This window comes from Pseudomonas sp. Marseille-Q7302, from assembly GCF_965111925.1.
On sequence record NZ_CBCOPK010000001.1, the window covers coordinates 1 to 55,342 of the forward strand.

Consider the following 55,342-nt stretch of genomic DNA (forward strand, 5'->3'; position numbering starts at 1 on the left):
CCCCCCGCCGGCAGAGCCAGCCAGGCTCCCTTCCCGGCCCCCTCTCCTCATCCATAGCTACCTCTCTATCCCGGCCATCACCTAGCCTGACGCTGTTCGTCTGGTACGGCCAAAGGACGCGCGAACGTCTCCGGGCAGCACCTGATGGGTGCGCTGCCGAGCTGATAGGAAAGATGATCGAGGTAGCGCAGGACAGGCAGGCTGCGAACGCCTTGGCGATCTCGCAGCCTGCCAGGAGGGATAGCGAGATGGGTTAGAGCACCACCGTCCGCCCGGCATTGAGGAAGACGCGGCGCTCCAGGTGATAGCCCACCCCGCGCGCCAGGGTCAGGCACTCGATGTCACGGCCGCGGGCCACTAGGTCCTCGGCATAGTGGGCATGGTCCACGGACTCGACGCCCTGGGCGATGATGGGGCCCTCATCGAGGTCGTTGTTGATGTAGTGCGCAGTGGCGCCCACCAGCTTGACGCCCTTGGCGTAAGCCTGGTGATAGGGCCGCGCGCCCTTGAAGCCCGGCAGCAGGGAGTGGTGGATGTTGATCGCCCAGCCATCGAGGCGGCGGCAGAGTTCGGGCGACAACACCTGCATGTAGCGGGCAAGAATCACCAGCTCCGCACCCGTTTCCTGTAGCACCTGCCAGACCTTGGCCTCCTGGGCCGGCTTGTCCTGGGGATCCAGGGGAAAATGGTGATAGGGAATGCCGTGCCAGGCTGCCAGGGGCTCCAGGTCCGGGTGGTTGGAGATCACCGCCACCACGTCCATGGGCAGCTGGCCGATGCGCTGGCGATAGAGCAGGTCGTTCAGGCAGTGGTCCGCCTTGGAGACCATGATGGCGACCTTGGCCCGATAGGCCGGCGGGGTCAGCTCGAAGGTCATGTCGAAGGGGGTGAAGCGCAGGTCGAGGCCGACGCGGAACAGCCCCTCGTTGAAATCGCCGGGCACCTGGAATTCCACCCGGATGAAGAAGCGCTGGGCTTCGCGATCATCGAAGCTGTGGTGCTGGGTGACATAGCAGCCCTGCTCGAAGAGATAGCGCGTGACCACGTCCACGGTGCCGAGGCGACTCGGGCTCTGGGCGGTGAGAATCCAGGTATCGGGCGTGCGGCTCATGTTGAATTCCTTTGCATAGAGATGAAGCCAAAACCACAAAACCCGACCTGCGCGTCACGCAGGTCGGGTTCGCTAGAACGGGACTGAACGTAGGCCGTGATCAGGCCTCGATGCGCAGTCCGTACTCGGCACTCGCGTCCTGCAGCCACAGCCAGACGTAGTCGGCGAAGCTCCGGCGCACCACCAGCTCCCAGGTGTCCTCCGCGGTGTGGCGGATGATCAGCTGGGACTTGGCGAATACCGTCCCCACTGCCTTGCCTACCGGGAAGTTGTCCGGATGGACATCGTAGGACGTGGACTTCATCAGCACTTCACGCACCTTGGGTCCCTTGAGCTCGACCAGCGTCTGGCCGCCACCGACGTTGACGATGGCGACGTGGCGCTCGCCCAGGGCCTGGCGCAACGCCTGCTCGGTGGCGAATTCGCTGCCACCGGGCACGACCAGTAGCCATTCGTCCGGGCCGAGCCACTGCAGCGAGCTCTCGCCCTTCTGGGTGATCGCCAGCGGACCGGGCACTTCCAGGCCGACCACGCTCTGCACGGCGCCGGTGAAGCCTTCGTCATGGGCATCGCCACGGAGCACCAGGTGACCCAGCAGGGCCCGCTCGCGCAGGGTCACCCCAGCGGTGGCCGGGCCCCGTCCGGCGAGCTTGCTCAGCTCGGCATGGAACAGCGGGGATTCGGCGCGCGCCTTGGCGGAGTATTGGTCGTACACATTGATGTTGTTCATGGGGCGCTATCCTCGTTAGGCGACGTTCTGCCGCTCACCCTTGGGGTCGTAGAACACCGGCGAGACGATCTCGGCAGCGATGTAGCGGCCGTCGGCCAGCGGGGCGTAGACGGTCTGCCCCATGCGGCCCAGACCACCCTTGACCATGGCCATGGCGAAGCCGTAGCCCAGGGTCGCGCTGTAGTAGCTGGAGGTCACGTGGCCCACCATGTCCATGGGGATCGGCTGGTTGCGTTCGAACACCAGCTGCGTACCCTCCGGCAGGACATCGCGTGCATCCAGCGGCTTGAGGCCGACCAGTTGCTTGCGATTCTCGCGGACGCAGTCCTGGCGATGCATGCCGCGCTTGCCAACGAAGGAGAAGTTCTTGTTCAGGCTGACCGCCCAGCCCATGCCCAGGTCCTGCGGCGTGACCGAACCGTCGGTATCCTGGCCGATGATGATGAAGCCCTTCTCCGCCCGCAGCACGTGCATGGTCTCGGTGCCGTAGGGGGTGAGATCGAACTCCTTGCCCGCGGCGACCACCTGCTCCAGTACGCCCATGGCGTAGTTGGCCGGCACGTTGATCTCGTAGGACAGTTCACCGGTGAAGGAGATACGGAACACCCGTGCCGGCACCCCACCCACCTGACCTTCCTTCCAGGCCATGAAGGGGAAGGCGGCGTTGTCCAGATCGATGTCGGTCAGCTTGGCCAACAGCTTGCGGCTGTTGGGACCGGACAGCGTCAGGGTCGCCCAGTGGTCGGTGACCGAGGTGAAGTACACCTCCAGCTCCGGCCATTCGGTCTGGTGGTAGAGCTCCAGCCATTCGAAGACGCGTGCGGCGCCGCCGGTGGTGGTGGTCATCAGGAAGTGGTTGTCGCCGAGACAGGCGGTGACGCCGTCGTCGAAGACCATGCCGTCTTCCTTGCACATCAGGCCGTAACGGGCCTTGCCGATGTCCAGCTTGGTCCAGGCGTTGGTGTAGACGCGATTGAGGAACTCGCGCGCATCCTTGCCCTGGATGTCGATCTTGCCCAGGGTGGAGGCGTCGAGCAGACCAACGCTACGGCGCACGGCCAGGCACTCGCGGTTGACCGCGGCATGCAGGTCCTCGCCCGCCTTGGGGAAGTACCAGGGACGCTTCCACTGGCCGACGTCCTCGAACAGGGCGCCCTGCTTGAGGTGCCAGGCGTGCAGCGCGGTGTAGCGCTTGGGCTCGAACAGGTGACCGCAATGCCGTCCGGCGATGGCGCCGAAGGTGATGGGCGTGTAGTTCGGGCGGAACATGGTGGTGCCGACTTCCGGGATGGCCTTGCTCTGCACGCGGGCGGCAATGGCCAGGCCGTTGATGTTGCCCAGCTTGCCCTGGTCGGTACCGAAGCCCATGGCGGTGTAGCGCTTGACGTGCTCGATGGACTCGAAACCCTCGCGGCAGGCCAGCTCGATACCAGCGGCGGTCACGTCGTTCTGCAGGTCGACGAACTGCTTGGGAGCCCGCGACGACGGCTTGTCGTGGGGCACCTGGAACAGCGCCAGACTCGGCTCTTCCTGACGGAACTCGGCCTGGGGCAGTTCACCACTGACGACCTTGGCACCGGCTTCAGCCGCTGCGGTGGCGCCAGCTTCGAAACCATCGGCAAGGACGTCACCCAGGGCGAAGACCCCGTTCACTCCACCGGCGCAGACACGCTTCTGCGGAGCCGGACCGGGTACGAAGGCCTGGATGTCATCGCGCCACAGCGGACGACCGCCCAGGTGCGAGGCCAGGTGGACCACCGGGCTGTAGCCGCCGGAGGTGGCGATCAGGTCGCAGTCGAGCCACTCGCCGCCACCCAGGGTACGGAAGGCGGTCAGGTCGATGGTGGCGATCTTGACGCCGGTCACGCGGGTGTTGCCGCGGGCTTCGCTCACGGCCGTTCCGCCCATGACGCGCACACCACGCTTGCGCACTTCCTCGACCCAGGCACCGCGCGGATTGGGACGTGCATCGGCCACAGCCACCACCTGGCGACCGGCTTCTAGCCAGTCCAGCGCCACGCGGTAGGCATAATCGTTGTTGGTGGAAAGCACCAGCCGCTGGCCCGGGGCCACGGCATAGCGGCGGATGTAGGTGGAAACGGCGCCGGCCACCATGTTGCCCGGCAGGTCGTTGTTGCCGTACACCAGCGGCCGCTCGTGGGCGCCGGTCGCCAGTACCACGCGAGTGGCGCGGACACGGTGCAGGCGCTGACGCACCTGGCCATGGGGCGCGCGATCACCCAGGTGATCGGTCAGCCGCTCGTGAATGGTGAGGAAGTTGTGGTCGTGATAGCCGTTGACCGTGGCGCGCGGCAGCAGCACCACGTTGTCCAGGCCCTGCAGTTCGGCGACCGCCTTGGCCGCCCAGTCGGCAGCCGGGGCGCCGTCGAGACGCTCGCGGCTGTCCAGCAGGCTGCCACCGAATTCTTCCTGTTCGTCGGCCAGGATCACCCGTGCGCCGCTACGACCGGCGGCCAGGGCCGCAGCCAGACCGGCGGCGCCACCGCCCACCACCAGCACATCGCAGTGCTGGTTGAAGTTGTCATAGGTGTCGGGATCGACCTGAGTCGGCGCACGCCCGAGACCAGCGGCCTTGCGGATGTACTTCTCGTAGGTCATCCACAGGTTCTGCGGATACATGAAGGTCTTGTAGTAGAACCCGGGCGGCATCATCTTGCCGCCGACCTTGCCGAGAATGCCCATGAGGTCGTTGTTGACGCTCGGCCAGCCATTGGTGCTGGCGGAAACCAGACCCTGGTACAGCGCCTGCTGGGTCGCCCGCACGTTGGGCACCTGGGTGGCCTCGGTGGCGCCGATCTGCATGATGGCGTTGGGCTCTTCGGCACCGGCGGCGACGATGCCGCGGGGGCGGGAGTACTTGAAGCTGCGACCGATCACGTCCACGCCGTTGGCCAGCAGCGCCGAGGCCAGGGTGTCACCCTTGAAGCCCTGGTAGGTCTGACCGTTGAAGGTGAAGGTGATGGCCTGGCTGCGGTCCAGGCGACCGCCCTGGGTGAGTCGATGGACCTGGCTCATTTGCGCTCTCCTCGCTCGGCGGTGAAGCGGGGCTGCTCGCCGATCGGATAGGTTTCGAGAATTTCGTAGGTCTCGGTGTTACGGGTCGCGTTGAAGTACTGGCGGCAACCCGACGCGTGGACCCACAGCTCGTGACGCAGACCGCGCGGATTGTCGCGGAAGAACATGTAATCGCCCCACTCCGCGTCGCTGCAGGCCTCGGGATCCAGCGGACGCGGAATGTGCGCCTCGCCAGCGGCGTGGAATTCTTCTTCGGAGCGCAATTCCCCGCAGTGGGGGCAATGGATGTACAACATGCTCGGGCTCCTTAGTGCGCGACGGCCGCTGCGCCGTGTTCGTCGATCAGCGCGCCAGTGTGGAAACGGTCGATGGAGAAAGGCTTGGCCAGCGGATGCATCTCGCCGGAGGCCAGGGACGCCGCGAAGACGTTGCCCGAGCCGGGAGTGGCCTTGAAGCCGCCGGTACCCCAACCGCAGTTGAAGAACAGGTTTTCCACCGGGGTCTTGGAAATGATCGGGCAGGCATCCGGCGAGGTGTCGACGATGCCGCCCCACTGGCGGTTCATGCGTACCCGCGAGAGGATCGGGAACATCTCGACGATGGCCTGCAGGGTGTGCTCGATCACCGGGTAGGAGCCGCGTTGGCCGTAGCCGACCCAGCTGTCGATACCGGCGCCGATCACCAGGTCGCCCTTGTCGGACTGGCTGATGTAGCCGTGTACCGCGTTGGACATGATGACGCTGTCGATGATGGGCTTGATCGGTTCGGAGACCAGCGCCTGCAGCGGGTGGGATTCCAGCGGCAGGCGGAAGCCCGCGAGCTTGGCCATGTGCCCGGAGTTGCCTGCGGTGACCACGCCGACGCGCCGGGCGCCGATGAAGCCGCGATTGGTTTCCACGCCGATCACCTTGCCGTCCTGCTTGCGGAAGCCAGTGACTTCGGTCTGCTGGATCAGGTCCACGCCCAGGGCGTCAGCGGCGCGGGCGAAGCCCCAGGCCACGGCGTCGTGACGGGCCACACCACCACGACGCTGCACGGTGGCACCGAAGATCGGGTAGCGGGTGTTCTTGCTGCAGTCCAGGTAGGGAATCTCCTCGGCCACCTGGCGGGTGTCGAGCAGCTCGCCGTCCACACCATTGAGGCGGTTGGCACTGACCCGGCGCTCGGAATCGCGCATGTCCTGCAGAGTGTGGCAGAGGTTGTAGACGCCGCGCTGGGAGAACATGACGTTGTAGTTCAGGTCCTGGGACAGGCCTTCCCACAGCTTCATGGCGTGCTCATAGAGGTGCGCCGACTCGTCCCACAGATAGTTGGAGCGAACGATGGTGGTGTTGCGTGCGGTGTTGCCGCCGCCCAGCCAGCCTTTCTCGATCACCGCGACGTTCTTCACGCCGAATTGTTTGGCGAGGTAATAGGCGGTAGCCAGACCGTGACCGCCACCGCCGACGATGACCACGTCGTATGCCGGCTTGGGCGTCGGAGTGCGCCACATCCGCTGCCAGTTCTCGTGATGGCTCAGGGAGTGCTTGAAGAGGCCGAAGCCGGAATAGCGTTGCATCTGGAGACTCCTGCAGACGACGCCCCTTTCCGCTAAGAGGGAAAGGGGTTGGATAGGGGTTGCGTCAGGATTGCAGCGACTAGCGGTAAACCGGATAGTCGCGGCACAGCGCGGCCACCTGGCGCGCCACCTGGGCTTCCACATCGGCATCGCCGAGGTGGTCGAGGATGTCGCAGATCCAGCCGGCGACGCGCTCGCTTTCGCTGACGCCTAGACCACGGGTGGTCAGGGCCGGGGTGCCGATGCGCAGACCTGAGGTCACGAAGGGCGACTGGGGATCGTTGGGCACGGCGTTCTTGTTCACGGTGATGCAGGCGCGACCCAGGGCGGCGTCCGCATCCTTGCCGGTGATGCCCTGCTTGATCAGGCTGACCAGGAACAGGTGGTTGTCGGTACCGCCGGACACCACGTCGAAGCCGCGGGCCTTGAACACGCCGGCCATGGCCTGGGCGTTCTTGATCACCTGCTGCTGGTAGGTCTTGAAGCCCGGCTCTAGGGCTTCCTTGAAGCACACGGCCTTGCCGGCGATGACGTGCATCAGTGGGCCACCCTGGGCACCCGGGAACACCGCGGCGCTGAGCTTCTTCTCGATGTCGGCGTTGGCCTTGCACAGGATCAGGCCGCCACGGGGGCCGCGCAGGGTCTTGTGGGTGGTGGTGGTCACCACGTCGGCGAAGGGCACCGGGTTCGGATAGACACCGGCAGCGACCAGACCGGCCACGTGGGCCATGTCGACGAACAGCAGGGCGCCCACGCTATCGGCGATGTCACGGAAGCGCTGGAAGTCCAGGGTCTTGGAATAGGCGGAGAAGCCCGCCACGATCATCTTGGGCTTGTGCTCTTCGGCCAGACGCTGGATCTCGTCATAGTCGATCAGCCCGGTGTCGGTGTTGATGCCGTACTGCACGGCGTTGTACAGCTTGCCGGAGGAGCTGACCTTGGCGCCGTGGGTCAGGTGACCGCCATGGGCCAGGCTCATGCCCAGGATGGTGTCGCCGGGTTGCAGCAGCGCCAGGTAGACGGCCGAGTTGGCCTGGGAGCCGGAGTGCGGCTGGACGTTGGCGTAATCGGCGCCGAACAGCTGCTTGGCGCGCTCGATGGCCAGCTGCTCGACCTTGTCGACGTGCTCGCAGCCACCGTAGTAACGCTTGCCCGGATAGCCTTCGGCGTACTTGTTGGTCAGCACGCTGCCCTGGGCTTCCATGACGCGCTGGCTGGTGTAGTTTTCGGATGCGATCAGTTCTAGGTGATGCTCCTGGCGCCGCGCTTCCTCGCCCATGGCGGCGAACAACGCATCATCGTAGCCCTGGATTTGGTCCTGCTTGCTGAACATCGCGGCGCTCCTAAAGTCTGTGGCGGTGAAAACCACCCCCTTGGCCGCGATGGTAGGCCCGGCCCCAGACCCCAAGATGCCTGTTTACGCCCCAGGCCGGCGCGTTTGCGACAGCCGTCCAGACGCCGTGTTCCACCGCTCGCCGGGTCCCGTCAAGTCGGCTCGCTTGAAGCCGATAGGCTGGCTACGTCTTTATCCCAGCCAGCGAGTTCTGCCATGTTCAATGCGCATCTAAAGAAGACCATCGCTCGGCTGGAAGCCGAGGCGAACGCCAACCAGGGCCTGACCCAGGCACTGGAGCGTTCCATGGCGGTGATCGAGTTCGATCTCGACGGCGTGATCCTGCGCGCCAACGACAACTTCCTCCGGCTGACCGGCTACCGGGCCGACGTCCTGATCGGCCAGCATCATCGTCGCCTCTGCCCTCCCGCCGTGGTCCAGAGCCGCGACTACGGCGATTTCTGGGCCCGCCTGAAGCGCGGCGAATACGTCTCCGGCGCCTTCCAGCGTCTTGACGCCCAGGGCCGTACCCTCTGGCTCGAAGCCAGCTACAACCCGGTCCCCGACGGCAGCGGCAAGATCGCCAGGGTGGTGAAGTACGCCCTCGACGTCACCGAGCAGGTCGAGCGCGACAGCGAAGCCCAGAGCAAGCTCAAGGCCCTGGACCGCGCCATGGCCCGGATCGAATTCGACCTGGACGGGCGCATCCTGACCGCCAACGACAACTTCCTGGCCACCCTGGGCTACAGCCTGAAGGAGCTCCAGGGCCAGCATCACCGTCTGTTCTGTGAGCCCGGCCTGGTCAACAGCAACGAATACGGCGATTTCTGGCGGCGGCTCAACGCCGGCGAATTCTTCCGCGGCCAGTTCAAGCGCCTGGGCAAGCACGGCCGGGTGATCTGGCTCGAAGCGAGTTACAACCCCGTGTACGACGCCACCGGCCGGCTATATAAGGTGGTCAAGTACGCCAGTGACATCAGCGAGCGGGTGGAAAAGCACGAAAGCGACGGCCGCAGTGCCTCGCGGGCCTATCACATCTCCGCAGAGACCGAAAAAGTCGCCGAGCAGGGCACCCGGATCATCCAGGCCGCGGCAGGCGAGATGCGCGAGATCGCGCAGAACGTCAGCCAGTCCGCCGAGGTGATCGGCCAGCTGGGCCAGCGCTCCGAGCAGATCACCGCCATCGTCAACACCATCCGCGGCATCGCCGACCAGACCAACCTGCTGGCGCTAAACGCGGCCATCGAGGCCGCCCGCGCGGGCGATCAGGGCCGTGGCTTCGCCGTGGTCGCCGACGAGGTCCGCCAGCTGGCGGGGCGTACCAGCAGCGCCACGGCGGAAATCGCCGAGATGATCGGTCGAATCCTCAGCGAAACCCAGCAGGCCGTCGCCAGCATGGAAAGCACCCAGGGCCGGGCGGTCAAGGGCGTCGAGCTCGCGGATCAGGCCGGTGCGGTGATCGTGCAGATCCGCGATGGTGCCAGCGAGGCCGTGGACGCCGTGAGCATGTTCGCCAGCAAGCTGGACGAATCCGAGGTAATGTCCAAGACCGCCCGCAACCGGGTGGGTCGCTGATGTCGCCGGCGCTGGCAGCGGCTTGATCCGGATCAAGCGCCCCTAGCGTCGGCGGTCTAGCATGAAGGCATACCCCTTTCGTGGAGATGCCCCATGCACAATGTCCTGGTCGCCTACGACGGTTCACCCAGCGCCGACAACGCCCTGCGCTACGTCCTTGAGCTGGTGAAGGCCGGTCTGTCGCTGGACCTGCACCTGCTCAATGTCCAGAACGAGCCGGAAATCTACGGCGCGCCCTTCGATGACCGCATCCTGCGCGAATGGCGGGGCAGCCTGCAGGACAAGGCCGAAGACATCCTGATCAGGGCGCGCCCGGCCCTGCTGGAAGCCGGTATCGAGGCCCAGACCCACGTGGGCTTCGGCAGCATCGCCGAGACCATTGGCGAAACGGCACGGCGACTGGAGGTGGACACCGTGGTGATGGGCACCCGCGGCCTGGGATCGCTCAGCGGCCTGCTGCTCGGCTCGGTGGCCCACCGCGTGGTGCACCAGGTACCGCTGCCGGTGATCCTGGTGAAATAGGCACCCAACAAAAAACCAGCCCGTGGGCTGGTTTTTTCGTTTCAGACACTGGGCGGATCAGATGCTCAGCGTCCAGTCATAGTCGACGATCAGCGGCGCGTGCTCGGAGAAGCGCGGTTGCCGCGGCAGCCGAGCCGAGCGCACGAAGCGGCGCAGCCCCGGAGTGAGGATGTTGTAGTCAAAGCGCCAGCCCAGATTCAGGTGCTCGGCCTGGTCGCTATCGGGCCACCAGCTGAACTGGTCACCTTCGCGGCTCACTTCGCGCAGGGCATCCACATAGCCCATGTTGCCGATCACCTCGTCCATCCAGGCCCGCTCGGGGGCGAGGAAGCCAGGGATCTGCTGGCAGTCGCGCCAGTTCTTCACGTCCTGCTTCTGATGCGCCACATACAGCGAGCCGCAATAGATGTACTCGCGGCGCTTGCGGCGCTGCTTGTTCAGGTAATGGGTGAAGTCGTCCATGAACTTGAATTTCATGTTCAGATCCTCATCACCACGCTTGCCCGAGGGCAACAGCAGGCTGGCGATGCTGACCTTGTCGAAGTCCGCCTGCAGATAGCGGCCGAAGCGATCGCAGGACTCGAAGCCCAGGCCGCTGATCACCGCTTTCGGCTGAACCCGGGTATAGAGCGCGACCCCGCCCTGGGACGGCACTTCGGCGTCGCAGGCATAGAGGATGTAACCCTCCAGCGCATAGGCCGGATCGTCCATGTCATAAGAAGAGGCGCGGGTATCCTGCAAGCAGATCACGTCGGCATTCTGCGCCTTAAGCCAGGGCAACAGGCCCCGCTCCACAGCGTCCTGAATACCATTGACGTTCAAGCTGATGATCCGCATAAATGGCCCCCAAAAAATCGTGGATGTATGATACCCGAGCTAAACCGGTTTAGCTAAATACAAGCCGCGCAAGGACTTATATGCAGGCGTATCAGCGTAATTTCATTCGTTTCGCCATCGAGCGTGGAGTTCTGCGCTTTGGCGAATTCACTCTGAAATCGGGACGCGTCAGCCCCTATTTCTTCAACGCAGGCCTGTTCCACAGCGGTTCGGCGCTGGCCCACCTCGGGCGCTGCTATGCCGATGCGCTGGTCGCCGCCAACCTGCCCTTCGATGTGCTCTTTGGCCCGGCCTACAAAGGCATCCCCCTGGCAGCCGCCACGGCGGTGGCCCTGGTCGAGCACCACGGCCGCGACACGCCCTGGTGCTTCAACCGCAAGGAAGCCAAGGATCACGGCGAAGGCGGCCTGCTGGTGGGCGCACCTTTGACCGGCCGGGCGCTGATCATCGACGACGTCATCACCGCCGGCACCGCCATCCGCGAGGTCATGCAGATCATCGAGGCGCAGGGCGCCAGCGCGGCCGGTGTACTTATCGCCCTGGACCGCCAGGAACGCGGCCGCGGCGAGTTGTCGGCCATCCAGGAAGTCGAGCGTGACTACGGCATTCCGGTGCTCAGCATCGTCGCCCTGGATCAGGTGCTCGAATACCTGGCCGAGGATGCCGAGCTCAAGCGTCACCTGCCTGCCGTCCAGGACTATCGCGCCCAATACGGCATCTAGCCGTCAGCCCCAGGAGAGACGGCCATGGTCGTACGTCGCGCCGCTGCCAGCCTGTTGCTCATCGCCCTGCCGCTGGCCGGCCAGGCGGCGGAGCTGTACCGCTACCTGGACCGTAACGGCACCCTGGTCATCGACCGCCAGGGTGTGCCACCGGAGTACGCTGGCAAGGGCTACGACGTCCTCAACGAACAGGGCCGGGTGATCCGCAAGGTCGCCCCGGCCCTGCCCGCCGCGGAACTCGACCGCCAGGCGCAAGCGCGCCAGCAGGCGCTGGTCGACGGCCAACTGCGCAAGCTCTACAGCAATGTCGAGGATGTCGACCGCGCCAAGGCGCGCAAGCTGGCGGAGCTGGATGGCCTGATGCAGATCAAGAAGGCCACCCTGGACTCCGTGCGCCAGCAGCAGAGCCAACTGATGGAACAGGCGGCGGTGTACCAGCGCAATGGCCAGGCACTCCCTGCGGACCTGCAGGCCCGCCTCGACGCCATGGCAGCCGATCAGATCCGCCTGCGGGCCGATCTGCAGCGCTACGCCGAGCTGCGCATCAGCACCAGCGCCGCCTTCGATGCCGATCGCGCGCGCATGCAGCGGCTGGAAGCGACCCAGGACACGGACCAGTAAGTCGGCAGACGCAACTCACCGACGATCCCTCGGCCTTCCCGTGGCGGCGCCCGTTCGCTCACGCGGTAATGGCTGTGCGCTATCCACTCAGCGGCCCCTTCCTCCTCCATCGCCTGCTCAGCGATACCGCTCGCCCCTCATGTCTTGGCACACAGTGTGCAAACTCGACCTCAGCCTATTGTTGAACAATCGGATGCACGCCTGGTGATGGTCGGAAACGGCTCAGCGTTGGACTGAGACCGATACCGTCACGGGTTGGTAAGGAGCCCGCCATGAACGGCAAAGACGCGAGCGGACTACCGTTAGGGATTCAACTGCTCCAGGAGATGCGCGAAGACATCATCGGCGGCCGCCTGCTGCCCGGTACGGCGCTGGTCGAGAGTGAGCTGGTGCGAGCCTACAACGCCTCGCGCAACACCATCCGCGAAGCCCTCCACCAGCTGGATCGCGAGGGCCTGGCCACCTATGTGCGCCACAAGGGCGTGATGGTGCGCCGCCTCGGCCTGGCCGAGGTACGCGACATCTTTCAGGTGCGCCGTACCCTGGAGGTGCAGGCCATCCTCTCCAGCCGACCGCTGCGCGAGTACCAGTCCGATCGCATGCTGGACGCGCTGGAGGCCGCCGATCTGGCGCAGTCGCGCGAAGACTGGCGCGCCTTCGGTACCCACGGCCTGCATTTCCATCAGCACATCGTCGGCCTGCTGCGCAGTCCGCTGTTCGACGAATTCTTCGCCAACGTCGCCGCGCAGATGCGCCTGCTGTTTTCCATCGCTCCCGACGAAGAACACTTCCAGCGCCCCTGGCTGGCACGCGACCGCCAGATCCATGACCTGCTCGGCGCCGGTCGCCTGCAGGCGGCGGCGGAGGCCATGGCCAGCTATCTCGATGATTCCGAAAACCGGCTGCTGGACCTGCTCAGCGCCGCCAAGCCGCACTGACCGAGGAGACCGCCCATGTACAAGGACTACCCCGCCGCCTACCAGGCCACCCAGGGCTCCGCCCTGCGAGTCGACCAGGCCTTCTATGATCGCCTGCGCGAAAGAAAGGAGGCCCGCACCCTGATCGACCAATTCGAGATTCCAATCCGCACCGGCCGCGCCTGGAAGGTGCCGGCGGGCCATCTGTTCCGCGTCACCACTCCGCACGGTCCCCAGGTCGGCGACTTCAACGTCTGGAACGCCGAGGACCCACGCGAGCGGATGTGGGCCGCGCGCACCCGACAACTGCAGGGTGCCCACGTCAGCACCTATGATCGTCTCTGGTCGAACCTGCCCTTCCTGCGCCCCCTGCTGACCATCACCGACGACAGCCTGGCCGGTTATGGCATCGACGAACATGGCGGCCGCCTGCATGACCTGCTGGGCACCCGCTGCGATCCCTACGTCAACAAGATGCTCACCGGCGAGGACTTCCACCACCACTGCCACTCGAATCTGACCCGCGCGGTGCTGCCCCATGGCCTCACCGAATTCGACGTGCACGACGTGCTGAACATCTTCCAGTGCACCGGCCTGAATCACGACGACCTGTACTTCATGAAGGCCTGTCCGGCCAAGCCCGGCGACTACCTGGAGTTCTTCGCCGAGATCGACGTGCTCTGCGCCCTGTCCACCTGCCCGGGTGGCGATCTGTCCCTGGCGATGTGGGGACCCGAGGCCGAGGACCCGCTCAAGGTCTGTCGTCCACTAGGGGTGGAGATCTACCGGGTCGAGGAGGCGCTGCTGGAAGGTTGGGAATCACCCAAGCGAGCCGCCTATAACGGCCAGCACGGCCTGACCCTGCCCACGCCCAGCTGGGAGCAGTGAGTCCGGGCCAGCAATGAAAACGGCGCCCTGGGGCGCCGTTTTCATCCGACCGCAGCGCGATCAGCGCTTGCGGTTGGAGATCAGGGTACCGACGCCGACGTCAGTGAAGATTTCCAGCAGCACCGCGTTGGGCACCCGGCCATCGATGATGTGGGCGCTTTCTACGCCCCCCTGCACCGCTTCCAGCGCACAGCGAATCTTTGGCAGCATGCCGCCGTAGATGGTGCCGTCGGCGATCAGTGAATCGACCTGCTCGGTGGACAGCCCGGTGAGCACCTGGCCCTGCTTGTCCATCAGGCCGGCGATGTTGGTCAGCAGCATCAGCTTCTCGGCCTTGAGCGCCTCGGCCACCTTGCCTGCCACCAGGTCGGCGTTGATGTTGTAGGACTCGCCGTCCGGACCCACGCCGATGGGCGCGATGACCGGGATGAAATCGCCCCGCACCAGCATGTTGATCAGGTCGACGTTGACCCCGGTGACCTCGCCCACGTGGCCGATGTCGATGATCTCCGGCTTGGTCATCTCCGGCGTCTGCCGGCTGACCTTGAGCTTGGTGGCGCGGATCAGACCCGCGTCCTTGCCGGTCAGGCCGATGGCCTTGCCGCCATGGCGGTTGATCAGGTTGACGATGTCCTTGTTGACCTGGCCACCGAGCACCATTTCCACCACATCCATGGTCTGGGCATCGGTGACGCGCATGCCATCGATGAAGTGGCTTTCGATGGACAGGCGCTTGAGCAGGTCGCCGATCTGCGGACCGCCGCCGTGCACCACCACCGGGTTGATGCCCACCGCCTTCATCAGCACGATGTCACGGGCGAAACCGGCCTTGAGCTCATCGCTCTCCATGGCGTTGCCGCCGTACTTGATCACCAGCGTCTTGCCGACGAACCGGCGGATATAGGGCAGCGCCTCGGACAGCACCTCGGCGACGTGCGAGGCATCCTCGCGGCTCAGGGTCATGGCTCACCTCTCAAGGTCGACAAAGAAAAGACAAAGGGCGCCTAGGCGCCCTCTGTGCTACCGCTGACCCGAGGTCAGAACGGCAGGTTCAGATCCGGCTGCACCGCCAGCAACTGCTTGCGGAACACCGTCTTGATGCGCTCCAGCTCCTCGAGGGTTTCCGCCTCGAAACGCAGCACCAGCACCGGCGTGGTGTTGGATGCACGCACCAGGCCCCAACCGTGCTGGTAATCGACGCGGACGCCGTCCAGGGTGGTGATCTGGGCATCGCCCCACTGGGCGTCGCGCTGCAGGGTTTCGATGATGCCGAACTTGTTCTCTTCGGTCACCTGGATATTGATCTCCGGGGTGGAGATGTCTACCGGGAAGGTATCGAACACCTGTTGGGCGCTGTTCTTCTCCTGGCTGAGGATCTCCAGCAGACGCACGGCGCTGTAGATGCCGTCGTCGAAACCGAACCAGCGCTCCTTGAAGAACACGTGGCCGCTCATCTCGCCGGCCAGCAGGGCGCCGGTTTCCTTCATCTTCTTCTTGATCAGCGAGTGGCCGGTCTTCCACATGATGGGACGACCACCGTAGCCGGCGATGAGGTTGTTCAGGCGACGGGTGCATTTGACGTCGAAGATGATGTCGGCGCCCGGGTTGCGGGAGACCACGTCCTTGGCGAACAGCATCAGCAGCTGGTCGGGGTAGATGATCTTGCCTTCGTTGGTCACCACGCCCACGCGGTCGCCGTCGCCGTCAAAGGCCAGGCCCAGGTCGGCGCCGGTTTCCTTGACCTTGGCGATCAGGTCTTCCAGGTTCTCGGGCTTGCCCGGATCCGGATGGTGGTTGGGGAAGTTGCCATCCACCTCGCAGAACAGCGGGATGACCTCACAGCCCAGGGATTCGATCAGCTGGGGGGCATTGACCGCGGCGACACCGTTGCCGGCGTCCACCACGACCTTGAGCTTCTTGGCCAGCACCACGTCGTTGCGGATGTAGTCGGCGTAGCTCTTGAGCACGTCGACCTGCTTGATCTGGCCCTGGCCGCTGGCTACTTCGCCGGTCTCGATGCGCTCGCGCAGACGCTGGATGGATTCGTTGGCCAGGGTCTCGCCAGCGATGACGATCTTGAAGCCGTTGTAGTCCGGCGGGTTGTGGCTGCCGGTCAGCATGACGCCGGACTTGCCTTCGAGCACGTTGGCTGCGTAGTAGAGCACCGGGGTCGGCACCATGCCGACATCGCTGACATTGGCGCCGCTATCGGCCACGCCCTTGATCAGTTGGGCGACCAGTTCGGGGCCGGACAGACGGCCATCACGGCCGACGGCCACGTTGGGCTCGCCACGCGCCAGGCTTTCCGAGCCGATGGCGCGCCCGATCCAGTAGGCGGCTTCGGCAGTCAGGGAGTCACCCACCACGCCACGGATGTCGTAGGCGCGGAAGATGCTGGCGTTGAGTTGGGGGGCTTGCGGGGTAGTGCTCATTGGGGGTTTCTCCAATCCCAGGAGATCCTGGTCTTCGTCGAGGATACTGATATCGAGGATGTCGGTGGTCTGGAACAGCGGCTCGCTCTGCTGAGCGCGGCCTCTGTCGGCAAACTCCGCCAGGGTCTTGGCCACGGCATCACTAGGTGCTGCGGCGTAGAGGTCCGGCGACGACCCGGCCGATCGGTTGGCCAATCGGGCCGTCGACTTGGCCACGGGTTCCATTACCGCCAGGCGCAAGGTCGGGCTTTTGGCTATCTGATTGGATTCAAGTTCCTCGGCATAGGCCGTCAGACTGCGGACGTCGTCACGTAGCCGTCGTGACAGCTCCCGGGAAAACAGCCAAAAGCCCGCCAGCAGGCCGAACAGCGCCAGCAGCAGCGCCACCAGGGGAATGCCCACCGGGGTGTCGGCGCCCGCCTCGGCGGCGGGTGCCAGTTCCAGCGTCCAGAGCGGGCTACCGGTGGCGAGCCGGCGCATCAGTGCCGGATCACCGGGGGTACCGCCACTGGCCAGTACCTGCACCCCGCCACCGGGAAACTGCTGCAGCAGGCGCCACTGACCAACCGTCGCCGGCGGCGTGGCCCAGCCCTGCAGGACGGCCGAGAGTTCTTCCACCAGCACGGCGCTGCCCAGCAGCTGATCGCCACGGCGAATGGGCTGGGCACTGTAGACCAGCCAGCGGTCGCCCACGCGATAGGCTTCCGGCGGCGTGCGCTGGCCGCTTTCCAAACGCTTGAGCAGGTCGAGCGCGGCATAGTTGAGGGGACCGGGACGGTCGTCTTCGATCTGGCGCATGCCGGCCGGCACCACCAGGACATCGACCACTCCCAGGCGCTCGCGCAGCTGGCTTTCCGCCGCCGCGCGCGCTGCAGGGTCATCGCCCTGGAGCGCCTGCAGCACCAGGGCATCCCCGGCGACACCCTGCAGCCGTCGCGTCAGACCGACCAGCAGCTGATTGAGGGAGGTGGCCTGGGCCTGCAGGGCCTGATCCGCCTGCTGCTCCTGATTGCGTGCGCCCTGCGGCTGCAACACCAGGAACCACAGCAGCACCGCGGCCAGCAGCAGGCCGGCGAGTGCCAGCAGCAGACCCGCGCCCATGCCGGGCAATGCAGCGACCCGAGGGGCCGTCTTGCGCACATCCTTGCCGTTCTTGCCCCTTGCCATGCCGTTCTTCTCCTTTATGTCACGGCGCGCCTTGCGTATCTGGCGTCAGCGGGTACCAGAGTGCCCGAAGCCGCCGGTACCACGTTCGGTCTCGGTAAAGCTCTCGACGATGTCGAAGTGCGCCTGCACCACAGGTACGAGCATCAGCTGGGCGATACGTTCGCCGATGCTCACGGTGAAGGTGGTCTGGCCGCGATTCCAGCAGGAGACCATGAGCTCGCCCTGGTAGTCCGAATCGATCAAGCCGACCAGGTTGCCCAGCACGATGCCGTGCTTATGGCCCAGCCCCGAGCGCGGCAGGATCAGCGCCGCCAGCGACGGATCGGCGACATGGATGGCGAGCCCCGTGGGGATCAGCGCGGTCTGGCCCGGCTCCAGCACCAGTTCCTCCTGCAGCATGGCGCGCAGGTCGAGGCCGGCCGAACCAGGCGTGGCGTAGGACGGCAGCGGGAAATCGCGCCCTAGGCGCGGGTCGAGGATCTTGGCTTGAAGGCTATGCATGAGTCTGAGCGGTGTCTTTGAGGTGGGTGGAAATCAGGGCGATGAGCTGGCGGGCGATCTTGCTCTTGCTGGTCTGCTCGAAGCGGATCTCGTGCAGGCCACGGTCGATCACGGTGACCGCATTGTCTTGGCTGTTGAAGCCGATGGCCGGATTGGCCACATCGTTGGCGACGATGAGGTCGAGATTCTTGTCGCGCAGCTTGCGCTGGGCGTACTCCAGCAGGTTCTGGGTTTCCGCGGCGAAGCCGACGCTGAAGGGCCGATCCGGGCGCCCCGCCAGGGTGGCGAGGATGTCCGGGTTGCGCACCAGCTCCAGCAGCAGGCCGTCGCCACGGGTAGGGTCCTTCTTCAACTTGTGCGGCGCGATGACCTCGGGGCGATAGTCCGCCACCGCCGCCGAGGCGATGAGCACGTCGCAAGGCATCAACGCCTCGCAGGCCGCCAGCATGTCGCGGGCACTGATCACGTCGATGCGCTCGACGCGATCGGGCGTCGGCAGGTGCACGGGGCCACTCACCAGGCTGACGCGGGCACCCGCCTCCGCCGCCGCTTCCGCCAGGGCGAAGCCCATGCGGCCGGAGCTGTGGTTGGTGATGTAGCGCACCGGGTCGATGTTTTCCTGGGTCGGGCCGGCGGTGATGACCACATGGCGACCAGTCAGGTCCAGGCGCTGGAAGCAGTCGGCGGCGAGCTGGGCCAGGTCGGTAGCTTCCAGCATCCGGCCGGGGCCGACGTCGCCACAGGCCTGGCTGCCACTGGCCGGGCCGAACAGCGCGATACCGCGGCGGCGCAGGAGCTCGGCATTGGCCTGGGTGGCCGGATCGCGCCACATGGCCTGGTTCATGGCTGGTGCCAGGGCGACCCGGGCATCGGTGGCCAGCACCAGGGTGGTGAGCAGATCGTCCGCCATGCCCTGGGCCAGGCGCGCCATCACATCGGCAGTGGCCGGCGCGACCAGCACCAGATCGGCCCAGCGGGCCAGCTCGATGTGACCCATGGCCGCTTCGGCGGCCGGATCCAGCAGATCCAGGTGCACGGGTAGCCCGGACAGTGCCTGGAGGGTCAGCGGCGTGATGAATTCGCGCCCGCCGCGGGTCAGTACCACCCGCACCTCGGCGCCCTGATCCTTGAGGCGGCGCACCAGCTCGGCGCTCTTGTAAGCGGCGATGCCACCTCCGACGCCCAGCACGATGCGTTTACGATGGAGCCGCTGCATATAGCCTTTCCGTTTTCGAACCGTCTAGAACGGGCATCGCACGGCCAATCGAGGCCTGCGCGCACCCGCGAATGATCCGGTTAAGATAGCACAGCGCCTGCAGGACGCAGGCGCCCCGCCAGACAGGGAGCGCCCCATGAGCATCAAGGATTGGCCGGCCCAGGAGCGGCCGCGGGAAAAACTGCTGGAACAAGGCGCCCAGGCCCTCACCGACGCCGAGCTACTGGCGATCTTCCTGCGCACCGGCGTGGCCGGCAAAAGCGCGGTGGACCTTGCCCGCCAGCTGCTCGGGGAATTCGGCAGCCTGAGAGCCCTGCTGGAAGCCGACCTCGCCGCCTTCAGCGCCCACCTCGGCCTCGGCCCGGCCAAGTACAGCCAGCTGCAGGCGGTGCTGGAAATGGGCCGCCGCCACCTGGCCGAAGGTCTCAAGCGCGACTCGGCGCTGGAAAGCCCCCAGCAGGTCCGCGACTATCTAAAGGCGCACCTGCGCCACGAACCCCATGAAGTCTTCGGCTGCCTGTTCCTCGACACCCGCCACCGGGTGCTGGCCTTCGAAGCCCTGTTCCACGGCACCATCGATGGCGCCAGTGTCTACCCCCGCCAGGTGGTCAAGCGCGCCCTCGCCCACAATGCCGCCGCCGTCATCCTCACCCACAACCACCCTTCCGGCATCGCCGAACCCAGCCAGGCCGACCGCCTGCTCACTACGCGCCTGAAGGATGCCCTGGCGCTGGTAGATGTGCGGGTGCTGGATCATTTCATCGTCGGGGATGGAGAGCCCTTGTCGATGGCGGAATATGGGTGGCTTTAGCTATTGAATCTAATGCTTTTAAAACTATTTAGAGGAATGTTTAAAAAATTTTTTATTTTGGGTCATTTTTGTTGGAACAGTTACTAGCATCATCCTTGAAAATTATAAATTTTTCTGGGCCTAAATTTGTAGGCCCAAGCAAATGCTTTCTTACTTTGCTTAAGACCTGTCTGACATCAGGCGCATCTGGAGAATGTGAAAGCACTGCAGAGAGGTCCTCAAAAATTTCATCAGGAAGCCACAAAAAAGCTTCGAAAGTAAGCAAATTTAGCTTTTTTCGGCTCTCCGGCCATGAAAACCACTCCGATAAAAGATCAGCAATTTTTGCGGCTCTATCTCTGATTTGAATTTCTCTTTTTAACTCTTCGATGGCCTTGACTTGATCTATAATTATCTCATCCTTGATGCGTTCCAAATCCTTTGAATACTCGTGATCTATACTCGCCCTCAAGCGATTTTCAATCTGGGTTTTTCCTAAAAACCCTATAATAAAGGTACCTAGACTTACTCCAAACAAGGAGCATACAAAAGACCAGAACCCTTTTATTTCGGCATCCAAGATGGCATAAGAATCTTGTTATAACGTAAGCGTCCGGGTAAGTCACCGTAAGCTCCTGACATCATCCGGTTCTAGCGTCCCGCGTGAGATCCCTACCGGCCCGGCCACCAGCTGTCAGGTATGCTTCCACCATTCCCTTCCGTAACTTTTTTTGACACCCCCAAAGCCTCCCAGTATCGTCCTTCCTCCCTCCTTTCCGGCTACCTCTGCCGTGAACCGCCCAGGCGTTAACTCGCGAAGCGGTTATACAAGTTGCTGACACTTTTACGGTCGCTATCTACTAGCGCGCCTCATTTCCGATATCAAGTGTAAAGGATGATTCTATGATCATTCGTCAGGCTACTAACGCCGACCATCCGCAACTGCTCAACATTTGGCTGCGCTCCGTTCGCGCCACACATCACTTCCTGCAAGAATCCGATATCGAGGCATTGCTTCCTCAGCTCCGCGATATTTACCTACCCGCTGTTGAATTATGGGTTACGGTAGATGCCGAGGACTGCCCGCTAGGGTTCATCGGGCTCAATGAAAACCACGTAGAGATGCTCTTCATCGAACCAGATCTTCGAGGGAAAGGGATTGGCCGCGCACTGCTGGATCATGCCCGCAGTTTGCGCAGTCAGATGAGTGTTGATGTGAATGAACAGAACCCTGAAGCGGTAGGGTTCTATTTACATTACGGGTTTGTTCAAACAGGTCGTTCTCCGCTGGATGGCGAGGGCCGCCCCTTCCCCTTGCTGCACTTGAGCCTGCCCGGCTAGAACTGTAGTAGTGAATTGCTCGCCCTTAAAGCGGGAGTTCGGAAGGTGAATTCGCCGGACGCTTACGTTATAACCCTATACGAGTTTTTTTTATTCTACTTTCTAACAACCCCGGAAACCTCGTATACCACGTCTGATTCAACGGCGACGGATGCGGCAGTGGATAGAGGGTCAGTGTTTTACGCGCGCCCTCCTCCGTTTCCAGGGTGACCTCGATACTGCTTTCGAAGCGGTCTTCGCTCTTCCAGAAGGCTTCCAGGCGGGCGCGCTCTTCCTTGGATTGGCCGATGCCGAACCAGAGGAAGGCTTCGCGGCCAAAGGTGATGAGCTGGGTACCGTGCCAGTGTTCCACCAGCAGGCGGCGCATCAGGGGGTGGAAGGTCTTTTTTACCCGTTCCGACCAGGCTTTGTTGCCCACGGGTTTGTAGGGCACGGTGTTAGCCCAGAAGAACTGCTGGCTCAGGCTGCGGCTGGCTTCGAAGTCGGCTGGAAGATGGCCGTACAGGTGTTTGTAGAGGACCTTGCGGGCGATCTGGCCACCGCTGCCGATGAAGGGCTCGCCGTACTTCACTTCCTCCCGCCCCGGGTCGCGACCGAAAAAGCCCAGGGGCGCCTCGGGATCGCCTAGACCGATGATGGGGTCCAGCGGGTCCTTGGCGAATTGTTCGTAGATCGGAAGATCGACACCAGGAAGGTCGGCGGCGAGTTGGCGAAAGGCTTCGCGCTCTGCGGAAGACAGCGGCATGCAACAGATCCCCATCGAGGAATTAATCCCTCTTGTAGAGCGCTGCCTTGCGGGTGACGTTCCGTAACGACTGGCGGAGCGGCAGCCCTGAGGCGATAGGGTAAACTGCCCGGCTCGAACGACCCCTCAAGGTGAATCCCGTTGATCAATCTGCTACGCAACGGCCTCGGCCAGGTGATCGTCGGCCTGGATCTGGTGACCCGGCCGCGCAAGCTCAAGCGCAGTGAGCAGGCCCAGGCTGCCATCGAGGCGGAACTAGCGAATCTGTCGCTCTATCAGTTCCAGGCCTGCCCCTTCTGCGTGAAGACCCGCCGCGCCCTGCATCGGCTGAACCTGCCGATCCGGCTCAAGGACATCAAGAAGGACCCGCAGCTGCGCACCGAGCTGGAACAGGGCGGTGGCCGGGTGAAGGTGCCTTGCCTGCGCATCGACGAAGGTAGCCAGAGCGTGTGGATGTACGAGTCGGACGACATCATCGCCTATCTGGAGCAGCGCTACGGTGAGCGGCAGCCCGCGTGATGCCTGAGTGGTGAGCCGTAGCGGACAAGGCTGCGCCGTTGTCCACGCTACGCATAAGCTTGGGTTCGTTGGGCTTCGACGGTGGAGCTGTCTCGGCCCAACCTTGTATCTCTCCTGGGTAATGGGATTAGCTACCTCATTACCCGGAGCCGGTTAAGCACCTGCCCAACCTGAGCACTCGATGCTGTTTCGTAGAGCGTGCCTGCCGGCTCCCTTTCTCCACATCCTGAATGGTATCCAAGCCCCTCCTCGGGAGTGAGGCTGTATGCACAAGGCAAGGAACGAGAAATGGCGATCATCGGTATCGACATCAGCAAGCAGAAATTCGACTGTCTGTGGCTGCGTGACGTCTGCAGCCTGAAAGTGAAAACCAAGGTCCTCGCCAATCGGCCCGCAGGATTCGCCGAACTGATCGACTGGTGTTGCGCCCAGACGGGGGAGACACCGGAGCAGTTGCAGGTCTTTCTCGAGGCCACTGGGGTCTATCACGAGCCGTTGGCGCTCTATCTCCACGATCGTGGCGTCCAGGTCTTCGTCCTCAATCCTGCGCGGGTACGCGAATATGCCCGTAGCCTAGGCGTACAAGGCAAGACCGACAAGCAGGACAGCCTGATCCTGGCGCGCTATGGCGCTACCCAGCCCGTGCGCCCTTGGACGCCAGAGCGCCGCGAAGTCCGCGAACTCAAGGCGTTGATCGCTCGCCATGAAGCGCTGCAAGAGGATCTGCAGCGTGAACTTAACCGTCGCGAAAAGGCCGCGGTCAGTGGCAGCCTGACCGTTCTGGCGTCCATCGACAACCTGGTAAAGGCCCTGCAACAGGAGGCGGCGCGGGTTCGTCAGGACATCGACGACCACATTGATCGGCATGATGATCTCAAGCGTGATCGGGCGTTGCTGCAGAGCATTGGCGGGATCGGCGAGGTGCTGTCGCGCCATCTGTTGGCTCTGCTGCACAGTCGCGACTTCAGCAGCGCACGACAATGCACCGCCTTCGTAGGCCTAGTGCCCCGTCCCTGGCAATCCGGTAAGTCGGTGCAGGGGCGCACGGTGCTGAGCAAGGCCGGCTCGCCCCGTATCAGGGCCAAACTGTACATGGGAGCCATCGTTGCCAAAGGCTCCAACCCTGATGTGAAGGCCCTGTACGACCGCCTGTTGGCCCGCGGTAAACCGCGGATGAGTGCCCTGGGCGCGGCCATGCGTAAACTGCTGCAGATCGCCTATGGCGTGCTCAAGACACAACAACCTTATCAGCTACGACAGGCCCTTTAGCGGACCTGTTGTGATTGGTAGGAGAGATGGTATCTACGGGTTGTTACAGGTCGCTTTCCTCGACCTTGCGGACCTTGCTGGCGTCCAGGGTATAGGACGCTTCGGCCAGGTCGTTATCGACCGACTCGGTGTGCAGGGTGCCTATGACCCAGTAGGGCTCATAGATGTCCGGTAGCGGCACGCCCTTGGGGTAGCGCACCAGCACGATCTGGTTCGGCGGGGGCGGTGGCACATGGATGCAGGCGCCCGGATAGGGCACCAGGAAGAACTCGCGGAAATTGCCCTTGGCGTTGGTCTCCAGGGGCACCGGAAAACCACCCAGGCGCACGTTCTTGCCATTCAGGGCGGCCACGGTGCGGGTGGAGTGCATCACCTCGGGCAGGCCATTGTCTTTCTGCTTGAGCCCGCCCGGCGAGCCGAAGCCGCCCGGCGCCTCCGGGCTGTTGTGAGTGATCTCGGGCATGGTCTCCAGGGCCCGACGATCTTCCGCGGTGAGCAGGTCCAGCCAGTTGGTTTCGGGCGGTTCGCCCTTGGCGGCGTGAGTCAGCAAGGGCAGGCTGGCGAGCAGCAGGGTGATGAGCAGTCTGGGCATGGTCGGCAGGCTAGGCGCAAAAGTCCGAGTGTGCGGCGCGGCGGCCTAGGGGTCCAGACCCACGACCGCCAACCAGAGCCTCTTCCATAAAAAAGCCCCCGGGTCGACGGGCGACTCCGAGGGCTGAAAACTGTGTAGCTAGGCTTCGCCGAGGCGAAGCGGCGTCTTAGCGACGCTTGGTCACCATTCCGTAGATGAACAGCACGATGATGGCACCGACCACGGCACCAATGAAGCCTGCGCCTTCACCGGCACGGTAGATGCCCAGTGCCTGGCCCAGGTAGGTGGCGACCACGGAGCCGACGATGCCCAGAATGATGGTCATGATCCAGCCCATGCTGTCGTCGCCCGGCTTCAGAAAGCGGGCAACCAGGCCGACGATGAGACCGATGATGATGGTTGCGATGATACCCATGTGAAGAATCCCCTGTTTAAGTGCTGGTAAGACAACGCCGGTCAGCAGGCGTCGTTGTACTCTCCGACCACCGGTGGTCCGCTGAGGTTCAGGGGAAAACGGCTTCCGTGCACGGAAGCCGTTTGGCATCAGTCCTGGATCAGGGCTTCCAGGGCGGCGATGCGGGTCTGCAGGGTCGCGGCGTCAGCACTGCGCAGGGTGGCGTGACCGACCTTGCGCCCGGCCTTGAAGGCCTTGCCGTAATGGTGCAGGTGGCAGTCTTCCAAGGCGGTGACGGCCGCTACCGGCGGCACCGAACCGATGAAGTTGACCATGGCGCTCTCGCCGACCTTGGCGGTGGAGCCCAGCGGCAGGCCGGCCACGGCGCGCAGGTGGTTCTCGAACTGGCTGCACTCGGCGCCTTCGATGGTCCAGTGCCCGGAGTTGTGCACGCGCGGCGCGATCTCGTTGGCTTTCAAGCCACCCTCGACCTCGAAGAACTCGAAAGCCAGCACGCCGACATAGTCGAGCTGCTCCAGCACGCGGCGGGCATAGTCTTCGGCCAGGGCCTGCAGCGGGTGGTCGGAACTGGCCACCGACAGGCGCAGGATGCCGCTTTCGTGGGTGTTGTGTACCAGCGGATAGCAGGCCACCTCGCCGTCACGACCGCGCACGGTTACCAGGGAGACCTCACCGGTGAAGGACACGAAGCCTTCCAGCAGCAGGGGGACGCTGCCCAGTTCGGCAAAGGCGCCGGCGACGTCTTCCGGTTGGCGCAGGACCTTCTGGCCCTTGCCGTCGTAGCCTAGGGTACGGGTCTTGAGCACTGCCGGCAGGCCGATACGGGCCACGGCGGCGTCCAGGTCGGCCTGGGACAGGACATCGGCGAACGCGGGCGTAGGAATGCCCAGGTCGCGGAACATGGACTTTTCGAACAGGCGGTCGCGGGCGATGCGCAGGGCTTCGGCCGATGGATAGACCGGTACGAACTGCGAGAGGAAGGCCACGGTTTCAGCCGGGACGCTCTCGAACTCGAAGGTCACCAGATCGACTTCATCGGCCAACTGGCGCAGGTGATCCTGGTCGCCGTAGTCGGCGCGCAGGTGTTCACCCAGGGCAGCGGCGCAGGCATCCGGCGCCGGGTCGAGAAACGCGAAGTTCATGCCCAGCGGCGTGCCGGCCAGGGCGAGCATGCGGCCCAGCTGGCCGCCACCGATGACACCGATCTTCATGCCTGCTCCCTCGGATCGGGATTGTCCAGCACGGTACGGGTCTGCTCGTCACGGAAGGCGTTCAGCCGCTCGTGGTACTCGGGATACTTGCCACCGAGGATGCTGGCGGACAGCAGCGCGGCGTTGATGGCGCCGGCCTTACCGATGGCCAGGGTGGCGACCGGTACACCGGCGGGCATCTGCACGATGGACAGCAGGGAGTCGACGCCCGAGAGCATGGACGACTGCACGGGCACGCCCAGCACCGGCAGGTGGGTCTTGGCGGCGCACATGCCCGGCAGGTGGGCGGCGCCACCGGCACCGGCGATGATCACCTCGATACCGCGACCGGCAGCCTCTTCGGCGTACTGGAACAGCAGGTCGGGGGTGCGGTGGGCGGAGACCACCTTCACTTCGTGGGGAATGCCCAGCTTGTCCAGCATGTCGGCGGTGTGGCTCAGGGTGGACCAGTCGGACTTGGAGCCCATGATCACGCCTACGAGTGCGCTCATCGTCGTGCCTCTGAAATGAAGAAGCCACGCGGCGGACGTGGCTTGGGAAATGAGCGGCACAGTATAGACGAAAGCGGGGCGGAGAGTGCTCCTGCACCGGGTATCGCCTGTCGGTTGGAGGACAGGACGTGGCGCTCATGGGATGGGGGTGGTTTGGGACGAGAGGTGCGGGTTAGATGCCTGGACGCTTGAGGTGGAATCGCCCTGAAAAGCGCCCTCACCCCAGCCCTCTCCCGCAAGCGGGAGAGGGGGCGGATCGGCTCAGGTGGAAGTCGGCCTCAGATCCCCACGTCCGGCAGCTGCGGACGGGTTTCCAGGGCCTTGGCCATCAGGCGTTCTACGAAGGCGCGATCCGCGTCGGGCAGGGCCAGGCGGGGTGGGCGGGTCAGGGCGCGGCCGCGGCCGGCGAGTTCTTCGCAGAGCTTGATGCACTGCACCAGGTCCGGACGGGCGTCCAGGTGCAGCAGCGGCATGAACCACTCGTAGAGCGGCATGGCGTCGGCGAAGCGGCCGGCCTTGGCCAGGCGGAAGATGGTTTCGCCTTCGGTGGGGAAGATGTTGGACATGCCCGAGACCCAGCCTTCGGCGCCCACGGCGATGCTTTCCAGCACCACGTCGTCGAGGCCGGCGAAAAGCACGAAGCGGTCGCCTACTTCGTTGCGCACGTCGATGAAGCGGCGGGTGTCGCCGGAGGAATCCTTGAAGCAGACGATGTTGTCGACGTCGGCCAGGGAGATGAGGATGTCCGGGGTGACGTCGTTCTTATAGATCGGCGGGTTGTTGTAGACCATCAGTGGCAGGTCGAGGGCGCTGGCCACGCTGCGGAAATGGGCGGCGGTCTCGTGGGGCTTGGCCGAGTAGACCAGGGCCGGCATGAGCATGATGCCGTCGGCGCCGGCGCGACCTACAGCCTGGGCGGTGCGGGTGGCGTTGAGGCTGGTGAATTCGGCCACGCCACAGATCACCGGCACGCGGCCAGCGGCGGCGTCCTTGGCGACCTCCACCAGGGCGATCTTCTCTTCCAGGGTCAGGGAGGTGTTCTCGCCCACGGTGCCGCACATCACCAGACCGGAGACGCCATCGCGCACCAGGTTGCTGATCACGCCATGGGTCTGGTCCAGATTGACCGAGAAGTCATCGTTGAATTGGGTGGTGACGGCGGGAAAGACGCCGCTCCAGTTGACGCGGGGAGTGCTCATGCAGGGGTTTCCTCCAGACGCAGACGGGGCTTGAGAGAGTCGCGGTATTGCCGGGGCGACAGGCCGGTGAGACGGCGAAACTGGCGGCTGAAGGCGCTGTGGTCGGTATAGCCACAGGCCAGGGCCACTTCGGTGACGGGCAGATCGCGGGCCAGCAGGCGCGAGGCGGCGTCGAGCCGGGCCTTGTGTAGCAGTTGCTGGGGCGTGAGGCGCAGGATGCGTTTGCACTGGCGTTCGAGCTGGGAGACCGACAGGCCCACCCGCTGACTCAGTTCGCCCACCGAAAGCGGCTGGGCATAGTGCTCGCGCAGATAGCGATCAACCTCGGCCACCTTGGCGTGGGCCGGATGATCGGCGGCCGGTGCCTGCAGGTCGTGGGAGATGCCCGCCATACCCATGAGGCGGCCCTGGGCATCGTGCAACGGCAGCTTGCGGGTCAGGCACCAGCCGGGGGTACGGCCGGCATAGAGGTGCAGCTCCAGCTGGTCGTCCAGCGCCAGGCCTTCGCGCAGCACACGGCGATCCTGTTCGGCGTAGGCGCCACCCAGGGGGGCGGGAAAGACTTCCTCGGCGGTCTTGCCGAGCAGTTCGCTGACGTCTTCAAAGCCGCAGCGCTGGGCCAGGGTCAGGTTGACCAGCACATAGCGCGCTTCAAGATCCTTGACGAAGAACACCACGCCGGGAATGGCATCGAGCAGCGGCGCCACCAGGCTCAGGCTGGCGAGCAGCGCGGGCAGATCGGCGGGCCGGGCGCGGCTCAGGGCGTCCAGGTGGGCAGCGGCGTTCATCTCTCGTCCTCGGTCAGGGCCAGCAGGCTGTCGATACGGGTGGGTTGCAGCGGAAAGCGCGGTGCGGGCGGCGTCCAGCCCAGCAACACCCGGGTCGCCTGACCACAGATGCGACCCTGGCAGGCACCCATGCCGCAACGACTGCACAGCTTGGCCTGGGTCCAGTCGCCATGACCAACCAGAGCACCCAGCGCGACGTCCTCGCAGCGGCAGACCAGGGTATCCGGCTGGGCCAGACGGGCAATGGCGGGATTCAAGGCAAAGGTGCGGGCCAGCTGGGCGGCGAAGCGACGCCAGGGGCGTGCCTCCGGTTGCACGGCGCGGGCAGCGTCGAGCTGGCTGGTGGCGACCAGGCCGGCGATCCGCCCGGTGACCTGGGCCAATTCGTTGCCGCCGATGCCGGTGCATTCGCCAGCGGCCAGGATGTGTGGCTGGCTGGTGCGCTGGTGTTCATCTACCGCCACCGCGCCGTCCAGGGTGGCGCAGCCTAGGCTTTGGGCCAGTTCCACGTTGGGCACCAGGCCATAACCACAGGCCAGGCGATCGCAGGCTATCTCCCAGCGACGCTCGCCCTGGCGCAGGCGAACGGCTTCGAGGTGATCGGTGCCAAGCGCGGCCTCGACCCAGGTACCCGGCCGATAGCGGGGGGTGGCTAACGTAAGCGCCTGACGCAGCTTGTTCGGCCAGCGCCAGAGTCCCAGGCCGAAGTCGAGCACGGCATGGCGTCCGGCCTGTTCAGCGACCAGGGCGATGCGGGCACCCGCCTGACGCGCCGTGGCGGCACTGGCCAGCAGCAGCGGACCGGTGCCGGCGACGACGATGCGCTCATCGGCGACTTCAACGCCACCCTTGATCAACGCTTGCAGGCCGCCGGCGCCGGTCACGCCAGGCAGGGTCCAGCCGGGAAACGGCAGCAGCAGTTCGCGGGCGCCGGTGCAGAGGATGAGCGTTTCGAACGCCAGGGTACGACTGCCACTGGCGTCTTCCAGCAGCAACTGGCGCGGCCCCAGAACCGCCGCGACCCGGGTGCCACTCAGTAGCGTCACGTCGGCCGGCAAGCTGCCGACCTCGGCCGCAACCTGCCCGACTCTGGCACGCCAGATCTGGCCGCCGGGCAAGGGATTGTCGTCCAGCAGCACCAGGTTCAGGCCGCGGCCACTGGCCGCGCGGGCAGCGGCGAGACCGGCCGGACCGGCGCCGATGATGAGCAGATCGCAGCTCGCGCTATTCATGACAGGCGCTCCACCTGCATGCCGTCCCGGCAGGAGGTCTGGCACGCCAGCCGGCGCACGCCATCGACCTGCACCCGGCATTCCTGGCAGATGCCCATGCCGCAGAAAGGCGCTCGGGCCTCCCCGGTCACCGAACGGCGTGCGGCGGGGTTGCCGCTCTTGGCCAGGGCGGCGGTGAGCAGACTGCCAGGGCGGACCTCCAGGCGCTCGCCATCGATGAACAGGGTCAGCATGCCTGGCTCCTCGGGGCGGTCGTGAAACGTGCCGGTGCGAAGGGTTCCACGTGGAACGTCGAAGGCTCGCCGAACAGCCCATTGGCGATGGCTTCGGCGGTGGCCGGCGCGGTAGTGACGCCCAGGCCTTCGTGGCCGACCGCCAGCCATAGACCGGGCTGGTCGGGATGAGCGCCGATCAGCGGCAGGCCGTCGGGGCTGGCGGCGCGCTGGCCGGTCCAGCCGCGGATCAGCGAGGCATGGGTCAGACCCGGCAGGAAGTCCAGGGCGCGACGCAGCAGCTGACCGACCACCGCGGGTTCCACGGCCATATCCGGGCGCTCGAATTGCCGCGACGAACCAATCAGCAACTGCCCCGTGGGCCGTGGCTGGACGTTGAAGGCCACCGAGGCGCCGCTGCTGGCGTGAGCGCTGGCACCGTAACCAATCTCCACCAACTGGTGGCGGACCTGCTCGGGATAGCGGTCGGTGATCAGCAGATGGCCTTTCTTGGGTACCAATGGCAGATCCGGACAGAGACTGGCGGCCTGCAGGCCGGCGGCGAGCACCACGGCATCGGCGGTCAGCCAGCGACCATCGTCCAGTCGCACGCGCCGGCCTTCGACGGCAGTCACCCGGGCGCGCTGGAATTCGATCAGCGGCGAGCGCTGCAGCAACCAGGCGGCGACTACCGGGGCATAGAGCAGGCCATCGCCAGGCACCTCCAGGCTGCCGGCTAGGGCGGTCAGTGCCGGTTCGGCGGCGGCGGTCGCCGCAGCGTCGAGCGGCTGGCTGGCGACGCCCTGGGCGTCCAGGCGCTGACGTTTCTCTTCGATCAGATCCAGTTCGGCGGCGTCGCGGGCCAGCCAGAGGGTGCCGCAGTTGCGGTAGTCGGCGGCGCCCGGCAACTGGGGCACCAGCTCACGCCAGAGTGCCAGGGAACGGGCGCTCAAGGTCAGTTCGGCGGGGTCGTCGTCCATCACCACCAGGTGGCCCATGCCAGCGGCGGAGGCGCCGGGCAGGCCGGCGTCCAGCACCCGCACGCGACAGCCCCGCGCCGCCAGGGCCGCGGCGCAGCTGGCACCGACGATGCCGCCGCCGACGACGAGGACGTCCGCCACCTTCTTCACCCCGGAATGCCCCAGGCGAAGGGATCGTCCTCGGCCAGCAGCAGGGTCGCCTCGGCCATGACGTGGGCACGCCCACGGATCACTGGCAGGATGCGGCCCTCGTCGCTTGGCTGGTAATGGGCCTCAAAACGACTGCCGATGACGCTGGCCTGATGCCAGACGGCGCCGGGTTCGAGATCGCCGTCCGCCGCCAGGCACGCCAGCTTGGCGCTGGTGCCGGTGCCGCAGGGCGAGCGGTCATAGGCGCGGCCCGGGCAGAGCACATAGCTGCGGCTGTCGGCGCCATCCGGGTCATCGGCAAAGAGTTCGATGTGATCGATATGGCCGCCCTGCTCGCCGGTGATCCCCGCGGCCTCCAGGGCGCCGCGCAGGGCCAGGCTGAAGGTGAGCAACTCTTCAAGGTTATCGGCGGCGACGCGCTGGCCGTGATCGGCACAGAGGAAGAACCAGTTGCCACCCCAGGCGATATCGCCAGTGACCGGGCCGTGACCGGGAATATCTACCTGCACGCCCTGGCGGTAACGATAGGCCGGGACATTACGCACGCTGACGCTGCCATCGTCGTGCAGGGTGGCGGTCACCTCTCCTACTGGGGTTTCGATCAGATGATCGCCAGGGCCGATCCGGCCAAGATGGGCCAGGGAGACGACCAGGCCGATGGTACCGTGGCCGCACATACCCAGATAGCCGACCTCATTGAAGAACACCACGCCAGCGCTGGCGGCAGGAGATACCGGCTCACAGAGCAAGGCGCCGACCAGCACCTCGTTGCCGCGCGGTTCGCGCATGCAGGCCCGCCGAAAGGCGTCATGCTCCCCGGCCAGCAGGGTGCGGCGCTCGGCCATGCTGCCCTGGCCGAGATCGGGAAAACCGTTCAGCACCAGGCGGGTGGGTTCACCGCCAGTATGGGAGTCGATGACGCGGATGCGCTGCATGGCTGACCTCCGTGAGAGAGGCTCCAGTGTCGCGCAGACAGGCGCAAAAGGCTTGCAGGACGTCGGCTAGCTAAAAGCCGATATCAGCATAATCGCCTGCCGTCTATCAGCCGCCATGGCTTTGACTTTCCAGATGTCGCCAGACCTGCTGCACCAGCCGCTTGCGCAACAGGGCACAGCGGTAGAGGCGGATCTCCAGGCCGACCTGCCAGGCGGCGTCGCCACACACGGCCAGTTCGCCCCGGGCCAGCTCCGCCGCCACCGACAACTGCGGCACCCAGGCCACGCCCAGGCCCTGCAGGGCCATGGTCTTGAGGCTGTCGGCCATGGCGGTTTCGTAGAGGGTCACGGCGCGCAGCTTGCGCTGGCGCAGGAGCAGATTCACCGAGCGACCGAGAAAGGCACCCGCGCTGTAGGCCAGCAGCGGCACGCTGCTCTGCCCGTCCAGCTGGAACATGGGGCGGCCCTCGCCATCGGTGGCGCAGACCGGCAGCATGGCGGTGTGCGCCAGGTGCAGCGAAGGAAACAGCTCCGGGTCCATCTGCAGGGCGGCGTCGGGATCGTGGAAGGCCAGCATCAGGTCGCAGGCGCCGTCACGCAGGGCGTGGATGGCATCGCCGACGTTGGTAGCCACCAGGCGACTGGCCAGCGCCAGACCCTGGCCACGCAGCCCGGCGATCCACTGCGGGAAGAAGCCCAGGGCCAGGGAGTGGGCGGCGGCGAACTGCAGCACCTCGCCCTGCCCGCCTTCCAGGTGATGCAGATGGCGCACCGTCTCGCCCAGTTGCTCCACCACGCTGCGCGCCGTGACCAGAAACAGCTGGCCGGCCTCGGTAAGGCTGATCGGGGTGTGGGATCTGTCCACCAGGGTCAGGCCGACGCTTTCCTCCAGGGCGCGGATGCGCCGGCTGAAGGCGGGCTGGGTGACGAAACGCTTTTCGGCGGCCTGGGAAAAACTGTAGGTGGCCGCCAGGGCCACGAAGTCTTCCAGCCATTTGAATTCGATGTTCATGGCGCCCATACGTCTTCGGATCTCGTGAGGTCACAACCAAAGTTATGCCGATCCGGCATGAGGCTTGGCGGATCGGCATTGGCCGAGATCGGCTGGCAGGCCTAGATTCTAAGGCATCGCGGCGCCCGCCGCTCGATCGAAGCCTAACGCTATCATGTCCAACTCTGCATCACCCGTTCGCCTCGAAAAAGATCTCCTCGGTACCCTCGACGTCCCTGCCGATGCCTACTACGGCATCCAGACCCTGCGCGCCGTACAGAACTTCCGCCTCTCCGGCGTGCCCCTTGGTCACTACCCCAAGCTGGTGGTGGCCCTGGCCATGGTCAAGCAGGCGGCGGCCGACGCCAACCACCGGCTCGGCCACCTGCCGAGCGAGAAGCACCAAGCGATCGTTGACGCCTGCTCGCGCATCATTCGCGGCGAATTCCACGACCAGTTCGTGGTGGACATGATCCAGGGCGGGGCCGGCACCTCGACCAACATGAACGCCAACGAGGTGATCGCCAACGTGGCGCTGGAGCTGCTCGGCCACGCCAAGGGCGAGTATCGCCACCTGCACCCGAACAACGACGTCAACATGGCGCAGTCGACCAACGACGCCTACCCCACCGCCATTCGCCTGGGCCTGCTGCTCGGCCATGACGCCCTGCTCGCCAGCCTGGACAGCCTGATCACCGCCTTCGCCGCCAAGGGCGTGGAATTCGCCGAGGTGCTGAAGATGGGTCGCACCCAGCTGCAGGACGCGGTGCCCATGACCCTCGGCCAGGAATTCCATGCCTTCGCCACCACCCTGGGCGAAGACCTGGCGCGGCTGAAAAGCCTGGCGCCGGAGCTGCTCACCGAGGTCAACCTGGGCGGCACCGCCATCGGCACCGGCATCAACGCCGACCCCGGCTACCAGCTGCTGGCCGTACAGCGCCTGGCGGAAATCAGCGGCCAGCCGCTGACCCCGGCCGCCGACCTCATCGAGGCCACCTCGGACATGGGCGCCTTCGTGCTGTTCTCCGGCATGCTCAAGCGCACCGCGGTGAAGCTGTCGAAGATCTGCAACGACCTGCGCCTGCTCTCCAGCGGTCCGCGCACCGGCATCAACGAGATCAACCTGCCGCCGCGCCAGCCGGGCAGCTCCATCATGCCGGGCAAGGTCAACCCGGTGATCCCCGAGGCGGTCAACCAGGTGGCCTTCGAAATCATTGGCAACGACCTGGCGCTGACCCTGGCGGCCGAGGGCGGCCAGCTGCAGCTCAACGTCATGGAGCCCCTGATCGCCTACAAGATCTTCGATTCCATCCGCCTGCTGCAGCGCGCCATGGACATGCTGCGCGAGCACTGCATCACCGGCATCACCGCCAACGTCGAGCACTGCCGCCGCCAGGTGGAGCACTCCATCGGCCTGGTCACCGCGCTCAACCCCTACCTGGGCTACGAGACTTCCACGCGCATCGCCAAGACGGCGCTGGAAACCGGTCGCGGCGTACTGGAGCTGGTGCGCGAGGAAAACCTGCTGGACGAGGCGACCCTGGACGACATCCTGCGCCCGGAAAACATGATCGCCCCGCGGTTGGTGCCCCTGAAGGCCAAGGTCTGAGCCTCGCACGCCAGACCTGAGCGGTAACCGACGGCAACTCCCCGCGAGCGCGGTATCCTTCTTGCTTGGAAGGCTGCCACCGCTCCGGGGAGTTTTCACATGCGTCAGTCCGGTCTGATCAATCTCAACCTGGTATCCCTGGTCCTCCAGCAACTGGCGGCCGACACGCCTGCCCGGGCGGCACCGCTGCTGGCTGGTAGCGGCCTGCAGCTGGACGACCTCGAACAGCCCCATCGCCTCATCACCCTGGCCCAGGAACAGCGGGTCATCGCCAACGCACTGCCCGTCGCGCCGCCCGAACTGGGGCTGCTACTGGGCTGGCGGCTGCGCGTCTCCGGCTACGGCCTGCTCGGTTATGCCCTGCTCAGTGCCCCGACCCTGGGCGCGGCCCTGCAAGCGGCCCTGGCCCACCAGGGCCTGCTCGGCGCCTATTTCACCCTGCGCCTGGAGCGCCATGGCGACCTGGCCTGGCTCAGGGCCGACGACCATCCCTTCGCGCGAGAACTGGAACGCTGCAACGCCGAGTGCTGCCTGGCCTCGCTGCGGGCAATTTGCTGCGACCTCCTGGGTACGCCTCTACCCCTGGTGCAGGTGGCTTTTCGGCACCCCGAGCCGACCTATCGCGAGCGCTATGACGATTGCTTCGGCGCCACGCCCCTGGCCTTCGGAGCCGCCTTCAACGGCCTGGCCTTTCCCATTGCCTGGCTGGAGCGCGGCCTGCCGCTGGCCGATCCGGTGACCCATCGCGACGCCCTGGAGCAGTGCGGCCGGCTGGCCCCCGAGCAGGATCGCCAGCGCGCCCTGCTCGCCCGCATCCGCACCCTGCTGGGCGCCGACCTGGCTGCACCGCCCTCCTTCGAGGCCCTGGCCGGCCACCTCGGCATGGCGCCGCGCAGCCTGCGCCGACACCTGCAGGCGGGCGGCAGCGGCTATCAGCAACTGCTCGACGAACTGCGCTTCGAACGGGCACGTGATCTGCTGGCCCAGGAGCGCCTGCCCATCTATCGCATCGCCGAGGTGATGGGCTTCAGCGAAACCGCCAGCTTCCGCCATGCCTTTCGCCGCTGGAGTGGGCAATCGCCACGGGGTTATCGGCTCTAGCGGCTGGCGTATGCTGGCGGTTCCTGCACACCGAGAGGCTCTGCCATGCCAGCCCTGCACCTGCTCGCCGAACGCGGCCAACCTACCGATCAATACCGGCTGCCGGCGGAAAAGCGCCTGGCAGGCGATCCGCTACAGAGCCTGTGGCTCGACTACGAGGATGCCAGTGGCGTCTTCGCCGTCGGCCATTGGCACAGCGAGGTGGGCAAGTGGCGGGTGAACTACACCGAGGAGGAGTATTGCCAGGTCCTCGAAGGCCTGAGCCTGGTCACCGATGACCAGGGCCGCACTACCCGCCTGGGGCCGGGCAGCACCTTCGTCGTGCCGCGTGGTTTCCAGGGCACTTGGGAGGTCGTGGAGCCGACGCTGAAGCGGTTCGTGGTCTACGAAGCCAAGGGCAGCTGACATCTCTTGTGACGGCGCAAGGTGAGAAACTGGCCGGATCTATCCCCTTTTGGCCGCTGCGCCTCTCGTCGCGAGGCGCCGGGCTAGCAAGAATCAGGAGAGAACCCGCCGCCCGGAGTCACCATGCGCATCCACCACAGTCCCGATCACGCCCTGCACCATGGTCGCTGCGAATTGATCGACGGCCAGCTGCAGCCCTGTTTCGAAAAGCCCCAGCGCGTCGAATTTATCCTCGCCGAGTGTCACCGCCGGCAGCTCGGTGAGGTGGTGGCGCCCAGGGACTTTGGCCGGGCACCCCTGGCGCGTGTCCACAGCGAGGCCTATCTCGACTTTCTCGCCGGTGCCTGGGACGAATGGGCCGCCGGGGGCGAGACCGTGGATCTGCTGCCCTATACCTGGCCCGCACGCACCCTGCGGCAGGTGCTGCCGCCCACCAGCCTGCATGGGCGTCTGGGCTACTACAGCTTCGACGGCGGCGCGCCCATCACCGCTGGTACCTGGCAGGCCGCCTACAGCGCCGCCCAGGTGGCCCTGAGCGCCGGTGCCGAGGTTGCCGCGGGCACGCGCAGCGCCTTCGCCCTCTGCCGCCCACCGGGTCACCATGCCGCCGCCGATGTCATGGGCGGCTACTGCTACCTGAACAACGCCGCCATCGCCGCCCAGGCCGCCCTCGACGGCGGCGCGCGGCGGGTCGCCATCCTCGATGTCGACTACCACCACGGCAACGGTACCCAGGACATCTTCTATGCCCGCGACGATGTCCTGTTTCTCTCGCTACACGGTGATCCGGGCTTCGAATTCCCCTTCTTCCTTGGCTATGCCGACGAGACCGGCACCGGCGCGGGCCAGGGCTTCAACCTCAACCTGCCGCTGCCCGCCGGCAGCGCCTGGGACAGCTGGAGCGCCGCGCTGGAGGTGGCCCTGACGCGACTCCAGAGCTATGCCCCGGACCTGCTGCTGGTCTCCCTGGGCGTGGATACCTTCAAGGCCGATCCCATTTCCCAATTCAAGCTGGAGAGCGACGACTACCTGCGCCTGGGCGAACGCCTGGCACGGCTCGGCCTGCCGACCCTGTTCGTCATGGAGGGCGGTTACGCCGTGGCGGAGATCGGCATCAATACGGTGAACGTCCTGGCCGCCTTCGACGGCGCCTGATCCCTATCGCGAGGAATCCGACCATGCACAGCCTCTTGCGTCCGCTCACCGCTCTGCTGGGCAGCGCCCTGCTCGCCAGCGCCGTCCAGGCCGCCGATCCCGGCGAACTGCGGGTCTACAACTGGGCCGACTACATCCTGCCCGAGACGCCCAAGGACTTCGCCAAGCAGACCGGCATTCGCGTCACCTGGGATACCTTCGACAGCAACGAGTCGCTGGAAGCCAAGCTGCTGACCGGGCGCTCCGGCTACGACCTGGTGATCCCTTCCAACCAGTTCCTGGAAACCCAGATCAAGGCCGGGGTGTTCCAGAAGCTGGACAAGACCAAGCTGCCCAACTGGCAGAATCTCGATCCCGAGTTGCTCAAGCTGCTGGAGGTCAACGATCCGGGTAACCAGTACGGCGTGCCCTACATGTACGGCACCATCCTCATCGGCTTCAATCCGGCCAAGGTCAAGGCGGCGCTGGGCGCGGACGCGCCGGTGGACAGCTGGGACCTGGTGTTCAAGCCGGAGAACATGGCCAAGCTCAAGAGCTGCGGCGTGGCCATGCTGGATTCGCCCTCGGATATCCTGCCGGTGGTACTGCACTACCTGGGCCTGGACCCCAACAGCGCCAACGCCAAGGACTACGAGAAGGCCACGGCGCTGATGCTGAAGATCCGTCCCTACATGGCCTACTTCAACTCCACCAAGTACATGACCGATATCGCCAACGGCGACATCTGCGTGGCGGTGGGCTATTCGGGCAGCTTCTACCAGTTCGGCAACCGCGCCAAGGAAGCCGGCAACGGCGTGGTGGTGGACTGGCGCCTGCCGCGTGAGGGTGCGCCCATCTGGTTCGACACCTGGGCCATTCCGGCCAGCGCCGCCAACGTCGACCAGGCCCATGCCTTCATCAACTACCTGCTCGAACCGAAGGTGATCGCCGGGATCAGCGACTACCTCGGCTATCCCAACGCCAACAAGCCGGGCATGCCGCTGGTGACGCCCACGATCCGCGACAACCACGACCTGGTGCCCACCCCGGAAATGCTCAAGAAGCTCTATGTGGTGCAGCCCCTGCCACAACCCATCGAGCGGGTCCGCACCCGTGCCTGGAGTCGCATCAAGGCCGGCAACTGAAGGTCGAGACGTCCATGACGGCCCGAATGGTAGCCAAGTGCTACCATTCGGCGGCTATACCCTCTTATCCGGGAACCCTCTATCGCGCTAAGGGACTTATTGTGCTGAAGTGACCTATCGGATTTTCCTGCCAGGTACGGCACCATGTCCCTCAGTCTTGCCCTCGCCCGAGCGCTGGCTCGCCCTTTCTGGGCCCTGCGCTTCGAGCCGATATTGGAACAGCATTACCAGCAGGACATCGCCCACCCACGCCGGCGCCACCTGCTCATCAGCCTGACGGTCGCCATCCTGGCCTACGCCAGCTTCTCGATCTGGGACTGGATCCTGATGACCGAGGCCTTCTGGGTCATCAGCCTGCTCAGTGCCCTGGTGGTGCTCGGCGGGGGCGTGACGCTCTTGGCCCTCAAACTGATGCCGGCCGAGCATCCGGCGCGCGAGTGGCTGGGCATCCTGCCGTGTCTGCTGGCCTATGCACCGCCGCTGTTCGACCTCCAGGCGAGCGATGTCGCGCATCGCGCCCTCTGGCTGGCCACCCTCCCCCTCATGACGCTGTTCACCAACAGCTGCATCGCCCCGCCCCTGCGGCAGGCGGCGGCACATAGCCTGTTCGCCCTGCTGACCATCGGCCTGGCCACCCAGATGCATGGTCTGCCCGCCGTGGAGGCTTCGCTGGTACTCACCCTGGCCGGCGCCACCGTGGTCTTTACCCTGCTCAACAGCTTCTGGATGGAAAGGGCCCGCCGGCAGGGCTATCTGCTGATCCTGCGTGATCGGTTGCGCAACGAAGAGCTGGCCGCCACCAACCGCGTTCTGGAACAGCAATCAGCCACGGACCCCCTCACCGGCGTGGCCAACCGCCGGGCCCTGATGCAGGCCCTTACCACCGCCCTGGCGCGTCCCCCGATCCGACCACTGCTCCTGCTGATGATCGATGTCGATCACTTCAAGGCCTTCAACGATCGCTATGGGCACCCGGCCGGCGATCGCTGCCTGCAGCAGGTCGCCACTGCCCTGGCCAGTGAATTGCGCGCCGGCGACTGCCTGGCCCGCTACGGTGGCGAGGAATTCGCCATCCTCTGCACGCCCACGCGCGAGGAAGATAGCGGCAAACTGGCCCAGCGCCTGCTGGAGGCGGTGCGTCGACTGGAGATTCCTCATCTCGGGCCCAACGCCGGTCCGCGGGTAACGGTGAGCATCGGCGGTGCCTGTGCCCGGCTGGACCACGACTGCGCCGAAACCTTTCTCGAAGCCGCCGACCGGCAGCTCTACTGGGCCAAGCAGGCAGGCCGTGACCAGGCGATCCTGGAAGACTGCAATCGATGCCAGACGCCGGTCGGTGATCTCCCGCTAGCCTAGCCGATAGACCCGGTCGACCAGGGTCGCGCTGGCCAGGCGCTGGCGCAGATCGTCGTCCAGGTGGGGGTCCTGCCAGTCGTAGAGACCGATGCGGCCATAGGCCTGGCCGCGCCGGGGGCGGGTGCCCAGGTACTCCCAGACCACCCGGGTGCAGGCCGGCTCGCGCCGATCGGAGGCGCTGACGCCCAACTTGAGGCCGTTGAGGCGGTCGATGCGATTGCGGGCGCTGGGCAACAGCACCGTCTGCGACAGCTCGTTGCCGGTGAGGGACTCGTAGTCGGTGAAGAACAGCCGGCTTTCCAGGCTCATGGCCAGGCCCAGGTAGCGAAAGCGTGCCTGGCTCGTGGCCTCGCCCTGACGACGCAGGCGTTCGAAACGCACATAGCGAAAGACGCCTTCCTCCTCGAACAGCCGCACCAGCCCACAGAGCACCACACCCGGGGTGGAGAGCGACGGATAGTATTCGTGGTAGTAGCCCTGGTAACGGGCCAAGCCTTCCTGGCGCTCGCCGAACAGGGCCAGCGCCTGCCCCGCCCACCCCGTCTCCTGGCTGACCGGTGCCCCCAGGCGCGCCGCGAATTGCCGTTGCGGCAGCTGCAGATCGCTGGCCGGCAGCCCGAAGAATTCCGCCAGTCGCTGCAGGTTGTAGGGCGACGGACGGCTCTGGCCGTTGAGGTAGCGATTGAACTGGGCACGGTTGATACCGACGGCGCGACAAACGGCGGCAATCGAGCGGTGGCGCTGGCAGAGCAGCTGCAAATTGGCGGAAAAATCGCTCATGAACCCTGCCCAAGCTTGACAGACGGCCGGAAAACTAGCATCAAGTCGCGCCATTTTGAAGCGAGGCGCGGAATTGTCCACGCCGGTGGGATAGCCGAACCTAGGCGGCCCGGTCCGTCTTACTGCCCGTTCCACCCGGACCGATCCGTCCCAGCGCCCCGTCCCGGTCGTCTCCCCACGACCGGGCACGGCGTCGGGAGCGGGATATTCCACAATAATAGCCCCAAGGCTTGCGAGCCGGCCTTGGAGCATCACTAGCATGCTCGAGGATTCTTCATGCACTACCTAGAAATGCTCAATGACTTCCTGTCCGGCCACGTACTCATCGTGCTGATCGTCGGCCTGGGCAGCTATTTCACCCTGCGCTCGCGATTCGTGCAGTTTCGTCATTTCCCGCACATGTTCACCGTGTTCAAGGATTCCCTGCGCAACAGCGGCGACGGCCTGAGCTCCTTCCAGGCACTGATGCTCAGCCTGGCCGGTCGCGTGGGTGCCGGCAACATCGCCGGCGTAGGCCTGGCCGTGACCCTGGGTGGCCCCGGCGCCGTGTTCTGGATGTGGGTGACCGCCCTGGTCGGCATGGCCAGCAGCTTCTTCGAGTGCACCCTGGCGCAGGTCTACAAGCGCGCCGATGGCGATGGTCTCTACATCGGTGGTCCGGCGTACTACATCCAGCACGGCCTCAACAAGCGCTGGATGGCGCTGATCTTCTCTGGCCTGCTGCTGGTGACCTACGGCTTCGCCTTCGTCGGCCTGCAGTCCTTCACCGTGACCCACTCGCTGGAAAACGCCTTCGGCCTGCCGGTGCAGTACACCGGGATCGCCCTGGCCATCCTGCTGGGCCTGGTGTTCATCGGTGGTATCAAGCGCATCGCCGCGGTCTCCGACATCCTGGTGCCGGTCAAGACCCTGGCCTACATCGCCGTCACCCTCTATGTGATCATCACCCAGATCGAGCTGGTGCCCGGCACCCTGATGACCATCGTCAAGAGCGCCTTCGGCCTGGAGCCGGCCTTCGCCGGTCTGCTGGGCGCCGCCATCACCATGGGCGTCAAGCGGGGCGTCTTCGCCAACGAAGCCGGCCTGGGCGCCGCGCCCAACGTCGCCGCCGTGGCCGCGGTCAAGCATCCGGCCGCCCAGGGCGTGGTACAGGCCTTCAGCGTCTTCCTCGACACCTTCGTCATCTGCACCTGTACCGCGCTGCTGATCCTGCTCTCCGGCTTCTATGCCCCGGGCTTCGACGGCGACGGCATCGTGCTGACCCAGAACTCCCTGGCCGCGGTGGTCGGTGACTGGGGCCGCATCTTCATCAGCGTCGCCCTGTCGCTGTTCGTCTTCACCTGCATCCTCTACAACATCTACCTGGGTGAAAACGGCCTGCGCTACCTGCTCGGCCGTGGCAAGGCCGTGCTGCTCGGCTATCGCGGCCTGGTGCTGGTGCTGATCTGCTGGGGCTCCATGCAGAACCTGACCACGGTGTTCGCCTTCGCCGACATCACCATGACCTGTCTGGCCTTCGTCAACCTGATCGCGCTGGCGATGCTGATCAAGGTCGGCATGCGCATCCTCAACGACTACGACGCCCAGCGCCGCGCCGGTGTCGATCAGCCGGTGTTCGATGCCGACCAGTTCCGCGACCTGGACCTGGATCGCCAGGCCTGGCCTTCGCTGGATCGTCTGGAAGACACCGTCGCCGAAGCCCGCGCCGCCCAGCCGCGCCAGGCGCACTGACCGCCGCAGCGGTCACGTTGGGCTTCGCTACGCTCAACCCAACCTACGGGTGACGTAGGTTGGGTTGAGGCGGCTCCATCGCCGAAGCCCAACGGCCCCGAACCATGATTCGCTTGTCTGCCCCCACCTCGCGTGGGGGCAGTCTTATCAGGAAGTCCCCCATGACCTCACCCTACCTGCACATCCTCTACACCGGCGGCACCATCGGCATGCAGGCGACCGCCGCCGGCCTGGCTCCGGCCGCCGGGTTCGAGGCGCGTATCGAAGCCCTGCTGGCCAGTCGCCCGGAACTGGGCGATCCGGCCTGGCGCCTGGAGGAACTGTTGCCGCTGATCGACAGCGCCAACATGACCCCCGCCGCCTGGGAGCGCATGGCCCAGGCCATCACCACCGCCGCCGCGGACCCGGCCTGTCGCGGCGTGCTAGTACTGCACGGTACCGATACCCTGGCCTACAGCGCCGCCGCCCTGGCCTTCCGCCTGCTGGGCCTGGCCATCCCGGTGCTGCTGACCGGCTCCATGCTGCCGGCCGGCGTGCCGGACAGCGATGCCGATGGCAACCTGGCCGACAGCTTCGCCGCCTTCGCCGGCGGGCTGGCGCCGGGCGTCCAGGTGCAATTCCATGAAGAGCGTCTACCCGCCGCGCGCTGCACCAAGCAGGCCAGCAGCGGCTGGAAGGCCTTCGTGGAAAGCGCACGGCCGCGCAGTGGCGACACCCTGGTGGCCGCGCCTGCGGCCCTGCGCTTCGACCAGCCGCGCCAGGCGGTACGGGTAGCGGTGCTGCCGCTGTTTCCGGGGGTCGATGGCGCCACCCTGCGCGGTCTGGCGGGCAGCGGCGTGCAGGGGCTGGTACTGGAATGCTACGGCAGCGGCACGGGCCCGGCCGACGACGCCGACTTCCTCGCCGCACTGGCCGAACTACGCGATGCCGGGGTACCGGTGGTCGCCCTCAGCCAGGGTGCCCGCGGCACGGTGGAACTGGGCACCTACGCCGCCGGCAGCGGCCTGGCCGACGCCGGGGTGATCTCCGGCCGCGGCATGACCCGCGAAGCCGCTCTGGGCAAGCTGCACAGCCTGCTCGGCTGCGGCCTGGATCGCGCGGCGGTAGCCGAGTGGATCGGGCGTAATCTGTGCGAGGAGCTGTAAGCGTCGGCTAGGTGCCGGCGGCTCCCTCACCCCGGCCCTCTCCCAGGGGGAGAGGGGGCGTTTGAGTAGGCTGCGTGCTAGCCCTGCGGCTGTCGATCCGACACCTCGGGAGCTTGAAGACGTAGCGACTCTTTCGCCGAAGCCCGACAGGGCGCGCTCGACCTGGGCCGCGTTGGGCTTCGCTCACGCTCAGCCCAACCTACGCCACCGCGGCCTGGATCGCGCGGCGGTGGCCGAGTGGATCGGGCGTAATCTGTGCGAGGAGCTGTAAGCGTCGGCCAGGTGCCGGCGGCTCCCTCACCCCGGCCCTCTCCCAGGGGGAGAGGGGGCGTTTGAGTAGGCTGCGTGCTAGCCCTGCGGCTGTCGATCCGACACCTCGCGAGCTTGAAGACGTAGGTTGGGCTAAGGCGACTCTTTCGCCGAAGCCCGACAGCGCGCGCTCGACCTGGGCCGCGTTGGGCTTCGCTCACGCTCAGCCCAACCTACGCCTGACAACCTCAGGCACCCCGCACCAAACTCCCCCTGAGCGCCCCCTCTCCCTCCGGGAGAGGGTCGGGGTGAGGGCTACCCCAGACGTCTGAACAACCCCTACAGCGCCTCGCGCCATAGGCTAACCGCCATCTCGGCCGAGGCACCCGGCGCTACGGTCAGGACATCGTCCATCACCCGGGCGGTCTCGATGCACAGCATGCCGGGCCAGGCGTCGTCGGCGAACTGGCTCAGGCGCGCGGCCTTGTCGATCCAGGGATTCCACAGCACGGCCGAATGGCTGTTGCGCGTCTCGACGAACAGTCGGCGCTGCCACTGCTGATCACGGATCGCCAGGCGCGCCGGCAGGCCGACATAGACCCGATCGGTCTCGGCGGTGATGGTCGGCTCGCCGTTCTGCCGCTTGCGGGTCCAGCCGTCCAGGCAGTCGTAGTAATCGGCATTGGCCAGGCCTTCGATACCCACCTCGCGTACGTCGCTCACGGCGAAATAGGTGTGCAGCGCCTGGCTCAGCACCAGCGGGTGATCCTCGAGGTTGCGCACGCTCAGGGTCAGCTCCAGGCGTTCGCCCACGCTCAGGCTCAGGGTCAGCTCGGTGGCATGGGGCCAGCCGGGCGTGGTCTCGGCGGAGGTGCGGTGGTGGAAGTCCAGGCGCACCCGATCGGTGTCCACTTCAACGCCACCGGCCTGCCAGGCTACCTGACGGGCCAGGCCGTGGGCCGGGGCGTCCTCGGTGGTGGTGCACATGGCCTGGACCTCGGCCGGATTCTTCAGCAGGTCGCCGAACCAGGGCCAGCAGACCGGGATGCCGCCACGGATCGGCGTACCGGGCTCGAACACGGCTTCCGGGTTGCCCCAGACGATGTCCGGTTCGCCGTCGAAACCGTAGCGCAGCACATGGGCGCCCTGGCAGGCCACCAGGGCTTCGGCCTGACCGACGCGGATACGCCAGACGGGCAATTGGCCCAGTTGGATCTGTTCGACGAGGGGGGCAGCGGACATGGGATGACTCCTGGAAAAGGTGAGAGGCGACTGTAGTCCAGTCGAGGACCGGGCTCCAGCCAGCCATGGACAGCGTCGGCGGCAAAATCTCGCGGCGTTGCCCGGTTCTCATGTCCGCAGGCCAGGCTCGGCTAGACTCCAGGCCCCTTACCTCAGGAAATGTCTGGCCATGTCGGGTATCCCTCGCGTTCACCGCTCTTGCGGCTTTGTCCTGGGGCTGGCATTGCCGATCCTCGCCCAGGCCGCGCCCAGCCTCGACGACGAGGTACGTACTGCCGCCCGCGCGGTAATGGCCGAGCAGGACGTCCCCGGCCTGGCGATAGGCGTCAGCGCGCCAGGGCTGCGCCGGCTCTACTACTTCGGCGTGGCCGACCGCCGCAGCGAGCGGCCGGTGGACGCCGCCACCCTGTTCGAGATCGGCTCCCTGAGCAAGACCTACACCGCCACCCTGGGTGGCTACGCGGCCGCGACCGGCCGCCTGCGGCTGGACGAGTCCGCCGCTCAGGTCCGCCCGGCCCTGGCCGGCAGCGCCATCGGTCAGGCCAGCCTGCTGCAGCTGGCCACCTACAGCGCTGGCGGACTGCCCCTGCAGTTTCCCGACGCCATCACCACCGAAGCCCAGGCGACAGGCTTCTATCGCGACTTCCAGCCACCCTTCCCCGTTGGCAGCCGCCGTCTCTATTCCAATCCCAGTATCGGCCTGTTCGGCGCCCTGGCCGCCCAGCGCCTCGATGAACCCTTCGCCACCGCCCTGCAGCGCCACGTACTGACGCCCCTGGGGCTCAGTCACACCTATCTGCAGGTACCGGCGGCGGCGCAGGACCATTACGCCTGGGGCCACGGCAAGAAAGGCGAGCCGCTGCGGGTCAATCCCGGCGTCTATGCCGAAGAGGCCTATGGCATCAAGACCACCGCGGGTGACCTGCTTGGGTTCGTCGAGGCGAACCTGGACCCCAGCCGCCTGCCGACTGCCTTAGCCAAGGCGATCACCACCACCCAGCAGGGCTACTACCGCAGCGGCCCCATGACCCAGGGCCTGACGTGGGAGGCCTACCCCTATCCGCTACCCAAGACCCAGCTACTGGCCGGCAATACCCCGGCGATGGCGCTGGAGCCGCAGCCGGTGGATTGGCAATGGCCACCGCTACCAGCGAGCGGCGCCCGGTTGCTGAACAAGACCGGCTCCACCAACGGCTTCGGCGCCTATGCGCTGTTCATCCAGGAGCGCCAGCTCGGCCTGGTGATCCTGGCCAACCGCAATTATCCGATTTCCGCCCGGATCGAGGCGGCCTGGCGGATCTTGCAGAAGCTCGATGGCGGAGTGCCGTAAGCGAACGTGTTGTCGCGGCCATGGCGCTCCGCCGAGGCCGTCGTAGGTTGGGCTGAGCGCAGCGAAGCCGAACATCGTCGCGGGACCCAGGCGATGTTGGGCTTCGACGATGTCGCTGTCTCAGCCCAACCTACGGTCTATGACCGCGATAACCGAAACAGCCTCATCCACGAATCCCCGCGTCAAACCGCAGCCTCAAACCCCGCCCGACTCCTCGCGTCCCTCCACCGGCAGCTCGTGCTCGGTGGCGTAGCCGGCATCGGCCGCTTCCAGCACGCCGTGGGCGATGCTGCAGAACAGCGAATTGACCCGGCGCATGTCGCTGAGCAGCCCCAGGTGCAGGGAGCTGGTCTCGAAGCTCTCCACCACCTGCTGGTGCAGCCGCTCGACGTGGGCATGGGCATAGCGCCGCTCCAGCAGGCGGAAGCGCTGCTTGAGCCGACGCAGGCGCCGCGCCGCGTCCAGGTCGCCGGAGAGATAGACCGACAGGCACAGCTTGAGGCTGTCGACCAGCAACCGGTGCAGGGCGGTGAGTTCGTCCACGCCGGAGGCCGAGAAGGACCGCCGCGCGGCGATCTTCTTGCTCTCCACGTCACTGGCCATGCGCTCGATCAGGTCGGCGGCCTGCTCCAGGTTGATCGCCAGTTCGATGGTCTCGGCCCAGCGCCGGCTGTCGCGCTCGTCGAGGTCGTCGCGCGGCATCCGCGCCAGGTACAGCTTGATCGCCGTGTAGAGGGCGTCGACATCGTCATCGAGGCGGCGCACCTCGCGGGCCAGCTGCTTGTCGCCCGCGTTGATCAGCACCAGCAGGTGCTGCAGCATCTGCTCGATGACGTCGCCCATGCGCAACAGCTCGCGCGAGGCATTGGTCAGCGCCAGGGCTGGGGTATCCAGGGCGGCGGTGTCCAGGTGACGTGGCCGTAGAATGGTTTCGGCGCTGTCCTTGGCCGGCAGCATGGCGGTGCAGAAGCGCGCCAGGGGACCGGCCAGCGGCAGGAACAGCAGGCAGCGCACCAGGTTGTAGGCGACGTGGAAGCCGATCACCACCTCGGCGTCGTTGAAGTCATAGCCCTGCAGCCAGTCGGCCAGCAGGCCGATCCAGGGCAGCACCAGGATGCAGCCGGCCAGCTTGAACAACAGGCTGCCCACCGCCACCCGCCGCGCCTCGACGCCCTGCTTGGCGGCGCCCATCAGCGCCAGCACACCGCTGCCCAGGTTGGCGCCTACCACCAGGCACAGCGCTACCTTGAGCGAGATGACTCCCGAGCCGGCCAGGGTGGCGGTCAACAGCACCGCCGCCAGGCTGGAATAGGAAACCATGGCGAAGACGGCACCAGTCAGGGCATCGAGCAGCTGGTCACCGGTGAGCGAGGAGAACAGCACCTTGACCCCGGCCGCGTGGGTCATGGGCGACGCCGCTTCGACGATCAGCTGCAGCGCCAGGATGATCAGGCCCAGGCCGATGGCGACCCGACCGAGCTGGCCGGCGCGGGTCTGCTTGCGGCCGAGAAAGAACACCACGCCAAGAAAGATCAGCAGCGGCGACAGCCAGGACAGGTCGAAGGTCAGCACCCGGGCCATCAGCGCGGTGCCCACGTCGGCGCCCAGCATGATGGCCAGGGCTGGCGTGAGCGGCACCAGGCCCTGGGCGACGAAGGAGGTCACCAGCAGCGCGGTGGCGTTGCTGCTCTGTACCAGGGCGGTGACGGCGATACCGGAAAGAAAGGCCAGCGGCGTGCGCTGCATGCTGCGACTGAGCACCCGGCGCAGGCTGGCGCCGTACACCCGCAGGATGCCGGTACGGACGATATGGGTGCCCCAGACCAGCAGGGACACGGCGGATAGCAGATTGAGCAGTGTCAGCATCGTGGCGCCCTCCCGGCGCGTGTCCAAGAGCTCCTGGCGAGCTTGTCACAAAATCGTAATGACCGTTCTGCACAGACGCACGAGCCCGAAGGCAGGGCACCTTCGGGCTCGTGGGGACTTGCTGGATTAGGCGGCGGAGAGCCGAGTGGGTTCCGCCGCGGCAGCTCAGATCTGCTCTTTGCGCAGCTTGACCGCTTCGCGGGCCTTGGCCTTGCCGCGCAGGCGGATGTTGATGGCTTCCACCGCCAGCGAGAAGGCCATGGCGAAGTAGACGTAGCCCTTGGGCACGTGGACTTCGAAGGCCTCGGCGATGAGCACGGTCCCGACCACGATCAGGAAGGACAGCGCCAGCATCTTCAGGCTCGGGTGCTTGTCGATGAAATTGCTGATGGCGCCGGCCGCCAACATCATCACCAGCACCGCGACGATGATCGCCGCCACCATGACCGGCACATGGCTGACCATGCCGACCGCGGTGATCACCGAATCCAGCGAGAAGACGATGTCGATGATGGCGATCTGGATGATGGTACCGATGAAGCCGCTGCCCTTCTTCTGGGGCGCGTCCTCATCCTGCTCTTCCTCGCCCTCCAGGCCGTGGTAGATCTCGGCGCTGCTCTTCCACAGCAGGAACAGGCCACCGAAGAAGAGAATGAGGTCACGCCCGGAGATGCCCTGGCCAAAGACGAAGAACAGGTCGGCGGTGAGGCGCATCACCCAAGTGATGGACAAGAGCAGCAGGATGCGGGTGACCATGGCCAGGGCCAGGCCGAAGAAGCGGGTCCGTGCCTGCATGTGCTTGGGCATGCGGCTGACCAGGATGGAGATCATGATGATGTTGTCGATGCCGAGGACGATCTCCAGGGCCGTCAGGGTAAAGAAGGCGACCCAGATTTCCGGGTTGGTCAGCCAGTCCATTGCAAATCCTCTTTTAGCTGAGACGCGCTCGGGCGCGCGCTCCAATGGAAAAGGCGCGTCAGGCGACGCGCCATTTTCGAACAGCCGGCAAGGCTAGTCGTACATTTGGTAAAACTCTAGCGGCTGTACAGCGGAAACACACCCAGTAACAAAGCACCGCCCAGCAGGAACATGCAGGTCACGGTCGCCCATTTCAGGGTGAAGCGCTGATGGTCGCCGAACTCCACCTTGGCCAGGCCCACCAGCAGGTAGGTCGAGGGCACCAGGGGGCTGAGCAGGTGCACGGGCTGACCGACGATGGAGGCCCGGGCGATCTCCACCGGACTGATGCCATAGGCCGCGGCGGCCTCGGCCAGCACCGGCAGCACGCCGAAGTAGAAGGCGTCGTTGGAGATGAAGAAGGTGAACGGCAGGCTGACCAGGGCGGTGATCACCGCCATGTACGGACCCAGGGCGTCCGGGATTATCGCCAGCAGGCCCTTGGACATGGCGTCGACCATACCGGTACCCGAAAGGATGCCGGTGAAGATGCCCGCGGCGAAGATCAACGAGACCACTGCCAGCACGTTTTCGGCATGGGCGGCGATGCGCTGCTTCTGCATGTTCAGGCAACGGTAGTTGACGGTCATGGCGATGCCGAAGGCGATCATGAACAGCACCGGCATCGGCAGCACGCCAACGATCAGCGCGGCCATCAGCGCCAGGGTCAGCAGGCCGTTGAACCAGCGCAGGTGCGGGCGGCGGGCCTCGGCGCACTGGGAGACGGTGACGTCGGCGCCTTCGGTCTCGCCGATCTGCAGGATGCCCAGGCGCGCGCGCTCGCTGCGGCCATAGAGGTAGGCGAGGAAGAACAGCCAGGCGATCGCCAGCAGCATGGGCGCGATCATGGGCACGAAGACGTCGGCCGGATCCACGTGCAGGGCACTGGCGGCGCGGGCGGTCGGACCACCCCAGGGGGTCAGGTTCATCACGCCACTGGAGAGCAGCATCAGGCAGGTCATGATCAGCGGATTCATGCCCAGGCGCTTGTACAGCGGGAACATGGCCGCCACGCAGATCATGTAGGTGGTCGAGCCGTCGCCATCCAGGGAGACCACCAGGGTCAGGAAGACGGTGCCCATGGCCACCTTGAGCGGATCGCCCTTGACCAGCTTGAGGATCCAGCGCACCGCCGGGTCGAACAGACCGGTGTCGATCATCACGGCGAAGTAGAGGATCGCGAACAGCAGCATCACGCCGGTGGGCGCCAGCTTGCGGATGCCGTCGAGCATCATCGGGCCGAGGGCGTCGAGCTTGACGCTGCCGAGGCTGGCGAATTCGCTGGACAGCGCCCAGGCCAGCACGGCGAAGGCGATCGGCACCATGGTCAGGGCGATCAGCGGAGACAGGCGCTTGGTCATGATCAGGTACATGAAGGTCATGACCATGGCGAAGCCGAGGAAAGTCAGCATGGGAATACCTCTGAATTTTCGCGAAGAAAAGGAAGGTTCAGCCGCGGCGCAGTGGCGCGGTGAGGGCGAAAATCCAGGGGAGACGGGCGTGCGGGGACGCTTGGAGGGACAGGTACGGCATGGCAAGGATCCTGGTTATTTTTGTAGGACGGCACCCGCTCACGGAGGCGGGTCTTGAACGGATCCTATGAGTTCAACCTTTCGCCAGCCTTGCGTGGCGAAAGGCGGATGTTGCGGGATGTCACGAAGCCGACACGGAGGGGTGCTAACTGCCCCGCTGCCATTCCGGAGCGCTCAGGTGCTCGACGAAGAAGTCGAGCAGGACCTGGATCTTGGTGGGCCGGCTGCGCGCCGAGGGGGTCACGAAATAGAGGCCGCCACGGGTCAGGTGCCAGTCCGGTAGCAAATGCACCAGCCGGCCATCGGCCAGGTAGTCGTTGGCGATGAATTCCGGCAACTCGGCGATGGCCATGCCTTCCAGCAGGACCGGCAGCAGGGCCTCGGAATTGGTGACGCGCAGGGGGCCGCGGGGCAGCACGCTTTCCTCGCGGCCATCGTCCTGGGTGAAGCGCCACACCTGGCTGCGCGCCCGGTAGGCGTAGCTCAGGCAGGCATGTTCGTTCAGCTCCTGCGGATGTCTTGGGCGACCGTGGCGCTCGACATAGGCTGGCGCCGCCACCAGCCGCTGACTGACCGCGCAGAGACGCCGGGCGACCAGCGAGGAGTCGGGCAAGGCGGCGATGCGCAGGGCGGCATCGAAGCCCTCCGCCACCAGATCCACGGTGGCATCGGACAGGTGCAGATCCACCGTGAGCTGGGGATAGCGACGCAGCAGCTCAGGCAGCAGCGGCGCGACCCAGCGCAGGCCGAAGGCCATGGGCACCGCCAGCCGCACCTGGCCGCGCGGCTGCACGGCGCGTGCCTGGGCGGCGCTTTCGGTCGCCTCCGCCTGCCGGTAGAGATCGCCGGCCTGGGCGACCAGCTCGTGGCCGAATTCGGTCAGCGCCAGCTGTCGCGAGGTGCGATTGAACAGCCGTCCGCCCAGGCGCTCTTCCAGGCGCGTCACCGCTCGCGACACCGTGGCCACCGACACCCCCAATACCCGCGCCGCGGCGGCGAAGGAGCCCTCCTCGGCGACCTTGGCGAACATCGCCAAGCCTTCGAAATCCGGCAATCTGCTCATTTCATTCCTGCAACGATGACTTGCCAATCATTCTATTTTGCAGAAAAGCCAGGGTCGATAGGCTGACTCCACCTGATCACAACCACTCGGAGATTCAGCCATGACCCTCAAGCTCGCAGACAAGATCGCCCTCGTCACCGGCGCAACCAGCGGCATCGGCCTGGCCGCCGCCACGCTCTTCGCCCAGCAGGGCGCCCACGTCATTCTCACCGGCCGGCGGCAGGCGGAACTGGATGCCGCGGTCCCCCAGGTCGGCAACGCCACCGGCATCGCCGTGGACTCCTCGCGTCTGGACCAGCTCGATGCCCTCTATGAGCGCATCCGCCGTGAGCACGGACGCCTCGATGTGCTCTACGTCAACGCCGGGGGTGGCAGCATGCTGCCGCTCGCCGAGGTGACCGAAGCCCACTACGACGACACCTTCGATCGCAACGTGAAGGGAGTGCTATTCACCGTGCAGAAGGCCCTGCCGCTGCTGGCGGACCATGCCTCGGTGATCCTGGCCGGTTCCACCGCCGCCACTACCGGCACCCCGGCCTTCAGCGTCTATGGTGCCTCCAAGGCCGCCGTGCGCGCCTTCGCCCGCAACTGGATCCTGGAGCTGCAGGGGCGCGGCATTCGTATCAATACCCTGAGTCCGGGCGCGACTCGTACCCCGGGCCTGGTGGAACTGGCCGGGCCGGATGCCGCCCAGCAGCAGGGCCTGCTGGACCACCTGGCCACCCAGATACCCCTGGGCCGCGTCGGCGAGCCGGAAGAGATCGCCAAGGTCGCCCTGTTCCTGGCTTCCAGCGACTCCAGCTTCGTCAACGGCGCCGAGCTGTTCGCCGACGGCGGCCAGGCGCAGATTTGAATGGCACCTTGCAGCAAGAAAAAAGCGGACAGCGCTCGGGGCGCGGTCCGCTTTTTTACTGACTGAACGCGGGCGTCAGCCGCGCAGTCGCTGGTCGAGCACGGCGATGTGTTCCGGGCCGATGCCGCAGCAGCCGCCGATCAGGCTCGCCCCGCGTGCCTGCCAGTCCTGGGCGAAGCTCAGGTAGCCGGGCGGGTCCAGGTCCGGGCGCAGGGGGTCGAGGCCGTCGTTGGCGGTGGCCTCTTCCGGCTGGGGTGGGAAGGCATTGGCATAGGCGCCGAAGGGAATCTCGACACCCGCCGTGGCGAACGTCGCCCGCGCGGTATCCAGCGCCGCGGCCATCACCTCGGGCTGACTGCAATTGAACAGCAGCGCCCCGGCGCCCAACTCCACGGCCAGTTGCGCCGCCTCGGCCACCGGTTCGCTGGATCTCAGGCGCGGTACCTCGTCGACGTCTTCGTCCTTCAGGGTAAAAGACAGCCACAGCGGCTTGCCGTCATCCGGCAGCCCGGCGGCGATGGCGCGCACCTCGGCCAGGGAGCTCTGGGTTTCCGCCAGCCAGAGATCGACATGGGGCGCCAGTCCGCGAATCAGCGGCTGCAGCACCTCGTCCACCCGCTCCGGCTCGAACAGATCGGGGCGATAGGAGCCGAACAGCGGCGGCAAGGAGCCCGCTACCCGCACCGGCCGCCCGCTGGCCACCACGGCCTGCCGCGCCAGCTGGCCGGCTCGTGCCGCCAGGGCCTCGCCTTCGGCGGCGAAACGCGCCTCGCCGATATGGAAGGGCACCACCGCATAGCTGTTGCTGGTGATCACCTGGGCGCCCGCCTCGATATAGGCGCGGTGTACCGCTTCCACCTGCTCCGGCGCCTCGCTCAGCGCCAGGGCCGACCATTCCGGCTGGCGAAAAGGCGCACCTCGTCGCTGCAGTTCGCGCCCCATACCACCATCGAGAAGAACAAGATTCATGTTGGCCATATAGCTATTTCACTTTTCCTTATAACCAAAACAGAGTTCAATATCGGTTCTCATATCTCTCTAATACCAGGCCCTCTTTCCCTTTGCAAAGGACGCCCTCCATGAGAACCGCTCTGCTATCGGCCCTCGGGCTGACCCTGGCGCTGGTCGCCACCTCGGCCTCGGCCGGCGCCACCCTCGACCGCATCAAGGCCAAGGGCGAGCTGGTCAATGTGCTTATGGAGAGCTATCCGCCATTCTCCCAACTCAATGCCCAGAACCAGCTGGAAGGCTTCGACGTCGACGTGGCCAAGGCGGTGGCCGACAAGCTGGGCGTCAAGCTGCGCCTGGAAACCCCCTCCTGGGACGTGATCGCCGCCGGCCGCTGGAGCGGTCGCTACGACGTCTGCATCTGCTCCATGACGCCCAGCCAGGCACGCGCCCAGGTGTTCGATTTCCCGGTCGACTACTACGCCTCGCCCGCGGTGATCGTGGTCAACGCCGGTGACGACCGCATCCACGGCGCCAAGGACCTTTCCGGCAAGAAGGTCGGCGTCACCAGCGCCTCTTCCTACGAGAGCTACCTGAACAAGGACCTGACCATCGAAGGCCAGGAAGACCAGCCGTTGAGCTACCCCTTTGACCAGGTGCAGGTGGTGCCCTTCCCCGACGACAACGTCGCCTTCCAGGACCTGGGCCTGGGCGCCGGCAAGCGGCTGGACGCGGTGCTGACCAACCTGGTGACCGCCCAGCCGCGCCTCGCTCAGGACAGCAAGTTCAAGCTGGCCGGCGCACCCCTCTATGCCGAGCCCAACGCCGTGGCCATCGAGAAGGGTGACCCGGAATTCGCCGCCAAGCTGCGCGAGATTATCGAGGGGCTGCGCCAGGATGGAACCCTCAAGCGGATCTCCGACAAGTGGATCGGTGCCGACATCAGCCAATGAGCCAGTTACCGCCCCCGGTCGAATCGCGTCCGCTGCTGAGCTTTCGTACCCGTGTCTGGCTGACCTGGCTGGCGCTGCTGGCCGGGGGCGTGTTCTTCGTGCTCGGTTTCGACCTGAAATTCGCCACCGTCTGGCCGCGCCTGCCCAATCTGGTGGGCTGGCGCCTGGGCCCCAACGGCTTCCTGCAGGGCGCGGCGCTGACGCTGTTCCTCAGCCTCAGCTCCATCCTGGTGTCGGTGCTGCTCGGCTTCGCCGCGGCCCTGGCGCGGCTGTCGTCCAGCGCCCTGGCCTATGGCGTGGCGACCTTCTACGCCTCCTTCTTTCGCGGCACCCCGCTGCTGATCCAGATCCTGCTGATCTACCTGGGTCTGCCGCAGATCGGCGTGGTCCCCGGCGCCATCAGCGCCGGCATCCTCGCCCTGTCACTGAACTATGGCGCCTACCTGAGCGAGATCTTTCGCGCCGGCCTGCTTGGCGTTCCCACCGGTCAGCGCGAGGCGGCCCTGGCCCTGGGTCTGTCGCCCCGGGTGATCTTCTGGCGTGTCACCCTGCCCCAGGCCATGCGCAGCATCATCCCGCCGACCACCAGCCAGTTCATCTCCATGCTCAAGGACTCCTCCCTGGTCTCGGTGATGGGTGTCTGGGAGGTGATGTTCCTCGCCCAGTCCTATGGCCGCTCCAGCTATCGCTATCTGGAAATGCTCACCACCGCCGCAGTGCTCTACTGGCTGATGTCCCTTGCCATGGAGTTCATGCAGTCGCGCCTGGAGCGGCATTATGGGAAGGCGTATCGGGGGCATTAGGGCCTTTCGCTGCGCCTTCTAGGCCATGCTAGCCCTTTGATGCCAAACCCGCTTTCAGTGAATCAGGTCACAACATCTCTGGAGCAAGCCTCTACCATTCCCTCCTCCTAAATT

Annotated in this window: 52 protein-coding genes and 2 pseudogenes; 23 read left to right on the forward strand and 31 right to left on the reverse strand. The window is 65.7% G+C overall.

The features are described from left to right. Positions 1-253: 253 nt before the first annotated feature. The 6 genes from ACWPW1_RS00005 to glyA form a co-directional block, all read right to left on the reverse strand. On the reverse strand, positions 254-1,111 hold the full coding sequence (locus tag ACWPW1_RS00005) for a formyltetrahydrofolate deformylase (RefSeq protein WP_059316707.1): 858 nt from the start codon (positions 1,109-1,111) through the stop codon (positions 254-256). Positions 1,112-1,211: 100 nt separating this feature from the next. Further along, entirely contained in the window at positions 1,212-1,841 is a 630-nt protein-coding gene (locus ACWPW1_RS00010) for a sarcosine oxidase subunit gamma (protein ID WP_059316708.1), read from the reverse strand. Between the two features lie 15 nt (positions 1,842-1,856). Next, positions 1,857-4,877: a sarcosine oxidase subunit alpha gene (locus ACWPW1_RS00015; protein ID WP_454252214.1), complete on the reverse strand. Its 3,021-nt coding sequence runs from the start codon at positions 4,875-4,877 to the stop codon at positions 1,857-1,859. After that, positions 4,874-5,173, reverse strand: a complete 300-nt coding sequence (locus ACWPW1_RS00020; protein WP_059316710.1) for a sarcosine oxidase subunit delta — start codon at positions 5,171-5,173, stop codon at positions 4,874-4,876. The genes ACWPW1_RS00015 and ACWPW1_RS00020 overlap by 4 nt, the downstream gene beginning before the upstream one ends. Before the next feature lie 11 nt (positions 5,174-5,184). Next, the gene (locus ACWPW1_RS00025) at positions 5,185-6,435 is read right to left on the reverse strand and encodes a sarcosine oxidase subunit beta family protein (RefSeq protein ID WP_059316711.1); all 1,251 of its coding nucleotides are present in this window, start codon (positions 6,433-6,435) and stop codon (positions 5,185-5,187) included. Between the two features lie 79 nt (positions 6,436-6,514). Continuing rightward, entirely contained in the window at positions 6,515-7,768 is a 1,254-nt protein-coding gene (gene glyA / locus ACWPW1_RS00030) for a serine hydroxymethyltransferase (protein ID WP_059316712.1), read from the reverse strand. A gap of 216 nt (positions 7,769-7,984) precedes the next feature. Here glyA and ACWPW1_RS00035 point away from each other — a divergent pair. The 3 genes and pseudogenes from ACWPW1_RS00035 to ACWPW1_RS00045 all read left to right on the forward strand — a co-directional run. Next, positions 7,985-8,755 (forward strand): annotated as a pseudogene (locus ACWPW1_RS00035) (PAS domain-containing protein); the annotation flags it as partial. Positions 8,756-8,866: 111 nt separating this feature from the next. Continuing rightward, positions 8,867-9,343 (forward strand): annotated as a pseudogene (locus tag ACWPW1_RS00040) (methyl-accepting chemotaxis protein); the annotation flags it as partial. A gap of 93 nt (positions 9,344-9,436) precedes the next feature. Next, positions 9,437-9,865 carry a universal stress protein gene (locus tag ACWPW1_RS00045; protein ID WP_454252215.1) on the forward strand — a complete coding sequence of 143 codons (429 nt, stop codon included), beginning with the start codon at positions 9,437-9,439 and terminating at the stop codon, positions 9,863-9,865. A gap of 57 nt (positions 9,866-9,922) precedes the next feature. On the opposite strand, the gene ACWPW1_RS00050 is transcribed toward ACWPW1_RS00045, so the two are convergent. Further along, positions 9,923-10,702 (reverse strand): exodeoxyribonuclease III, encoded by a 780-nt coding sequence (locus ACWPW1_RS00050; RefSeq protein WP_007160046.1) that lies wholly within the window; start codon positions 10,700-10,702, stop codon positions 9,923-9,925. A gap of 80 nt (positions 10,703-10,782) precedes the next feature. Here ACWPW1_RS00050 and pyrE point away from each other — a divergent pair, with 80 nt between their 5' ends. The 4 genes from pyrE (at position 10,783) to ACWPW1_RS00070 (ending at position 13,850) form a co-directional block, all read left to right on the forward strand. After that, on the forward strand, positions 10,783-11,424 hold the full coding sequence (pyrE, locus tag ACWPW1_RS00055; protein WP_059316715.1) for an orotate phosphoribosyltransferase: 642 nt from the start codon (positions 10,783-10,785) through the stop codon (positions 11,422-11,424). Between the two features lie 24 nt (positions 11,425-11,448). Beyond that, positions 11,449-12,045: a DUF4124 domain-containing protein gene (locus tag ACWPW1_RS00060; protein WP_454252216.1), complete on the forward strand. Its 597-nt coding sequence runs from the start codon at positions 11,449-11,451 to the stop codon at positions 12,043-12,045. A 272-nt stretch (positions 12,046-12,317) separates the two neighbouring features. Beyond that, positions 12,318-12,983 carry a GntR family transcriptional regulator gene (locus ACWPW1_RS00065; RefSeq protein ID WP_454252217.1) on the forward strand — a complete coding sequence of 222 codons (666 nt, stop codon included), beginning with the start codon at positions 12,318-12,320 and terminating at the stop codon, positions 12,981-12,983. Positions 12,984-12,998: 15 nt separating this feature from the next. Next, positions 12,999-13,850 (forward strand): urea carboxylase-associated family protein, encoded by an 852-nt coding sequence (locus ACWPW1_RS00070; protein ID WP_454252218.1) that lies wholly within the window; start codon positions 12,999-13,001, stop codon positions 13,848-13,850. A gap of 60 nt (positions 13,851-13,910) precedes the next feature. Here ACWPW1_RS00070 and argB read toward each other — a convergent pair whose 3' ends face one another. The 4 genes from argB to coaBC all read right to left on the reverse strand — a co-directional run bounded on the left by argB (position 13,911) and on the right by coaBC (position 19,166). Continuing rightward, entirely contained in the window at positions 13,911-14,813 is a 903-nt protein-coding gene (gene argB / locus ACWPW1_RS00075; protein WP_059316719.1) for an acetylglutamate kinase, read from the reverse strand. Positions 14,814-14,887: 74 nt separating this feature from the next. Next, positions 14,888-16,282, reverse strand: coding sequence for a phosphomannomutase/phosphoglucomutase (gene algC / locus ACWPW1_RS00080; protein WP_313647694.1), 1,395 nt, complete (start codon positions 16,280-16,282; stop codon positions 14,888-14,890). A gap of 1,212 nt (positions 16,283-17,494) precedes the next feature. Continuing rightward, positions 17,495-17,950, reverse strand: a complete 456-nt coding sequence (dut, locus tag ACWPW1_RS00085; RefSeq protein ID WP_059316721.1) for a dUTP diphosphatase — start codon at positions 17,948-17,950, stop codon at positions 17,495-17,497. Then, positions 17,943-19,166: a bifunctional phosphopantothenoylcysteine decarboxylase/phosphopantothenate--cysteine ligase CoaBC gene (coaBC, locus tag ACWPW1_RS00090; protein ID WP_059316722.1), complete on the reverse strand. Its 1,224-nt coding sequence runs from the start codon at positions 19,164-19,166 to the stop codon at positions 17,943-17,945. Before coaBC ends, dut begins: the two co-directional genes overlap by 8 nt. Positions 19,167-19,302: 136 nt before the next feature. On the opposite strand from coaBC, the gene radC reads away from it, so the two are divergent. After that, positions 19,303-19,977 carry a RadC family protein gene (gene radC, locus ACWPW1_RS00095; RefSeq protein ID WP_454252219.1) on the forward strand — a complete coding sequence of 225 codons (675 nt, stop codon included), beginning with the start codon at positions 19,303-19,305 and terminating at the stop codon, positions 19,975-19,977. 52 nt (positions 19,978-20,029) lie between these two features. Here radC and ACWPW1_RS00100 read toward each other — a convergent pair whose 3' ends face one another. Further along, positions 20,030-20,536: a hypothetical protein gene (locus ACWPW1_RS00100; protein ID WP_454252220.1), complete on the reverse strand. Its 507-nt coding sequence runs from the start codon at positions 20,534-20,536 to the stop codon at positions 20,030-20,032. 323 nt (positions 20,537-20,859) lie between these two features. Between ACWPW1_RS00100 and ACWPW1_RS00105 the strand changes: the two genes are divergently transcribed. Then, on the forward strand, positions 20,860-21,297 hold the full coding sequence (locus ACWPW1_RS00105; protein ID WP_271653427.1) for an acetyltransferase: 438 nt from the start codon (positions 20,860-20,862) through the stop codon (positions 21,295-21,297). 67 nt (positions 21,298-21,364) lie between these two features. Here the strand turns inward: ACWPW1_RS00105 and ACWPW1_RS00110 are convergent, their stop codons facing one another. Further along, positions 21,365-22,042 carry a uracil-DNA glycosylase family protein gene (locus tag ACWPW1_RS00110; protein ID WP_454252221.1) on the reverse strand — a complete coding sequence of 226 codons (678 nt, stop codon included), beginning with the start codon at positions 22,040-22,042 and terminating at the stop codon, positions 21,365-21,367. Between the two features lie 141 nt (positions 22,043-22,183). On the opposite strand from ACWPW1_RS00110, the gene ACWPW1_RS00115 reads away from it, so the two are divergent. Further along, positions 22,184-22,561 (forward strand): glutaredoxin family protein, encoded by a 378-nt coding sequence (locus ACWPW1_RS00115; protein WP_271653429.1) that lies wholly within the window; start codon positions 22,184-22,186, stop codon positions 22,559-22,561. A gap of 288 nt (positions 22,562-22,849) precedes the next feature. Then, positions 22,850-23,830, forward strand: a complete 981-nt coding sequence (locus ACWPW1_RS00120; protein ID WP_454252222.1) for an IS110 family transposase — start codon at positions 22,850-22,852, stop codon at positions 23,828-23,830. A 43-nt stretch (positions 23,831-23,873) separates the two neighbouring features. Here the strand turns inward: ACWPW1_RS00120 and ACWPW1_RS00125 are convergent, their stop codons facing one another. From ACWPW1_RS00125 to ACWPW1_RS00175, 11 genes are all read right to left on the reverse strand, one after another. After that, a complete protein-coding gene (locus tag ACWPW1_RS00125) occupies positions 23,874-24,422 on the reverse strand; it encodes a DUF3299 domain-containing protein (protein ID WP_434775327.1) in 549 nt (182 codons plus the stop codon). A 166-nt stretch (positions 24,423-24,588) separates the two neighbouring features. Further along, positions 24,589-24,837 carry a GlsB/YeaQ/YmgE family stress response membrane protein gene (locus ACWPW1_RS00130; protein WP_007160058.1) on the reverse strand — a complete coding sequence of 83 codons (249 nt, stop codon included), beginning with the start codon at positions 24,835-24,837 and terminating at the stop codon, positions 24,589-24,591. Between the two features lie 128 nt (positions 24,838-24,965). Then, on the reverse strand, positions 24,966-26,048 hold the full coding sequence (locus tag ACWPW1_RS00135) for a 5-(carboxyamino)imidazole ribonucleotide synthase (RefSeq protein ID WP_454252223.1): 1,083 nt from the start codon (positions 26,046-26,048) through the stop codon (positions 24,966-24,968). After that, positions 26,045-26,539 (reverse strand): 5-(carboxyamino)imidazole ribonucleotide mutase, encoded by a 495-nt coding sequence (gene purE, locus ACWPW1_RS00140; protein WP_007160060.1) that lies wholly within the window; start codon positions 26,537-26,539, stop codon positions 26,045-26,047. The genes ACWPW1_RS00135 and purE overlap by 4 nt, the downstream gene beginning before the upstream one ends. Positions 26,540-26,817: 278 nt before the next feature. Beyond that, positions 26,818-27,738, reverse strand: a complete 921-nt coding sequence (locus ACWPW1_RS00145) for a dihydrodipicolinate synthase family protein (protein ID WP_454252224.1) — start codon at positions 27,736-27,738, stop codon at positions 26,818-26,820. Beyond that, positions 27,735-28,526 (reverse strand): helix-turn-helix domain-containing protein, encoded by a 792-nt coding sequence (locus ACWPW1_RS00150; RefSeq protein WP_434775330.1) that lies wholly within the window; start codon positions 28,524-28,526, stop codon positions 27,735-27,737. The genes ACWPW1_RS00145 and ACWPW1_RS00150 overlap by 4 nt, the downstream gene beginning before the upstream one ends. After that, positions 28,523-29,758, reverse strand: coding sequence for an FAD-dependent oxidoreductase (locus ACWPW1_RS00155; RefSeq protein WP_454252225.1), 1,236 nt, complete (start codon positions 29,756-29,758; stop codon positions 28,523-28,525). Before ACWPW1_RS00155 ends, ACWPW1_RS00150 begins: the two co-directional genes overlap by 4 nt. Further along, the gene (locus ACWPW1_RS00160; protein WP_434775332.1) at positions 29,755-29,991 is read right to left on the reverse strand and encodes a (2Fe-2S)-binding protein; all 237 of its coding nucleotides are present in this window, start codon (positions 29,989-29,991) and stop codon (positions 29,755-29,757) included. Before ACWPW1_RS00160 ends, ACWPW1_RS00155 begins: the two co-directional genes overlap by 4 nt. Next, positions 29,985-31,100, reverse strand: coding sequence for an NAD(P)/FAD-dependent oxidoreductase (locus ACWPW1_RS00165; RefSeq protein WP_454252226.1), 1,116 nt, complete (start codon positions 31,098-31,100; stop codon positions 29,985-29,987). Before ACWPW1_RS00165 ends, ACWPW1_RS00160 begins: the two co-directional genes overlap by 7 nt. Beyond that, positions 31,097-32,035, reverse strand: coding sequence for a 4-hydroxyproline epimerase (locus tag ACWPW1_RS00170; protein WP_434775334.1), 939 nt, complete (start codon positions 32,033-32,035; stop codon positions 31,097-31,099). Before ACWPW1_RS00170 ends, ACWPW1_RS00165 begins: the two co-directional genes overlap by 4 nt. A gap of 106 nt (positions 32,036-32,141) precedes the next feature. Continuing rightward, positions 32,142-33,047 carry a LysR substrate-binding domain-containing protein gene (locus tag ACWPW1_RS00175; protein ID WP_059316971.1) on the reverse strand — a complete coding sequence of 302 codons (906 nt, stop codon included), beginning with the start codon at positions 33,045-33,047 and terminating at the stop codon, positions 32,142-32,144. A 154-nt stretch (positions 33,048-33,201) separates the two neighbouring features. Here ACWPW1_RS00175 and aspA point away from each other — a divergent pair, with 154 nt between their 5' ends. The 6 genes from aspA (at position 33,202) to ACWPW1_RS00205 (ending at position 39,776) form a co-directional block, all read left to right on the forward strand. After that, complete coding sequence (gene aspA, locus ACWPW1_RS00180; RefSeq protein ID WP_059316752.1) at positions 33,202-34,635, forward strand: aspartate ammonia-lyase; 1,434 nt, start codon at positions 33,202-33,204, stop codon at positions 34,633-34,635. Between the two features lie 99 nt (positions 34,636-34,734). Then, positions 34,735-35,736 carry an AraC family transcriptional regulator gene (locus tag ACWPW1_RS00185; RefSeq protein WP_454252227.1) on the forward strand — a complete coding sequence of 334 codons (1,002 nt, stop codon included), beginning with the start codon at positions 34,735-34,737 and terminating at the stop codon, positions 35,734-35,736. Positions 35,737-35,781: 45 nt separating this feature from the next. After that, positions 35,782-36,141, forward strand: coding sequence for a cupin domain-containing protein (locus ACWPW1_RS00190; protein WP_454252228.1), 360 nt, complete (start codon positions 35,782-35,784; stop codon positions 36,139-36,141). A 123-nt stretch (positions 36,142-36,264) separates the two neighbouring features. Then, a complete protein-coding gene (locus ACWPW1_RS00195) occupies positions 36,265-37,296 on the forward strand; it encodes a histone deacetylase family protein (RefSeq protein WP_454252229.1) in 1,032 nt (343 codons plus the stop codon). Positions 37,297-37,319: 23 nt separating this feature from the next. Then, on the forward strand, positions 37,320-38,420 hold the full coding sequence (locus ACWPW1_RS00200; protein WP_257704948.1) for a polyamine ABC transporter substrate-binding protein: 1,101 nt from the start codon (positions 37,320-37,322) through the stop codon (positions 38,418-38,420). 144 nt (positions 38,421-38,564) lie between these two features. Continuing rightward, positions 38,565-39,776 carry a diguanylate cyclase domain-containing protein gene (locus tag ACWPW1_RS00205; protein WP_454252230.1) on the forward strand — a complete coding sequence of 404 codons (1,212 nt, stop codon included), beginning with the start codon at positions 38,565-38,567 and terminating at the stop codon, positions 39,774-39,776. Here ACWPW1_RS00205 and ACWPW1_RS00210 read toward each other — a convergent pair. After that, positions 39,768-40,556: a helix-turn-helix domain-containing protein gene (locus ACWPW1_RS00210; RefSeq protein ID WP_271653444.1), complete on the reverse strand. Its 789-nt coding sequence runs from the start codon at positions 40,554-40,556 to the stop codon at positions 39,768-39,770. The two genes, ACWPW1_RS00205 and ACWPW1_RS00210, sit on opposite strands and share 9 nt — an antisense overlap. Before the next feature lie 276 nt (positions 40,557-40,832). Between ACWPW1_RS00210 and ACWPW1_RS00215 the strand changes: the two genes are divergently transcribed. Both ACWPW1_RS00215 and ACWPW1_RS00220 read left to right on the forward strand, forming a co-directional pair. Then, positions 40,833-42,287, forward strand: a complete 1,455-nt coding sequence (locus tag ACWPW1_RS00215; protein WP_454252231.1) for an alanine/glycine:cation symporter family protein — start codon at positions 40,833-40,835, stop codon at positions 42,285-42,287. Positions 42,288-42,448: 161 nt separating this feature from the next. Further along, a complete protein-coding gene (locus ACWPW1_RS00220) occupies positions 42,449-43,432 on the forward strand; it encodes an asparaginase (protein WP_454252232.1) in 984 nt (327 codons plus the stop codon). 588 nt (positions 43,433-44,020) lie between these two features. Here the strand turns inward: ACWPW1_RS00220 and ACWPW1_RS00225 are convergent. After that, positions 44,021-44,923, reverse strand: a complete 903-nt coding sequence (locus tag ACWPW1_RS00225) for a D-hexose-6-phosphate mutarotase (protein WP_059316761.1) — start codon at positions 44,921-44,923, stop codon at positions 44,021-44,023. A 169-nt stretch (positions 44,924-45,092) separates the two neighbouring features. On the opposite strand from ACWPW1_RS00225, the gene ampC reads away from it, so the two are divergent. Continuing rightward, positions 45,093-46,253 carry a class C beta-lactamase gene (ampC, locus tag ACWPW1_RS00230; RefSeq protein ID WP_454252233.1) on the forward strand — a complete coding sequence of 387 codons (1,161 nt, stop codon included), beginning with the start codon at positions 45,093-45,095 and terminating at the stop codon, positions 46,251-46,253. A gap of 195 nt (positions 46,254-46,448) precedes the next feature. Here the strand turns inward: ampC and ACWPW1_RS00235 are convergent, their stop codons facing one another. The 4 genes from ACWPW1_RS00235 to ACWPW1_RS00250 form a co-directional block, all read right to left on the reverse strand. Further along, entirely contained in the window at positions 46,449-48,119 is a 1,671-nt protein-coding gene (locus ACWPW1_RS00235; RefSeq protein WP_271653448.1) for a Na/Pi cotransporter family protein, read from the reverse strand. Positions 48,120-48,284: 165 nt separating this feature from the next. Continuing rightward, complete coding sequence (locus ACWPW1_RS00240) at positions 48,285-49,037, reverse strand: TerC family protein (RefSeq protein ID WP_059316764.1); 753 nt, start codon at positions 49,035-49,037, stop codon at positions 48,285-48,287. A 116-nt stretch (positions 49,038-49,153) separates the two neighbouring features. Then, complete coding sequence (locus ACWPW1_RS00245) at positions 49,154-50,488, reverse strand: CitMHS family transporter (protein WP_059316765.1); 1,335 nt, start codon at positions 50,486-50,488, stop codon at positions 49,154-49,156. Between the two features lie 265 nt (positions 50,489-50,753). After that, complete coding sequence (locus tag ACWPW1_RS00250) at positions 50,754-51,671, reverse strand: LysR family transcriptional regulator (protein ID WP_454252234.1); 918 nt, start codon at positions 51,669-51,671, stop codon at positions 50,754-50,756. 100 nt (positions 51,672-51,771) lie between these two features. Between ACWPW1_RS00250 and ACWPW1_RS00255 the strand changes: the two genes are divergently transcribed. After that, entirely contained in the window at positions 51,772-52,524 is a 753-nt protein-coding gene (locus ACWPW1_RS00255) for an SDR family oxidoreductase (RefSeq protein WP_454252235.1), read from the forward strand. A gap of 75 nt (positions 52,525-52,599) precedes the next feature. On the opposite strand, the gene ACWPW1_RS00260 is transcribed toward ACWPW1_RS00255, so the two are convergent. Next, a complete protein-coding gene (locus ACWPW1_RS00260) occupies positions 52,600-53,502 on the reverse strand; it encodes a homocysteine S-methyltransferase family protein (protein ID WP_454252236.1) in 903 nt (300 codons plus the stop codon). A 101-nt stretch (positions 53,503-53,603) separates the two neighbouring features. On the opposite strand from ACWPW1_RS00260, the gene ACWPW1_RS00265 reads away from it, so the two are divergent. Together ACWPW1_RS00265 and ACWPW1_RS00270 are read left to right on the forward strand one after the other, a co-directional pair. After that, positions 53,604-54,425, forward strand: a complete 822-nt coding sequence (locus ACWPW1_RS00265) for an ABC transporter substrate-binding protein (RefSeq protein ID WP_454252237.1) — start codon at positions 53,604-53,606, stop codon at positions 54,423-54,425. Beyond that, on the forward strand, positions 54,422-55,228 hold the full coding sequence (locus ACWPW1_RS00270; protein WP_454252238.1) for an amino acid ABC transporter permease: 807 nt from the start codon (positions 54,422-54,424) through the stop codon (positions 55,226-55,228). The genes ACWPW1_RS00265 and ACWPW1_RS00270 overlap by 4 nt, the downstream gene beginning before the upstream one ends. Positions 55,229-55,342 lie beyond the last annotated feature (114 nt).

What these genes read in the sequence shown, in the direction of transcription:
- ACWPW1_RS00005 (WP_059316707.1), bottom strand. Translation starts at nt 1,111, where the DNA reads ATGAGCCGCACGCCCGATACCTGGATTCTCACCGCCCAGAGCCCGAGT.
- ACWPW1_RS00010 (WP_059316708.1), bottom strand. Translation starts at nt 1,841, where the DNA reads ATGAACAACATCAATGTGTACGACCAATACTCCGCCAAGGCGCGCGCC.
- ACWPW1_RS00015 (WP_454252214.1), bottom strand. Translation starts at nt 4,877, where the DNA reads ATGAGCCAGGTCCATCGACTCACCCAGGGCGGTCGCCTGGACCGCAGC.
- ACWPW1_RS00020 (WP_059316710.1), bottom strand. Translation starts at nt 5,173, where the DNA reads ATGTTGTACATCCATTGCCCCCACTGCGGGGAATTGCGCTCCGAAGAA.
- ACWPW1_RS00025 (WP_059316711.1), bottom strand. Translation starts at nt 6,435, where the DNA reads ATGCAACGCTATTCCGGCTTCGGCCTCTTCAAGCACTCCCTGAGCCAT.
- glyA (WP_059316712.1), bottom strand. Translation starts at nt 7,768, where the DNA reads ATGTTCAGCAAGCAGGACCAAATCCAGGGCTACGATGATGCGTTGTTC.
- ACWPW1_RS00045 (WP_454252215.1), top strand. Translation starts at nt 9,437, where the DNA reads ATGCACAATGTCCTGGTCGCCTACGACGGTTCACCCAGCGCCGACAAC.
- ACWPW1_RS00050 (WP_007160046.1), bottom strand. Translation starts at nt 10,702, where the DNA reads ATGCGGATCATCAGCTTGAACGTCAATGGTATTCAGGACGCTGTGGAG.
- pyrE (WP_059316715.1), top strand. Translation starts at nt 10,783, where the DNA reads ATGCAGGCGTATCAGCGTAATTTCATTCGTTTCGCCATCGAGCGTGGA.
- ACWPW1_RS00060 (WP_454252216.1), top strand. Translation starts at nt 11,449, where the DNA reads ATGGTCGTACGTCGCGCCGCTGCCAGCCTGTTGCTCATCGCCCTGCCG.
- ACWPW1_RS00065 (WP_454252217.1), top strand. Translation starts at nt 12,318, where the DNA reads ATGAACGGCAAAGACGCGAGCGGACTACCGTTAGGGATTCAACTGCTC.
- ACWPW1_RS00070 (WP_454252218.1), top strand. Translation starts at nt 12,999, where the DNA reads ATGTACAAGGACTACCCCGCCGCCTACCAGGCCACCCAGGGCTCCGCC.
- argB (WP_059316719.1), bottom strand. Translation starts at nt 14,813, where the DNA reads ATGACCCTGAGCCGCGAGGATGCCTCGCACGTCGCCGAGGTGCTGTCC.
- algC (WP_313647694.1), bottom strand. Translation starts at nt 16,282, where the DNA reads ATGAGCACTACCCCGCAAGCCCCCCAACTCAACGCCAGCATCTTCCGC.
- dut (WP_059316721.1), bottom strand. Translation starts at nt 17,950, where the DNA reads ATGCATAGCCTTCAAGCCAAGATCCTCGACCCGCGCCTAGGGCGCGAT.
- coaBC (WP_059316722.1), bottom strand. Translation starts at nt 19,166, where the DNA reads ATGCAGCGGCTCCATCGTAAACGCATCGTGCTGGGCGTCGGAGGTGGC.
- radC (WP_454252219.1), top strand. Translation starts at nt 19,303, where the DNA reads ATGAGCATCAAGGATTGGCCGGCCCAGGAGCGGCCGCGGGAAAAACTG.
- ACWPW1_RS00105 (WP_271653427.1), top strand. Translation starts at nt 20,860, where the DNA reads ATGATCATTCGTCAGGCTACTAACGCCGACCATCCGCAACTGCTCAAC.
- ACWPW1_RS00110 (WP_454252221.1), bottom strand. Translation starts at nt 22,042, where the DNA reads ATGCCGCTGTCTTCCGCAGAGCGCGAAGCCTTTCGCCAACTCGCCGCC.
- ACWPW1_RS00120 (WP_454252222.1), top strand. Translation starts at nt 22,850, where the DNA reads ATGGCGATCATCGGTATCGACATCAGCAAGCAGAAATTCGACTGTCTG.
- ACWPW1_RS00125 (WP_434775327.1), bottom strand. Translation starts at nt 24,422, where the DNA reads ATGCCCAGACTGCTCATCACCCTGCTGCTCGCCAGCCTGCCCTTGCTG.
- ACWPW1_RS00130 (WP_007160058.1), bottom strand. Translation starts at nt 24,837, where the DNA reads ATGGGTATCATCGCAACCATCATCATCGGTCTCATCGTCGGCCTGGTT.
- ACWPW1_RS00135 (WP_454252223.1), bottom strand. Translation starts at nt 26,048, where the DNA reads ATGAAGATCGGTGTCATCGGTGGCGGCCAGCTGGGCCGCATGCTCGCC.
- purE (WP_007160060.1), bottom strand. Translation starts at nt 26,539, where the DNA reads ATGAGCGCACTCGTAGGCGTGATCATGGGCTCCAAGTCCGACTGGTCC.
- ACWPW1_RS00145 (WP_454252224.1), bottom strand. Translation starts at nt 27,738, where the DNA reads ATGAGCACTCCCCGCGTCAACTGGAGCGGCGTCTTTCCCGCCGTCACC.
- ACWPW1_RS00150 (WP_434775330.1), bottom strand. Translation starts at nt 28,526, where the DNA reads ATGAACGCCGCTGCCCACCTGGACGCCCTGAGCCGCGCCCGGCCCGCC.
- ACWPW1_RS00155 (WP_454252225.1), bottom strand. Translation starts at nt 29,758, where the DNA reads ATGAATAGCGCGAGCTGCGATCTGCTCATCATCGGCGCCGGTCCGGCC.
- ACWPW1_RS00160 (WP_434775332.1), bottom strand. Translation starts at nt 29,991, where the DNA reads ATGCTGACCCTGTTCATCGATGGCGAGCGCCTGGAGGTCCGCCCTGGC.
- ACWPW1_RS00170 (WP_434775334.1), bottom strand. Translation starts at nt 32,035, where the DNA reads ATGCAGCGCATCCGCGTCATCGACTCCCATACTGGCGGTGAACCCACC.
- ACWPW1_RS00175 (WP_059316971.1), bottom strand. Translation starts at nt 33,047, where the DNA reads ATGAACATCGAATTCAAATGGCTGGAAGACTTCGTGGCCCTGGCGGCC.
- aspA (WP_059316752.1), top strand. Translation starts at nt 33,202, where the DNA reads ATGTCCAACTCTGCATCACCCGTTCGCCTCGAAAAAGATCTCCTCGGT.
- ACWPW1_RS00185 (WP_454252227.1), top strand. Translation starts at nt 34,735, where the DNA reads ATGCGTCAGTCCGGTCTGATCAATCTCAACCTGGTATCCCTGGTCCTC.
- ACWPW1_RS00190 (WP_454252228.1), top strand. Translation starts at nt 35,782, where the DNA reads ATGCCAGCCCTGCACCTGCTCGCCGAACGCGGCCAACCTACCGATCAA.
- ACWPW1_RS00195 (WP_454252229.1), top strand. Translation starts at nt 36,265, where the DNA reads ATGCGCATCCACCACAGTCCCGATCACGCCCTGCACCATGGTCGCTGC.
- ACWPW1_RS00200 (WP_257704948.1), top strand. Translation starts at nt 37,320, where the DNA reads ATGCACAGCCTCTTGCGTCCGCTCACCGCTCTGCTGGGCAGCGCCCTG.
- ACWPW1_RS00205 (WP_454252230.1), top strand. Translation starts at nt 38,565, where the DNA reads ATGTCCCTCAGTCTTGCCCTCGCCCGAGCGCTGGCTCGCCCTTTCTGG.
- ACWPW1_RS00210 (WP_271653444.1), bottom strand. Translation starts at nt 40,556, where the DNA reads ATGAGCGATTTTTCCGCCAATTTGCAGCTGCTCTGCCAGCGCCACCGC.
- ACWPW1_RS00215 (WP_454252231.1), top strand. Translation starts at nt 40,833, where the DNA reads ATGCACTACCTAGAAATGCTCAATGACTTCCTGTCCGGCCACGTACTC.
- ACWPW1_RS00220 (WP_454252232.1), top strand. Translation starts at nt 42,449, where the DNA reads ATGACCTCACCCTACCTGCACATCCTCTACACCGGCGGCACCATCGGC.
- ACWPW1_RS00225 (WP_059316761.1), bottom strand. Translation starts at nt 44,923, where the DNA reads ATGTCCGCTGCCCCCCTCGTCGAACAGATCCAACTGGGCCAATTGCCC.
- ampC (WP_454252233.1), top strand. Translation starts at nt 45,093, where the DNA reads ATGTCGGGTATCCCTCGCGTTCACCGCTCTTGCGGCTTTGTCCTGGGG.
- ACWPW1_RS00235 (WP_271653448.1), bottom strand. Translation starts at nt 48,119, where the DNA reads ATGCTGACACTGCTCAATCTGCTATCCGCCGTGTCCCTGCTGGTCTGG.
- ACWPW1_RS00240 (WP_059316764.1), bottom strand. Translation starts at nt 49,037, where the DNA reads ATGGACTGGCTGACCAACCCGGAAATCTGGGTCGCCTTCTTTACCCTG.
- ACWPW1_RS00245 (WP_059316765.1), bottom strand. Translation starts at nt 50,488, where the DNA reads ATGCTGACTTTCCTCGGCTTCGCCATGGTCATGACCTTCATGTACCTG.
- ACWPW1_RS00250 (WP_454252234.1), bottom strand. Translation starts at nt 51,671, where the DNA reads ATGAGCAGATTGCCGGATTTCGAAGGCTTGGCGATGTTCGCCAAGGTC.
- ACWPW1_RS00255 (WP_454252235.1), top strand. Translation starts at nt 51,772, where the DNA reads ATGACCCTCAAGCTCGCAGACAAGATCGCCCTCGTCACCGGCGCAACC.
- ACWPW1_RS00260 (WP_454252236.1), bottom strand. Translation starts at nt 53,502, where the DNA reads ATGGCCAACATGAATCTTGTTCTTCTCGATGGTGGTATGGGGCGCGAA.
- ACWPW1_RS00265 (WP_454252237.1), top strand. Translation starts at nt 53,604, where the DNA reads ATGAGAACCGCTCTGCTATCGGCCCTCGGGCTGACCCTGGCGCTGGTC.
- ACWPW1_RS00270 (WP_454252238.1), top strand. Translation starts at nt 54,422, where the DNA reads ATGAGCCAGTTACCGCCCCCGGTCGAATCGCGTCCGCTGCTGAGCTTT.